The 55,939-nt window shown below is 69.6% G+C and carries 51 protein-coding genes, 1 tRNA gene and 1 pseudogene (1 of these 53 cut by a window edge); 24 read left to right on the top strand and 29 right to left on the bottom strand.

Annotation, left to right across the window (positions count from 1 at the left end; genetic code table 11):
• From trpB to SL003B_RS00245, 6 genes are all read left to right on the top strand, one after another.
• On the top strand, positions 1-128 hold the 3' end of the coding sequence (gene trpB / locus SL003B_RS00270; protein ID WP_013650815.1) for a tryptophan synthase subunit beta. 1,117 nt of this gene lie to the left of the window's left edge; the window shows 128 of its 1,245 coding nt (coding positions 1,118-1,245); its start codon lies off the left edge, out of view; it ends in the stop codon at positions 126-128.
• Positions 129-324: 196 nt separating this feature from the next.
• Entirely contained in the window at positions 325-549 is a 225-nt protein-coding gene (locus SL003B_RS23475; protein ID WP_013650814.1) for a hypothetical protein, read from the top strand.
• Between the two features lie 152 nt (positions 550-701).
• Positions 702-1,538: a tryptophan synthase subunit alpha gene (gene trpA, locus SL003B_RS00260; RefSeq protein WP_013650813.1), complete on the top strand. Its 837-nt coding sequence runs from the start codon at positions 702-704 to the stop codon at positions 1,536-1,538.
• 51 nt (positions 1,539-1,589) lie between these two features.
• The gene (accD, locus tag SL003B_RS00255; RefSeq protein ID WP_013650812.1) at positions 1,590-2,489 is read left to right on the top strand and encodes an acetyl-CoA carboxylase, carboxyltransferase subunit beta; all 900 of its coding nucleotides are present in this window, start codon (positions 1,590-1,592) and stop codon (positions 2,487-2,489) included.
• 158 nt (positions 2,490-2,647) lie between these two features.
• The gene (locus SL003B_RS00250) at positions 2,648-3,964 is read left to right on the top strand and encodes a bifunctional folylpolyglutamate synthase/dihydrofolate synthase (RefSeq protein ID WP_013650811.1); all 1,317 of its coding nucleotides are present in this window, start codon (positions 2,648-2,650) and stop codon (positions 3,962-3,964) included.
• A 59-nt stretch (positions 3,965-4,023) separates the two neighbouring features.
• Positions 4,024-5,301 (top strand): hypothetical protein, encoded by a 1,278-nt coding sequence (locus tag SL003B_RS00245; protein WP_013650810.1) that lies wholly within the window; start codon positions 4,024-4,026, stop codon positions 5,299-5,301.
• 14 nt (positions 5,302-5,315) lie between these two features.
• Here the strand turns inward: SL003B_RS00245 and SL003B_RS00240 are convergent, their stop codons facing one another.
• From SL003B_RS00240 to dut, 3 genes are all read right to left on the bottom strand, one after another.
• Positions 5,316-6,236, bottom strand: coding sequence for a methylated-DNA--[protein]-cysteine S-methyltransferase (locus SL003B_RS00240; protein WP_013650809.1), 921 nt, complete (start codon positions 6,234-6,236; stop codon positions 5,316-5,318).
• 109 nt (positions 6,237-6,345) lie between these two features.
• Positions 6,346-7,308, bottom strand: a complete 963-nt coding sequence (gene cysK, locus SL003B_RS00235; RefSeq protein ID WP_013650808.1) for a cysteine synthase A — start codon at positions 7,306-7,308, stop codon at positions 6,346-6,348.
• A 162-nt stretch (positions 7,309-7,470) separates the two neighbouring features.
• Positions 7,471-7,920 carry a dUTP diphosphatase gene (gene dut, locus SL003B_RS00230; RefSeq protein ID WP_013650807.1) on the bottom strand — a complete coding sequence of 150 codons (450 nt, stop codon included), beginning with the start codon at positions 7,918-7,920 and terminating at the stop codon, positions 7,471-7,473.
• 257 nt (positions 7,921-8,177) lie between these two features.
• On the opposite strand from dut, the gene SL003B_RS00225 reads away from it, so the two are divergent.
• From SL003B_RS00225 to SL003B_RS00215, 3 genes are all read left to right on the top strand, one after another.
• On the top strand, positions 8,178-8,984 hold the full coding sequence (locus tag SL003B_RS00225; protein WP_013650806.1) for a dioxygenase family protein: 807 nt from the start codon (positions 8,178-8,180) through the stop codon (positions 8,982-8,984).
• A gap of 114 nt (positions 8,985-9,098) precedes the next feature.
• A complete protein-coding gene (locus SL003B_RS00220; RefSeq protein ID WP_013650805.1) occupies positions 9,099-9,410 on the top strand; it encodes a hypothetical protein in 312 nt (103 codons plus the stop codon).
• A gap of 3 nt (positions 9,411-9,413) precedes the next feature.
• On the top strand, positions 9,414-9,896 hold the full coding sequence (locus tag SL003B_RS00215; protein ID WP_013650804.1) for a rhodanese-like domain-containing protein: 483 nt from the start codon (positions 9,414-9,416) through the stop codon (positions 9,894-9,896).
• 322 nt (positions 9,897-10,218) lie between these two features.
• On the opposite strand, the gene coaBC is transcribed toward SL003B_RS00215, so the two are convergent.
• Positions 10,219-11,427, bottom strand: coding sequence for a bifunctional phosphopantothenoylcysteine decarboxylase/phosphopantothenate--cysteine ligase CoaBC (gene coaBC, locus SL003B_RS00210; protein WP_013650803.1), 1,209 nt, complete (start codon positions 11,425-11,427; stop codon positions 10,219-10,221).
• Positions 11,428-11,450: 23 nt separating this feature from the next.
• Positions 11,451-12,674 carry a penicillin-binding protein activator gene (locus SL003B_RS00205; RefSeq protein WP_242390304.1) on the bottom strand — a complete coding sequence of 408 codons (1,224 nt, stop codon included), beginning with the start codon at positions 12,672-12,674 and terminating at the stop codon, positions 11,451-11,453.
• A gap of 161 nt (positions 12,675-12,835) precedes the next feature.
• Between SL003B_RS00205 and rsmI the strand changes: the two genes are divergently transcribed.
• From rsmI to gshB, 3 genes are all read left to right on the top strand, one after another.
• On the top strand, positions 12,836-13,753 hold the full coding sequence (rsmI, locus tag SL003B_RS00200; protein ID WP_013650801.1) for a 16S rRNA (cytidine(1402)-2'-O)-methyltransferase: 918 nt from the start codon (positions 12,836-12,838) through the stop codon (positions 13,751-13,753).
• The gene (locus tag SL003B_RS00195) at positions 13,750-14,136 is read left to right on the top strand and encodes a YraN family protein (RefSeq protein WP_013650800.1); all 387 of its coding nucleotides are present in this window, start codon (positions 13,750-13,752) and stop codon (positions 14,134-14,136) included. The genes rsmI and SL003B_RS00195 overlap by 4 nt, the downstream gene beginning before the upstream one ends.
• 152 nt (positions 14,137-14,288) lie before the next feature.
• The gene (gene gshB, locus SL003B_RS00190; protein WP_013650799.1) at positions 14,289-15,233 is read left to right on the top strand and encodes a glutathione synthase; all 945 of its coding nucleotides are present in this window, start codon (positions 14,289-14,291) and stop codon (positions 15,231-15,233) included.
• Here the strand turns inward: gshB and SL003B_RS00185 are convergent.
• Positions 15,230-15,748: a MauE/DoxX family redox-associated membrane protein gene (locus tag SL003B_RS00185; RefSeq protein WP_013650798.1), complete on the bottom strand. Its 519-nt coding sequence runs from the start codon at positions 15,746-15,748 to the stop codon at positions 15,230-15,232. The genes gshB and SL003B_RS00185 overlap by 4 nt on opposite strands.
• A gap of 148 nt (positions 15,749-15,896) precedes the next feature.
• The gene (locus SL003B_RS00180; protein WP_013650797.1) at positions 15,897-16,712 is read right to left on the bottom strand and encodes a cyclase family protein; all 816 of its coding nucleotides are present in this window, start codon (positions 16,710-16,712) and stop codon (positions 15,897-15,899) included.
• A gap of 167 nt (positions 16,713-16,879) precedes the next feature.
• Between SL003B_RS00180 and SL003B_RS00175 the strand changes: the two genes are divergently transcribed.
• From SL003B_RS00175 to olsB, 3 genes are all read left to right on the top strand, one after another.
• A complete protein-coding gene (locus SL003B_RS00175; protein ID WP_013650796.1) occupies positions 16,880-18,406 on the top strand; it encodes a YifB family Mg chelatase-like AAA ATPase in 1,527 nt (508 codons plus the stop codon).
• Positions 18,407-18,585: 179 nt separating this feature from the next.
• A complete protein-coding gene (locus SL003B_RS00170; RefSeq protein WP_013650795.1) occupies positions 18,586-20,907 on the top strand; it encodes a PAS domain-containing hybrid sensor histidine kinase/response regulator in 2,322 nt (773 codons plus the stop codon).
• Between the two features lie 281 nt (positions 20,908-21,188).
• Entirely contained in the window at positions 21,189-22,139 is a 951-nt protein-coding gene (gene olsB / locus SL003B_RS00165) for a l-ornithine N(alpha)-acyltransferase (RefSeq protein WP_041375695.1), read from the top strand.
• A 20-nt stretch (positions 22,140-22,159) separates the two neighbouring features.
• Here olsB and SL003B_RS00160 read toward each other — a convergent pair whose 3' ends face one another.
• Complete coding sequence (locus SL003B_RS00160; protein WP_013650793.1) at positions 22,160-22,465, bottom strand: DUF1330 domain-containing protein; 306 nt, start codon at positions 22,463-22,465, stop codon at positions 22,160-22,162.
• A 202-nt stretch (positions 22,466-22,667) separates the two neighbouring features.
• On the opposite strand from SL003B_RS00160, the gene SL003B_RS00155 reads away from it, so the two are divergent.
• Positions 22,668-24,842 carry a transglycosylase domain-containing protein gene (locus SL003B_RS00155; RefSeq protein WP_013650792.1) on the top strand — a complete coding sequence of 725 codons (2,175 nt, stop codon included), beginning with the start codon at positions 22,668-22,670 and terminating at the stop codon, positions 24,840-24,842.
• 4 nt (positions 24,843-24,846) lie between these two features.
• Here the strand turns inward: SL003B_RS00155 and SL003B_RS00150 are convergent, their stop codons facing one another.
• From SL003B_RS00150 to rph, 6 genes and pseudogenes are all read right to left on the bottom strand, one after another.
• Positions 24,847-25,584 carry a M48 family metallopeptidase gene (locus SL003B_RS00150; protein ID WP_013650791.1) on the bottom strand — a complete coding sequence of 246 codons (738 nt, stop codon included), beginning with the start codon at positions 25,582-25,584 and terminating at the stop codon, positions 24,847-24,849.
• 115 nt (positions 25,585-25,699) lie between these two features.
• Entirely contained in the window at positions 25,700-26,110 is a 411-nt protein-coding gene (locus SL003B_RS00145; protein ID WP_013650790.1) for a DUF2852 domain-containing protein, read from the bottom strand.
• 469 nt (positions 26,111-26,579) lie between these two features.
• Positions 26,580-27,818, bottom strand: a pseudogene (locus tag SL003B_RS00140) (polyhydroxyalkanoate depolymerase); the annotation flags it as partial.
• Between the two features lie 305 nt (positions 27,819-28,123).
• Positions 28,124-29,281 carry a radical SAM family heme chaperone HemW gene (gene hemW / locus SL003B_RS00135; RefSeq protein WP_013650788.1) on the bottom strand — a complete coding sequence of 386 codons (1,158 nt, stop codon included), beginning with the start codon at positions 29,279-29,281 and terminating at the stop codon, positions 28,124-28,126.
• Positions 29,278-29,919 (bottom strand): RdgB/HAM1 family non-canonical purine NTP pyrophosphatase, encoded by a 642-nt coding sequence (gene rdgB / locus SL003B_RS00130; RefSeq protein ID WP_013650787.1) that lies wholly within the window; start codon positions 29,917-29,919, stop codon positions 29,278-29,280. Before rdgB ends, hemW begins: the two co-directional genes overlap by 4 nt.
• 10 nt (positions 29,920-29,929) lie before the next feature.
• Positions 29,930-30,643: a ribonuclease PH gene (gene rph / locus SL003B_RS00125; protein ID WP_013650786.1), complete on the bottom strand. Its 714-nt coding sequence runs from the start codon at positions 30,641-30,643 to the stop codon at positions 29,930-29,932.
• Positions 30,644-30,833: 190 nt separating this feature from the next.
• Between rph and hrcA the strand changes: the two genes are divergently transcribed.
• Both hrcA and SL003B_RS00115 read left to right on the top strand, forming a co-directional pair.
• Positions 30,834-31,880 (top strand): heat-inducible transcriptional repressor HrcA, encoded by a 1,047-nt coding sequence (gene hrcA / locus SL003B_RS00120; protein ID WP_013650785.1) that lies wholly within the window; start codon positions 30,834-30,836, stop codon positions 31,878-31,880.
• Positions 31,881-31,956: 76 nt separating this feature from the next.
• A complete protein-coding gene (locus SL003B_RS00115) occupies positions 31,957-32,760 on the top strand; it encodes a molybdopterin-synthase adenylyltransferase MoeB (protein WP_013650784.1) in 804 nt (267 codons plus the stop codon).
• 83 nt (positions 32,761-32,843) lie between these two features.
• On the opposite strand, the gene secB is transcribed toward SL003B_RS00115, so the two are convergent.
• Positions 32,844-33,332 (bottom strand): protein-export chaperone SecB, encoded by a 489-nt coding sequence (gene secB, locus SL003B_RS00110; RefSeq protein ID WP_013650783.1) that lies wholly within the window; start codon positions 33,330-33,332, stop codon positions 32,844-32,846.
• Positions 33,333-33,532: 200 nt separating this feature from the next.
• Here secB and SL003B_RS00105 point away from each other — a divergent pair, with 200 nt between their 5' ends.
• The 4 genes from SL003B_RS00105 to SL003B_RS00090 all read left to right on the top strand — a co-directional run bounded on the left by SL003B_RS00105 (position 33,533) and on the right by SL003B_RS00090 (position 39,211).
• Positions 33,533-34,849, top strand: a complete 1,317-nt coding sequence (locus tag SL003B_RS00105; RefSeq protein ID WP_013650782.1) for an ActS/PrrB/RegB family redox-sensitive histidine kinase — start codon at positions 33,533-33,535, stop codon at positions 34,847-34,849.
• Positions 34,850-34,948: 99 nt separating this feature from the next.
• Positions 34,949-35,506 carry an ActR/PrrA/RegA family redox response regulator transcription factor gene (locus tag SL003B_RS00100; RefSeq protein ID WP_013650781.1) on the top strand — a complete coding sequence of 186 codons (558 nt, stop codon included), beginning with the start codon at positions 34,949-34,951 and terminating at the stop codon, positions 35,504-35,506.
• A gap of 95 nt (positions 35,507-35,601) precedes the next feature.
• On the top strand, positions 35,602-37,398 hold the full coding sequence (locus tag SL003B_RS00095; protein WP_013650780.1) for a VHL beta domain-containing protein: 1,797 nt from the start codon (positions 35,602-35,604) through the stop codon (positions 37,396-37,398).
• 127 nt (positions 37,399-37,525) lie between these two features.
• Positions 37,526-39,211 (top strand): methyl-accepting chemotaxis protein, encoded by a 1,686-nt coding sequence (locus SL003B_RS00090; RefSeq protein ID WP_013650779.1) that lies wholly within the window; start codon positions 37,526-37,528, stop codon positions 39,209-39,211.
• Positions 39,212-39,451: 240 nt separating this feature from the next.
• Here SL003B_RS00090 and coaA read toward each other — a convergent pair whose 3' ends face one another.
• The 8 genes from coaA to hisB all read right to left on the bottom strand — a co-directional run bounded on the left by coaA (position 39,452) and on the right by hisB (position 44,614).
• Positions 39,452-40,417, bottom strand: coding sequence for a type I pantothenate kinase (gene coaA, locus SL003B_RS00085; RefSeq protein WP_013650778.1), 966 nt, complete (start codon positions 40,415-40,417; stop codon positions 39,452-39,454).
• A gap of 151 nt (positions 40,418-40,568) precedes the next feature.
• On the bottom strand, positions 40,569-40,892 hold the full coding sequence (locus tag SL003B_RS00080) for a phosphoribosyl-ATP diphosphatase (RefSeq protein WP_013650777.1): 324 nt from the start codon (positions 40,890-40,892) through the stop codon (positions 40,569-40,571).
• Positions 40,893-40,946: 54 nt separating this feature from the next.
• Positions 40,947-41,726, bottom strand: coding sequence for an imidazole glycerol phosphate synthase subunit HisF (gene hisF, locus SL003B_RS00075; protein WP_013650776.1), 780 nt, complete (start codon positions 41,724-41,726; stop codon positions 40,947-40,949).
• Complete coding sequence (gene hisA / locus SL003B_RS00070; RefSeq protein WP_013650775.1) at positions 41,723-42,469, bottom strand: 1-(5-phosphoribosyl)-5-[(5-phosphoribosylamino)methylideneamino]imidazole-4-carboxamide isomerase; 747 nt, start codon at positions 42,467-42,469, stop codon at positions 41,723-41,725. The genes hisF and hisA overlap by 4 nt, the downstream gene beginning before the upstream one ends.
• Positions 42,470-42,534: 65 nt before the next feature.
• Complete coding sequence (locus SL003B_RS00065; RefSeq protein ID WP_013650774.1) at positions 42,535-42,822, bottom strand: DUF1330 domain-containing protein; 288 nt, start codon at positions 42,820-42,822, stop codon at positions 42,535-42,537.
• A gap of 14 nt (positions 42,823-42,836) precedes the next feature.
• Positions 42,837-43,490 (bottom strand): imidazole glycerol phosphate synthase subunit HisH, encoded by a 654-nt coding sequence (hisH, locus tag SL003B_RS00060; protein ID WP_013650773.1) that lies wholly within the window; start codon positions 43,488-43,490, stop codon positions 42,837-42,839.
• On the bottom strand, positions 43,487-44,008 hold the full coding sequence (locus SL003B_RS00055; RefSeq protein ID WP_013650772.1) for a DUF2628 domain-containing protein: 522 nt from the start codon (positions 44,006-44,008) through the stop codon (positions 43,487-43,489). Before SL003B_RS00055 ends, hisH begins: the two co-directional genes overlap by 4 nt.
• Before the next feature lie 12 nt (positions 44,009-44,020).
• Complete coding sequence (gene hisB, locus SL003B_RS00050; RefSeq protein WP_013650771.1) at positions 44,021-44,614, bottom strand: imidazoleglycerol-phosphate dehydratase HisB; 594 nt, start codon at positions 44,612-44,614, stop codon at positions 44,021-44,023.
• 262 nt (positions 44,615-44,876) lie between these two features.
• Here hisB and pyrF point away from each other — a divergent pair, with 262 nt between their 5' ends.
• Positions 44,877-45,602 (top strand): orotidine-5'-phosphate decarboxylase, encoded by a 726-nt coding sequence (gene pyrF, locus SL003B_RS00045; protein WP_013650770.1) that lies wholly within the window; start codon positions 44,877-44,879, stop codon positions 45,600-45,602.
• Positions 45,603-45,898: 296 nt separating this feature from the next.
• Here pyrF and SL003B_RS00040 read toward each other — a convergent pair.
• A tRNA-Arg gene (locus tag SL003B_RS00040) sits at positions 45,899-45,975 on the bottom strand.
• A 336-nt stretch (positions 45,976-46,311) separates the two neighbouring features.
• The gene (locus SL003B_RS00035; protein WP_013650769.1) at positions 46,312-46,737 is read right to left on the bottom strand and encodes a septal ring lytic transglycosylase RlpA family protein; all 426 of its coding nucleotides are present in this window, start codon (positions 46,735-46,737) and stop codon (positions 46,312-46,314) included.
• Positions 46,738-47,049: 312 nt separating this feature from the next.
• Here SL003B_RS00035 and SL003B_RS00025 point away from each other — a divergent pair, with 312 nt between their 5' ends.
• Positions 47,050-49,128, top strand: a complete 2,079-nt coding sequence (locus SL003B_RS00025) for a putative bifunctional diguanylate cyclase/phosphodiesterase (protein WP_049792525.1) — start codon at positions 47,050-47,052, stop codon at positions 49,126-49,128.
• An 87-nt stretch (positions 49,129-49,215) separates the two neighbouring features.
• On the opposite strand, the gene gyrB is transcribed toward SL003B_RS00025, so the two are convergent.
• From gyrB to dnaA, 4 genes are all read right to left on the bottom strand, one after another.
• Positions 49,216-51,669 (bottom strand): DNA topoisomerase (ATP-hydrolyzing) subunit B, encoded by a 2,454-nt coding sequence (gene gyrB / locus SL003B_RS00020; protein ID WP_013650767.1) that lies wholly within the window; start codon positions 51,667-51,669, stop codon positions 49,216-49,218.
• Positions 51,670-51,819: 150 nt separating this feature from the next.
• Positions 51,820-52,953, bottom strand: a complete 1,134-nt coding sequence (gene recF, locus SL003B_RS00015; RefSeq protein ID WP_013650766.1) for a DNA replication/repair protein RecF — start codon at positions 52,951-52,953, stop codon at positions 51,820-51,822.
• Between the two features lie 77 nt (positions 52,954-53,030).
• Positions 53,031-54,149: a DNA polymerase III subunit beta gene (gene dnaN / locus SL003B_RS00010; protein WP_013650765.1), complete on the bottom strand. Its 1,119-nt coding sequence runs from the start codon at positions 54,147-54,149 to the stop codon at positions 53,031-53,033.
• 184 nt (positions 54,150-54,333) lie between these two features.
• Complete coding sequence (dnaA, locus tag SL003B_RS00005; RefSeq protein WP_013650764.1) at positions 54,334-55,809, bottom strand: chromosomal replication initiator protein DnaA; 1,476 nt, start codon at positions 55,807-55,809, stop codon at positions 54,334-54,336.
• Between the last annotated feature and the right edge of the window lie 130 nt (positions 55,810-55,939).

The raw sequence follows: 55,939 nt of genomic DNA, 5'->3' as shown, positions 1-55,939 counted from the left end.
ATGCGCTCGCCCAGGTCATCAAGCTGGCGCCGACCATGGACAGGGACAAGATCATCGTCATGAACCTGTGCGGTCGCGGCGACAAGGACGTCTTCACCGTCGGCAAGATCCTCGGCTTCGATCTCTGACGGCCCCGCGGATCGGCGCCGTCCCGGGCGCAGATCTGCCGACAGGGTGAAGGCCGGGTTAACAAGCCATGCCGAATTTGCGGACCTGACCCGCGGCAGGCGATGTTGCAATGCAGCAAGGCCACGCTATCTAATGACATGAACGATCTCGAGGGAGGAGAGATCGACGCTTTGCCATTGCTGAAAGGATCGCAAGATGGCCACCCAGATCACCCTCCCCGCCTCCGGCACCCTCGCGGCCGCGCTGCGCGCCTTCGGCCGCGGCCTGTTCGAGACGCTCGAAGCCTTCGGCCGCGCCCGCGCCGCCGCCGCCCTCTACGAGAAGTTCGCGCTTCTGTCCGACGAGGAACTGGCACGCCTCGGCCTGAGCCGCGACGACGTCACCCGCACGATCGCCGCCCGTCTCGACGGCAAGCACTGATCGCGGTCCGGACCGGCGTCCGGATCCGGAATTTCGCGGCCCGTCCGTCCCTGTCGTTGACAGACGGGTCGCATGCCCCCTACATCCAAGCCCCAGAGTAGCCTGGGGGAGCGCCGCCTCCGCCGGGTTTGTAGGGTGAAGGGTGCCGCCGCATGACCGAAACGCGTATCGACCGCCGATTCAAGGCCTGTGCCGACAAGGGCCGGCCGGCCCTGGTGACCTTCATCACCGCCGGCGATCCGGACCTCGAAACCTCCCAGGCGGTTCTCGACGCGCTGCCCGCGGCCGGCGCCGATGTCATCGAGCTCGGCATGCCCTTCTCCGACCCCATGGCCGAAGGCATCCCGATCCAGCGCGCCAACCAGCGCGCCCTGGCCGCCGGCCAGACCATGAACAAGACGCTGCAGATGGTCCGCGCCTTCCGGCGGAAGGACCAGGACACGCCGATCGTGCTGATGGGCTACTACAATCCTATCTACGTGCGCGATCCGGTCCGCTTCGTCGCCGAGGCCAGGGACGCCGGCGTCGACGGCCTGATCGTCGTCGACATCCCGCCCGAGGCGGACGACGAGCTCTGCCTTCCCGCGCTGGAGGCGGGCCTCAACTTCATCCGCCTGGCGACGCCGACCACCGACGACAAGCGCCTGCCGACGGTTTTGGCCAACACCTCCGGTTTCGTCTATTATGTCTCCATCACCGGCATCACCGGCGCGGCCGCGCCGGACGCCGGCAAGGTGGCGGCGGCGGTCGGACGCATCAAGGGTCATACGGATCTTCCCGTGGCGGTCGGCTTCGGCGTCAGGACCGCCGACCAGGCGGCCGAGATCGGCCGCAACGCCGATGGCGTGGTGGTCGGCTCGGTGCTGGTCGAGGCGATCCGCGCCAGCCTTGATGATGCCGGAAAGGCAACGGATAAGACGGTGTCGGCCGTGGTCGATCTCGTGTCCGCGCTGGCCGGCGGCGTTGCCCGCGCCCGCGCCGCGTCCTGAGCGCGGCGGCGCGTTCATTGTTTTGACCCTAACCAACGGACGGTCTTTCACGTGAACTGGATCAACACTGTCGTCCGGCCGAAGATCCGCAGCTTCCTGTCGAAGCGCGAGATGCCGGAAAACCTCTGGATCAAGTGCCCCGAGACCGGGGAAATGGTCTTCCACCGCGATCTGGAGGCCAATCACTGGGTCGTCCCGAACTCCGGCTTCCACATGCGCATGCCGGCGAAGAAGCGGCTGGAGATGTTCTTCGACGGCGGCGACTACCAGCGCGTCGAGACGCCGCAGGTTGCAGCCGATCCGCTCAGGTTCCGCGACACTAAGAAATACGTCGACCGGCTCAAGGAATACCGCACCCGCACCGGCGAGGACGATGCCGTCTATGTCGCCCGCGGCCTGGTCAACGGCGCGGCCTGCACCGCGGCCGTGCAGGACTTCGACTTCATGGGCGGCTCGCTCGGCATGGCCGCCGGCGAGGCGATCCTAGCCGGCATGCAGACCGCCGTCACCCACCAGACCCCCTTCGTGCTGTTCGTCGCCTCGGGCGGTGCGCGCATGCAGGAAGGCATCCTGTCGCTGATGCAGATGCCGCGCACCACCGTCGGCGTGCAGATGCTGCGCGAGGCGCGCCTGCCCTACATCGTCGTGCTGACCAATCCGACCACCGGCGGCGTCTCCGCCTCCTACGCCATGCTCGGCGACGTGCACATCGCCGAACCGGGTGCGGTGATCGGCTTCGCCGGCCGGCGCGTGATCGAGCAGACCATCCGCGAGAAGCTGCCCGACGACTTCCAGAGCGCCGAATACCTGCTCGCCCACGGCATGGTCGACATGGTGGTTAGGCGCCACGACCTGAAGGCGACCATCTCCCGGCTGGTCGACGTGCTGATGAAGCGCCCGGTCGAACTGCCGGCCCTCGAGGCTCCGGTCGAGGAAGCGGCCACGGGCTGATTTTCGAAACCGGCCTCAGCCTGTCGCGAAACCGACACGGCCGTCGACGACCCTGCCGGCGTGCTTGCCAAGGCGCCGCCGGCATCCTATCGGGTCTTCGAAGCGGCCGGACGACGCAAGGCGGCGGCCGACCGGCCGTTGACGACCTTCGGGGTGACATGGACCAGATCACCGCCATTCTCGACCGCCTGCTGGCCCTGCATCCGCGCCAGATCGACCTGTCGCTGGAGCGCATGCACCGCCTGCTCGCCGCCCTCGGACACCCGGAACGCCGACTGCCGCCGACGATCCACGTCGCCGGCACCAACGGCAAGGGCTCGGTGACCGCCACCATGCGCGCCATCCTGGAGGCATCCGGCCGGCGTTGCCACGTCTACACCTCGCCGCACCTGGTCGCCTTCAACGAGCGCATCCGTCTCGGCGACGGCGGTCGCCTGGTTTCCGATCCGCGCCTGATCGCCGCCCTCGATGTCTGCGAGGAGGCCAACGCCGGCAACGAGATCACCTTCTTCGAGATCACCACGGCCGCCGCCCTGCTGCTGTTCGCCGAGGAGCCGGCCGATGTGCTGCTGCTGGAGGTTGGCCTCGGTGGCCGGCTTGACGCCACCAATGTCGTCGATGCGCCGCTGTGCTCGGTGCTGACTGCCATTTCGCTCGACCACGAGAAGTTCCTCGGCAACACCCTCGCCGAGATCGCCGCCGAGAAGGCGGCGATCCTCAAGCCCGGCTGCCCGGTCGTGGTGGCGCCGCAGGAGGACGAGGCGATGGCCGTCATCGAGCGCGCCGCCGTCCGCACCCGCTCGCCGCTCGCCCGCTTCGGCCAGGAGTTCGTCGCCTATGCCGACCGCGGCCGGCTGGTGTTCGAGGACGACGACGGCCTGTCCGACCTGCCGCTGCCGGTGCTGCCCGGCGCCCACCAGGTCGTCAACGCCGGGGTTGCCGTCGCCGCGCTCAAGGCGGCCGGCCTGTGGCCGGGCGAGGCCGACGCGGCCAGGGGCCTGAAGGCGGTTTACTGGCCCGGACGGCTGCAGGCCCTCACCCACGGCCCTGTGGTCGACAAATGTCCGCCGGGTGCCGAGGTCTGGCTCGACGGCGGCCACAATCCGGGCGCCGCGCTCACCGTCGCCGCCTACATGGGCGATCTGGAAGAGCGCAGTCCGCGCCGGCTCTATCTGGTCACCGGCATGTTGACCACCAAGGATCCGGTCGGCTTCTTCCGTGCCTTCCACGGTCTCGCCCGTCATGTTGCGACGGTGCCGATCCAGTCGACCAACGCCGCCCGCGATCCCTTCGAACTGGCTGACTTCGCCCGCATCGCCGGGCTGGAGGCGACGCCCTTCGACGGCCTCGACGCCGCGCTCGCCGACATCCGCGCCTGCGCCGCGCGCGACGGCGTGCCTCCGCGCATCCTGATCTGCGGCTCGCTCTACCTGGTCGGCGACACGCTTTCCGCCAACGGCATGGCGCCGCGCTAGAGTATCCAGGCCCGGCTGGTCCGGATCTCGGGCCCGCCCGCTCGCAAGAAGGAACGCACATGTCCGCACAGGGACAGGCCGTCGGGACATGGCATCCGGGACGCATCTGCGTCGCTGCGTCGCTGCTGGCGGTCGCGGCTTTCCTCGTCGGCTTCACCGACAGCTTCGAGACGCCGCCGGAACAGGATCCCGTCGCCGTGCTCGGCCCGCAGGCGAGCGGCGCCACCTACCGCGTTCTGGCGCCGGTGCGCGGCGACGGCTTCCTGCGCCTCTACGACGTCGAGACCGGGTTCGGCCTCATGCGCGTTGCCGGCGACGGCCTGCTGCGCAACCGGCTGAAGGAACTTGCCGCGCTGGCCGCGCTCGACCAGCTCGGCCGCCAGGAGCGTTTCGTCGAGGGGCTGCGTCAGGCAGCGCTGCGGCCGGCCGAATTCGTCTACGGCACGGTGATCGACCCTCTCGCCGCCGCGCGCGGCACCGTCTCCGGCGTCGGCCGGCTGTTCGACCGCATTTCCTCGGGCGTCGGCAGGGCGGTCACCGGCGACGTCGGCTCGCCGGGCGAAATCGCCCGCGGCCTGACCGGCCAGGCGCGGGCGCGCCGGCAGCTCGCCGTCGAGCTCGGCGTCGATCCCTATACCGATTTTGCGCCGCTATCGGCCCGGCTGGACGAGGCCTCCGCCGTCTCCGCCGCCGGCAGCCTGACGGTGACCGCGCTTTTGGCGCTGATCCCGGCCGGTCTGGCCGCGCCGCGGCCCGAGGCTGCGCTGACGCCGCTGACCGAGCGCATTCTCGACAGCAGCCGCGACGAGCTGGAGCGCCGCACGGCGGCCGATCTCGCCGGCCTCGGGATTCCGGGCCCGGTCGTCGCGGCGCTGGCCGCCAACCGACACTACACACCGATGGAGCGCGCCGTCCTCGCGGATCGCTTGCAGGCGCTCGCCGGCGTCGACGGCCTGACGCTGCTCGCCGAACATATGGCCGGGGTGGAAACGCGCGAGGAGGCCTGGTTCCAGCTTCGCCGCGCCGTCATGCTGGCGCAGGACCACGAGGCTCGGCCGCTCGCCGAAATCCGCCACATTGCCGGCTTTCCGGTCGGCCTGGCGGCGGACGGCGGCGCTGCGCTGGTGTTTCCGCTCGACATGGTTGCCTGGACGGCGTCCTCGGCCCGCGCCCTGCAGGCGCTCAACGAGGGTCTCGCCGCGATCGGCATTCCGGGCAAGGACATCGCCTTCGTCGTCAGCGGCGAGATCACGCCGCTCGCCGCCGAGCGGCTCGCTGCCAACGGCTGGCGGTTGCAGCCGGGAACGCCGCTGCCGGACGGGTCTCCGGTCGACTGAGCCTCACGTGAGCCTCATCGCGGTGCCGATCCGCCGACGCCGGCCTCCCAGCCGAGGATGGCCCGCTTGCGCGTCAGGCCCCAGTGATAGCCGCACAGCGCGCCGCCGCGTCCGAGCACCCGGTGGCAGGGAACCACGAAGGAGATCGGGTTGCGGCCGACCGCCGTGCCGACCGCCCGCGCCGCGCTGGGCCGGCCGAGGCGCCGGGCGATGTCGGAATAGGTCGTCGCCCGCCCGAGCGGGATCGCCAGCAGCGTCTGCCAGACCCGGATCTCGAAGTCGGTGCCGATCAGCACGACCTTGAGCGGCGTGTCCGGTTGCCAGGCTTGCGGGTCGAAGATGCGCGCCGCCAGCGGCGCTGTCGCCTCCGCATCCTCGACATAGTCGGCCGCCGGCCAGCGCGCGCTCATGTCCTCCAGCGCCACCGCCTCCTCGCCCGAATCGGCGAAGGCGAGCCCGGCGAGGCCGCGGTCGGTGGCCATCAGCAGCGCCGTGCCGAACGGCGAGGGATGGAAGCCGTAGCGGATGGTCAGCCCGGCCCCGCGCGTGCGGTAGGCGCCCGGCGTCATCGCCTCGTGGGTGACGAACAGATCGTGCAGCCGCCCCGGTCCGGACAGGCCGACCTCGTAGGAGGTGTCGAGCACGCTCGCCGCCTCGCGCAGCAGCGCACGGGCGTGGTCGAGCGTGATCGCCTGCAGGAACTGCTTCGGCGTCAGCCCGGCCCAGCGCGAGAACACCCGCTGCAGCTGGATCGGCTGCACGCCGGTCTCGCGTGCCAGCGTCTCCAGGCTCGGCTGCTCGCGCCAGGTCAGCGTGATGCGCTCCAGCGTCCGGCGCACGACGGCATAGTCCTCCGCCGCGGCCGTCCCCGTGTCGAGGGCGGGCCGGGCCTGGGCGGTCTGGTTGGTCTGGGCGGGATCAACGCTGAGGGTCATGGCTCGGTCCGCTCGTGCTGGAATGGGCGCTCGAAGCTCCGTCGACCCTAGTCGCGTCCGTCCGCCCGCACCACCCGATACGCGAGCGGACCCGGTCGCCGTGGCGGCGTCAGTCAAGCCCCTCGAACAGCGCCGTCGACAGGTAGCGCTCGGCGAAGGACGGGATGATCACCACGATGGTCTTGCCGGCCATCTCCGGCCGCTGGCCGAGGCGGACCGCCGCCGTCATCGCCGCGCCCGACGAGATGCCGACCGGGATGCCCTCCAGCCGCGCCATCTCGCGCGCCATGGCGAAGGCCTCGTCGTTGCTCACCGTCGCCACCTCGTCGTAGGCTGCGGTGTCCAGCACGCCGGGCACGAAGCCGGCGCCGATGCCCTGGATCTTGTGCGGTCCCGGCGCGCCGCCGGACAGCACCGGGCTGTCGGTCGGCTCGACCGCGACCACGTGCAGGCCCGGCTTGCGGGTCTTCAGCACCTGGCTGACGCCGGTGATGGTGCCACCCGTGCCGATTCCGGCGACGAACGCGTCGACCGCGCCGCCGGTGTCGGTCCAGATTTCCTCGGCCGTGGTGCGGCGGTGGATCTCCGGGTTGGCCGGGTTCTCGAACTGCTGCGGCATCACCGCGCCGGGGATCTCCGCCACCAGGTCCTGCGCCCGCGCGATCGCGCCCTTCATGCCCTTGGCGCCGTCGGTCAGCTCCAGCTCGGCGCCGAGGATCTTGAACATCTTGCGCCGCTCCACCGACATGGTCTCCGGCATCACCAGGATCAGTCGGTAGCCCTTGGCGGCGGCGACGAAGGCGAGCGCGATGCCGGTGTTGCCCGATGTCGGCTCGACCAGCGTCGAGCGGCCCGGCGCGATCATGCCGTCGCGCTCCATCGCCTCGATCATGGCGACGCCGATGCGGTCCTTGACGCTGGCGAGCGGGTTGAAGAATTCGAGCTTGGCCAGGATCGTCGCCGTCACGCCGTGGCGTTCGGCGAGCCGGTCCAGCCGCACCAGCGGCGTGTCGCCGATGGTGTCCGTGATCGAGCCATAGATCCGGCCCCGGCCGGGCGTCTTGTCGCTCATGTCGGTCTCCCTTGGGATCTGTGCGGCGCCGCCGCCGCCGTTTCTGGTGTTCGCAGCCTAGGGTCAAACGCGCCGCGAGGCGAGGCCGCGTTGCGCGGGAATCGGCCCCGGCAGGAAAACCCGCCCCGCTTCGGGGCGCTGTAGGCGCAAAGGAATTGCGCTTCAGCGCGTGCCGGTCGAGCCGAAGCCGCCGGTCCCGCGCGCCGTGTCGTCGAGGCTGTCGGCCTCGGCGAGCGTCGCCCGGGTCACCGGCGCGATCACCATCTGGGCGATGCGCATGCCGCGCTCGATCGTGAACGGATCGTCGCCGAGGTTGATCAGGATGACCTTCACCTCGCCGCGGTAGTCGGCGTCGACCGTGCCCGGCGTGTTGAGCACGGTGACGCCGTGGCGGGCGGCCAGGCCCGAGCGCGGCCGCACCTGGCCCTCGTGGCCGCCGGGCAGCGCCATCGCCAGGCCCGTTGGCACCAGCGCGCGCGCGCCTGGGGCCAAAACCAGCGGCGCCTCGACCGCCGCCATCAGGTCGAAGCCGGCCGCGTCCGCGCTCTGGTAGGCCGGCAGCGGCAGGTCGGCGCCGTGGGGCAGGCGCATCAGGGTCACGGGCACGCGCATGGATCCTCCGTCGAACGGCGTGAGGGGGCGGCCCCACGCTGCGGGCGCCCCGTACCGGCCCCGTGCATAGAATGAATCGGCCGGAAGGGGAAACCGGTTTTGGCGCTCGAAGCCGCACTGTTTCGCGACGCTGAACGAACCGTCCCGCAGCCCGCGGTTTTCTTTGCCCGCGTCGAACCATATCTTCAGGTTGATCGCACCGTCCGTCCGTCGACCGCGCCACAGGGCGCGGCCCGTCCGTCCGCAGGGAGACTGCCATGACCGCCGACCCCGACCGGCTCGTTCCGCCGCTCTTCCTCGCCCACGGTTCGCCCATGCTGGCCATAACCGACATGCCCGCTCGCCGCTTCCTCGGCGACCTCGGGCGCAGCCTGCCGCGGCCGCGCGGCATCGTCATCCTGTCGCCGCACTGGGAGACCGACGGCCTGCGCGTCTCCGCGCCCGGCCCGCTGCGCACCATCCACGACTTCGGCAACTTTCCGCGCGCCCTGTTCGAGATCCAGTATCCGGCCAGCGCCCCGCGCGACCTGGTGGCAGAGGTCGTCGGCTTGTTCGACCAGGCCGGTCTGAACCCGCGCCTCGACGACGGTTGGGGCCTCGATCACGGCGCCTGGGTGCCGCTCTCGCTGCTCTATCCCGATGCCGACGTCCCCGTCGTCGCCGTGTCCCTGCCGCTGCAGGCCGGCCCGCGCGATGTCCTGGCGCTGGGCCGGGCGCTCGAACCGCTGACGCGCCGCGGCGTCCTCGTCGTCGGCTCGGGCAGCACCACCCACAACCTGCGCACCCTGCAGCCGTCGGGAACGCCCACGGCCGGCTGGGCGCAGGACTTCGACCGCTGGCTGGAGGAGGGTATTGCCGCCGGCGACGTCGACCGTCTGGCGCGGCTCGACGACGCGCCGCACTTCCGCCTCGCCCATCCGACCGAGGAGCACCTGCTGCCTGTGTTCTTCCCGCTCGGGGCCGCCGGCGCGGACGCGGCCGGCGAGCTGCTGCACCGCAGCTACGACCGCGGTACGCTCAGCATGACCTATTATCGTTTTGTCGTCCCCGAAACCGTGTCCTGACCCTTTCCTGAGCGTAGAAATCAGAATTCATCCTGCAATTTCGCGGTGGAAAGATGACCTCTTTTCGCCGATTATTATTCCGTTTCGATTTGTGTGCTGAGGGAGAACAGCGCCATGGATTCGAATACGGGAAACAAGGCCGGGTTGACGCGTCGCGAGATCGTGATTGCTGCCGGGTCCGGCCTCGCTCTCGCCGCCCTCGGCGGACCGGCCGCCGCGGCGGCGACGCGGATCTCGGCCACCGCGCAGCGCAAATGCGCGACCTGCGAGTTCTGGGGCGGCAGCCGGACTGTCTCCGCCGACCGCAAGTGGGTCGAGGCCTCCGGTACCGGCACCTGCAACAACCCCGCCAGTCCGGCCTATCGCAAGAAGACCCGCCCCGACCAGGGCGCACCGGTCTGGCAGCGTTGGTCCAGGCTCGGCTGAGCGATGCGCATCCCGGGCGCCTGGGCGCTCGCCGTTGCCGTTGCTGCGGCCCTCGCGGCGGCGCCGGTCCTTGCCCAGGATGTCGGGCCTGATCCCTGGCCGGAGGAAGTTGCGGCGGCCGACTTCTTCCGCCTCGCCACGCCTGCTACGGCGCTGGTGGTCGACATCCGCCTCGCCGGCGAGCGTCCGGCGCTGCCCGATCTTGGCGCCGTCGCCGCCGAGCAGGTGCCGTGGCCGACGGGCGATTCGATGCACGAGCGGGAGATCGCAAGGCCGGCCTTCTTCGCCCGCCTGCGTGCCCTGGCGGCCGGCAACCCCGCCCGTCGACTGGTTCTCGTCTGCGGCGTCGGCGCACGTTCGCGCGCTGTCCTCGACGCGGCGGCCGGTTTCGGCCTGCGTGGCCGCCTCAGCCATATCCTGGGTGGGCTGGAGGGCAATCGCGCCGATCCGGGCCTTCTGGCCGAGGCCGCGTTCCGCGTCCCCTGACCGGCTCCGAGCGGTTCCAGGAAAGGGATACCGAAGGCTACTGGCCAACCTCTTTTTCGTCATCCCGCACGCAGCGAAGCGGAGATGCGGGATCGGTGCGCCGGGGCGTCGCCGTTATCGTCTGGTTGACATGGATGGGCTTGGAGCGCTCCGCTGCCCGGATCGGCTCCGGGCAGGCTTCGGCTCATGTCTCGCGCCTGGCGAGGCATGAGATCGTAGCAAGGTCACCCTTGCCATCAGGCTGTGCCGCTTTTTCCGGTTCGGAAACGGACAAGACAAGATGCGCAGGCCGTTCGCCGTTTTCTGGAAACGCTGCGCCGCTCTAGGGGGCGAAATGCGCTGCGATCCGCTCGATCAGGCGGCGGGCGACCTCAGCCTTGTCCATCAGCGGCCAGTCCTCGACGCCGTCCTTCGATACGATGCGCACCGTGTTGGCGTTGCCGCCCATGACGCCGGTCTCCGGGCTGACGTCGTTGGCGACGATCCAGTCGGCGCCCTTGCGGGCGAGCTTCGCCTGCGCATTGGCGATCAGGTTCTCGGTCTCGGCGGCGAAGCCGACCACCAGCTTCGGCCGCGCCGGGCCCAGCTGGCCGACGGTTGCCAGGATGTCGGGGTTCTCGACCAGGGCGAGAGCGGGGGGAAGGCCCGAGCCGTCCTTCTTGATCTTCTCCGTGCCTTCTCGGGCGACACGCCAGTCGGCGACGGCGGCGGCCATGATCGCCGCATCTGCCGGCAGCGCGCGCTCGACGGCGGCCAGCATGGCACTCGCCGTCTCGACATGGATCGTGGTCACCCCGGCCGGATCGGCCAGCGTGACCGGACCGCTGACCAGTGTCACGCGGGCGCCGGCGGCGGCCGCGGCGGCCGCGATGGCGTGGCCCTGCTTGCCCGACGAGCGGTTGGCGATGTAGCGCACCGGGTCGATCGGCTCGTGCGTCGGCCCCGAGGTGATCAGGATATGGCGCCCGGCCAGCGGTTTCGCCGCCGGCGCGAGCAGTGCCGCCGCACGGTCGGCGATCTCCGTCGGCTCGGCCATCCGGCCGACGCCGGCCTCGCCGCTTTCGGCCATCTCGCCGGCATTCGGGCCGATGAAGGCGATGCCGTCGGCCGCCAGCGTCGCCGCGTTGCGCCGGGTCGCCGGGTGGCGCCACATGGCCGGGTTCATCGCCGGTGCCAGCAGCACCGGACGGTCGGTGGCCAGCAGCACCGTGCTGGCCAGGTCGTTGGCCAGTCCGTGCGCCATCTTGGCCATCAGGTCGGCGGTCGCCGGCGCCACCACGATCAGGTTGGCCTCGCGCGCCAGCCGAATATGGCCGACGTCGTGCTCGTCCTCGCGGTCGAACAGGTCGGTGAACACCCGATCCGCGCTCAGCGCGCCGGCGGCGAGCGGCGTCACGAACTGCTGCGCCGCCGCCGTCATCACCACCCGCACCCGCGCGCCGCGCTCGCGCAGCCGGCGGATCAGGTCGAGCGCCTTGTAGGCCGCGATGCCGCCGCCGATGATCAGGAGGATGCGTTTGTCGACCAGCATCGGCTCGGCTCCGGTGGGGGCGGTCAGCTTCCGGCCCTGAAATCGCGCGGCGCCGGATTGACCATCTGCGCGCCCGATCCGGTCACCTCGTAGACGGCAAGCCCGCGCTCGCTCTCGCCGTTGGGCAGGAAGCGGAACACGCCGTCGATGCCGAGGAAGCCGTCGCGGTTGGTCAGCACCGGGTCGGAGAACCGCTGCGCGCCGGCCGAGCGGACCAGGCCGGCGGCCAGGATCGTGCCGTCGTAGGCGAGGGAGGAGTTGCGCGGCGGCGGGCTGCCGTAGGCGGCCTGGTAGCGCGCGGCCAGCTGCTCGAAGCCGGCCTTGTCCGGGCCGGGGAACCAGCTGCCGGTCAGCATCGGGCTGGTCAGCACCTGCTGCGATTCCCACTGGCCGCTGCCCAGCAGCTTGACGGTGCCGAGGTTCGCCCCCTGCGCGGTCAGCGCCTGCGCCACGAAGGCCGGCACGCCGCCGCCGGCGGGGATAAACAGGGCGTCGACCTGGCTCATCGCGCTCGCCAGGCTGGCGGTCTTGGCCTGCAGGTCGGCGGTGTCGGTGCCGGAGAGCTTGTAGCGCTGGATCGACACGATCCGCCCGCCCGCGCGACCGACCTCCTGGCGGAACGCCGCCTCCGCGACCGCGCCGTAGGCGTCGTCGGGCAAGAGGGCTGCGAAGGACCGACGGTTCTGCCGTGCCGCATGGCTGACGATGCGCTTGACGTCGCCGGCCGGCAGGAAGCTCAGCAGGTACACCCCGCGCGAAGCGACCGAGGTGTCGGTCGAGAAGGCGACGATCGGCACGCCCGACGAGCGGGCGACGGAGGCGGCGCCCGATACCGCCGGCGCGAACACCGGCCCGAGCAAGAGTTCGGCTCCCTCGGCGATCGCCGCCTGGGCCGCGGCCCGGCCGCCGTCGGCGGTGCCGGCGGTGTCCTTGATCAGGATCTGGATGTCGGCGCCCTGGAAATCGTTCAGTGCCAGTTGTGCCGAATTGCGGAACACGGTGGCGATCGACGTCGCGCTGCCGCCTGCGCTCAGCGGCAGCAGCAGGCCGACCCGCACCGAGCCGGTGCCGATCGTCTCGCCGGTCACGGCCGGCGTGGTGTCTGCCGGCCCGATGGCCCCGCCCGGCAGGGTGCCGAGGTTGGAGCCCATGCAGCCGGCGACAAGACCGGCGCCCAGGAGGGCGACCGCCAGGCGTTTCGCCTTGCCGGCCCAGGTCGAACGAGCGGCAACGGTGATATGATGCAATTCGGCCTCCTCGCATCCACGTTCGAAAACCATTACGAAGTCATGGCTTCCCTGTCCAGTTTCACGAGGGCCGGACGCAGGGAGGCCGGATCGCCGGGCGCGACGGTGCGGCGGCCGCTCATGCCGGCCGCTGGTTGCGGTCGGCCAGTTGGAGAAGACGCATGACCCTCGCCGACGGCGCTCCCGCGCGCCGCTACATCCTGGCCGGGCACGCCTGCGCCGCGCCGCCGCTCGAGCCGGCGCTCTATGTCGTGTCGACGCCGATCGGCAATCTCGGCGACATCACCGTGCGCGCGCTGGAGACCCTCGCCGCTGCCGACCTGATCTGCTGCGAGGACACCCGCGTCACCGCGACGCTAACCCTGCGCTTCGGTCTGGCGGCGCCGCTGATGGCCTATCACGAGCACAATGCCGAGCGGCAGCGGCCGAAGATCCTCGCCGCCCTGGCCGAGGGGCGCACCGTCGCGCTGGTCAGCGACGCCGGCACGCCGCTTGTCTCCGATCCCGGCTACCGGCTGGTGCGCGCGGTGCTCGAGGCCGGCCACCGCGTCGTGCCGGTGCCGGGCGCTTCCGCGCCGCTGGCGGCGCTGGTCGCCTCGGGACTGCCGTCCGACACTGTGCTGTTCGCCGGCTTCCTGCCCCAGAAGGGCGGCCCGCGCGCCCGCCGCCTGGCCGAACTGGCCGCGGTGCCGGCGACGCTGGTGCTGTTCGAATCGCCCCACCGCCTTGCCGCCTCGCTGGCAGCCATGGCGGGTGCCCTCGGCGCCCGCGAGGCCGTCGTCGCCCGCGAGCTGACCAAGCGCTTCGAGGAGTTCCGTCGCGGGACGCTCGCCGAGCTCGCAGCCCATTTCGCCGAACATCCGCCGAAGGGCGAGATCGTCGTTCTGGTCGCCCCGGCCGCCGAGGCGGCGCACGAGGCGTCGGAGGAAGACGCCGAGGCCCTGCTGCGCGTCGCCCTGGCCGACATGCCGGTCGCTGCGGCAGCCAAGGATGTCGCCCGCCGCACCGGCCTCGATCGCAAGGACCTCTACCAGATGGCCCTCGCCATCAAGGGCGGCGGCGGAGAGGAGGAGCCGTGAGCCAGCCGCCCGCCGGCCCCGATCTGGACCGCCGTCGTGCCTACCGGCTCGGCCTCGGCGCCGAGACCCTGGCCGCCTGGGCGCTGCGCCTGAAGGGCTGGCGCATTCTCGCCCGCCGCTTCAAGGCCGGCCCCGGCGAGATCGATCTGGTCGCCCGCAAGGGCAACATCGTCGCCTTCGTCGAGGTCAAGGCCCGCCGCAGCCGCGATGCGGCGCTGGAAGCGATCACCCCGGCAAGCCGCCGGCGCATCGTGCGCGCGGCAAAGGTCTTCGTCGCCCGCCACCCGAAAGCCGTCTTCCACACCCTGCGCTTCGATGTCGTGCTCGTCGTACCGGGACGCTGGCCCGAGCACATCGAGGATGCCTTTCCCGACACCGACTGAGTCGGAGCGCGCGCCGGTCCGGAGAGAAGTAGGAGCAAAGCAGGACGGAATCAGGACGGTCTGCGGTTCTGGACAAAGCCGGTCCGGCGCCGCATATGATGCGCTCTTCGATCACCCCAGCGCGTTCGCGCGCCCCGCCGGGAGGTGCTTCCATGACGCTCAAGGTCGCGGTCCAGATGGACCATATCTCGTCCATCAACATCGCCGGCGACAGCGCCTTCGCGCTCATGCTGGAGGCGCAGGCGCGCGGACACGCGCTGTTCCACTACACGCCAGACCGCCTCGCCCTGGTCGGCGGCAGCGTCTTCGCGCGCCTTGAGCCGGTCCAGGTCCGCGACGAAAAAGGCAATCATTTCAGTCTTGGAGAGGCGCGCAGGACCGATCTGGCCGAGATCGACGTGATCCTCATGCGCCAGGATCCGCCCTTCGACATGGCCTATGTCGCGGCCACCCACCTGTTGGAAAAGATCCATCCGGCGACCCTGGTGGTCAACGATCCGCTGCACGTGCGCAACGCGCCGGAGAAGCTGTTCGTCACCGAATTCGCTGACCTGATGCCGCCGACGCTGATCACCCGCGACCGCGCCGAGATCGACGCCTTCCGCGCCGAGCACCGCGACATCGTCATGAAGCCGCTGTTCGGCCACGGCGGCGCCGCCGTCTTCCGCATTACCGAGGACGACCTAAACTACGGCTCTCTCTACGATTTCTTCGCCGCAACGTTCCGCGAACCGTGGGTCATCCAGCGTTTCCTGCCCAATGTCCGGCACGGCGACAAGCGCATCCTGCTGGTCGACGGCGAGTTCGCCGGTGCCGTCAACCGCGTCCCCGCCCCCGGCGACCTGCGCTCCAACATGGTTCGTGGCGGCTCGCCGGCGGAGTCCGAGCTGAGCGACCGCGAGCGCGCGATCTGCGCGCGCCTCGGCCCAGCCCTGCGTGAAAAAGGCCTTATTCTCGTTGGGATTGACGTCATCGACGGCTATCTGACGGAGATCAACGTCACCGCACCGACCGGCATACGCGCGGTCAGGCGCCTCGGCGGCCCGGACATCGCCGCCCGGGTCTGGGAGGTGATCGAGGCGAAACGCCGCGGCTAGGCCATCGCCAGCAGGACGAGCGCCATGGCGACCATGGCGGCGTCCTCGGTCAGGGTGACGGTCGACAGTGGCACGGCGAGCACGTTGCCCATGCACGGACAGTCGATGTCCAGTCCGCGCCGCAGCGCCGACACGACGCCGAGCGCGCCGAAGCCGAACAGCGCGATCGTCGCAGCATAGGTGGCCGTCGGCACCGCGAAGGCGAGATAGGCGAGCGCCAGCGCCAGTTCCAGGAACGGGTAGACGTAGCCGTAGAAGGGCACCCGGCGCGCCAGCAGGTCGTACATGGCGAAGCCGTCCTTGAACCCCTCCAGGTCGAACAGCTTCAGCAGCGAAAAAATCAGCAGAAACAAGCCCATGTAGCCGTGCATCAGGCCGCGCAGGGTGAGGTCGCCGAAGCCCGCCGACAGCGCCAGCGCCCCGAGCGCCGTGACGATGACCAGGCACAGCAGCGGCCAGTAGTCCTCGATCGCCGAGCCCCGGTTGTCGACCCGCACGTGATGGCCGTTGGTCATGGAAACCCTCCCGCGGTTCGCGTCGTCGGTCCTGCCGGTTTCTGCCGGTCAACGCGATGCGGCCGTTGCGGTTCCCTCGGTCGCGGGTCCGGCGGGGAGCGACTGACGGTCCCGCCGCTCTGCTGGTCCGCTCACGGTCCGCTTCGGCCTATGTCAGCGCCAGCACCCGCGCCGGTCCGCCGGTGCCGCCCCTGTGCTTCGGCGCGCCGACGATCAGCGTCGCGCCGCTGGCCGGTAGGGCGTCGAGGTTGGCGATGCACTCGATGCCCCAGCGGTTGGACGGCAGCCAGGCGTAATGGACGGCGAAATCCTTCGACATGCCGTAGTCGAGCGACAGCGTGTCGACCGCGATGCCGATCACGCCGGCCTCCTCCATCAGCATCTGCACCGCCTCGACGTGGAAGCCGGGGAAGTGCATCGTCCCGTCGCCGTCGGCGTTGCGGAATTTTTCCGTCGCGACATGCCTGTCCCAGCCCGAGTTCATCGCCACGCAGGCGCCTTCGGGGATTGCGCCATGGGCGGCGATCCAGGCCTTCAGGTCGTCCGGTGTCACCTGCGTGTCGGCGCTCTCGGCCGCCTTCGCGCGGATGTCGACGATGCACAGCGGCGCCACCAGGTTGGCGACCGGGATTTCCGCCACCGACTGGCCGTCGGCGGAGAAATGCAGCGGCGCGTCGACATGGGTGCCGGTGTGCTCGTTGACCCTGAGTTCGTAGAGGTTGAAGCCGTCCTTGGCGAAGTCGAACTGCTTGTCGACGAAGAACTGCTCGGCGCCGAAATAGGTCGGGAACGCCTGCGACAGCTCGTGCGTCATGTCGGTCACCGTGCGCGGCGCCTGCGCCATCGCCGGAAACGTCCCTGTCGTCGCCGCCACCGCCGCCGTTCCGGCCGCCGCGGCCCGGAACAGGTCGCGGCGGGACAGCATCCTCGATTTCACCGCAGTCATCACGCAGACGTCGCACATGGCAAGGATCCCCGTATCTGGAAGGCCAACCTGTCTTTTTTGACAGCATGATCCCGAACTGGGCGCTTCGCAAGAGCCTGCGTGTTCCCTGTCCGTTCTTGCGTTCCCTCAAAAGTTGACGTATCGTCTGCTGCGACTTTGCGGGGAGACGGCGGCGGGAGACGACGATGGTCAGCCGGGTGACGACAGTGGCCTTCCAGGGCATCGAGGCCCTGCCCGTCGACGTGCAGGTCCAGGTTGGGCCCGGCATGGTCGCCTTCACGGTCGTCGGCCTGCCCGACAAGGCTGTCGCCGAAAGCCGTGAGCGGGTGCGCGCCGCGCTTCATGCCTCCGGCCTCGCCCTGCCGGCCAAGCGCGTCACGGTCAACCTCGCCCCGGCCGACCTGCCCAAGGAGGGCTCGCACTACGATCTGCCGATCGCGCTCGGCGTCATGGCGGCGATCGGCGCGCTGCCCGCCGACATGCTGGCCGGCTACGTCGTCCTCGGAGAACTCGGCCTCGACGGCACGCTCGCCCCCGTCGCCGGCGTGCTGCCGGCGGCGATCGGTGCCAACGGCCTCGGCAAGGGCCTGATCTGCCCGGCCGACAGCGGCGCCGAGGCCGCCTGGGCCGACGCCGAGATGGACATCCTCGCGCCACGCTCGCTGATCCAGCTGGCCAACCATTTCAAGGGCACCCAGGTGCTGTCGCGCCCGGCGCCGAGGCTCAGGGGGACGCCTGCCGACCTGCCCGACCTCGCCGACGTCAAGGGGCAGGAAACCGCCAAGCGTGCGCTCGAGATCGCCGCCGCCGGCGGCCACAACATGCTGATGGTCGGTCCGCCGGGCGCCGGCAAGTCGATGCTCGCCAGCCGGCTCGCCTCGATCCTGCCGCCGTTGGCGCCGAAGGAACTGCTCGAGGTGTCGATGCTCGCCTCGCTGGCCGGCGAACTGGCAGACGGCCGGCTCACCGACCGCCGGCCGTTCCGCGCGCCGCATCATTCCGCCTCCATGGCGGCGCTGGTCGGCGGCGGCCTGCGGGCACGGCCGGGTGAGGTCTCGCTCGCCCACAACGGCGTGCTGTTCCTGGACGAGTTGCCCGAGTTCCAGCCCCAGGTGCTCGACAGCCTGCGCCAACCGCTGGAGACCGGCGAGACCGTCATCGCCCGCGCCAACCACCGCGTCACCTACCCGTCCCGCATCCAGCTTATCGCCGCCATGAACCCCTGCCGCTGCGGCCATGCCGGCGAGCCCGGTCATCACTGTCGGCGCGGCCCGCGCTGCGCGGCCGAATACCAGGCGCGCGTCTCCGGCCCGTTCCTCGACCGCATCGACCTGCGCATCGAGGTGCCGGCGGTGACCGCCGCGGACCTGCTCCAGCCCGGTCGGTCCGAATCCTCCGCCGCGGTTGCCGAGCGGGTGGCTCTGGCGCGCGACATCCAGCGCGCCCGCTTCCGCGCCCTCGGCGTTGCGGCCCGCACGAACGCCCAGATGCCGGCCGCGCTGGTCGAGCAGATCGCTGCGCCCGACGCCGCCGGGCGCCAGTTCCTGCGCGAGGCAGCCGAAACCCTGGCGCTCAGCGCACGCGGCTACCATCGCGTGCTCAAGCTGGCGCGCACGCTGGCCGATCTCGACGGCCTCGACATCGTCGGCCGACTGCATCTCGCCGAGGCCTTGAGCTACCGCGGCCAGGACGTGCACCGGCAGGCGGCCTGACCGCCGGTCGGCGGGCGCAGCCGCGTCGGCCGCACCGGTTGGGCCCAGGGTCCGCGAAAGCGGCCGCACGCTTCGTCCGGGATGTGACGGGTCAGTTCGGTTCGTTTCGGAAAGGGTTTCTCAAAGGGTTTCGCCGACACTCGAGCCACGATCGATCGACCGGACGGGCAGGCGGAGGTATGGACATCATTCGCAAGGCAGGACAAGGGGATGCGGACGCGCCTCTGCGTGACGCTGGCGGCACGGCCGGCGACGTCGAGGAGGGCGACCTTCGGAGCCCGCAGCATGCCGGTGCCGACCAGGCCGATGGGGCCGGTCCCGGGTGGGTCCTGCTCCATGCCGCGGTTGTCGGCGCGGCGATCGGGCCGCTCGCCGCACTCGTGCTGGTCGGCGGTCCGCCGCCGGCCCGGCTTGCGGCCGTCGTGCTGGCCTTCCTGGCCGGCGGCCTTGCCGTCTGGCGTCTGACGGCCGATGATCGCTCACGCCTTCTCTCGGCGGCCGCCGGGCGCGCGGCCGAGATCGCCGGCCTGCGCCGCCGGTTGGAGGCCCTGGAGGACACCGCCTGGGAACTGAAGGAATCCGACGAGCGCCAGGCGAGCATTCTGCAGGCGCTGGGCGACATCGTCATCCGTCGCGACGCCGCCGGCCTCGTGATCTACGCCAACGCCGCCGCGCTTGAGACCTTCCCGCCGGCGCATATGCCGGAAATCGGCCGGCCGCTGATGCTGCCGCGTGCCGCGCCGCGCGAGGCCGGCGCCGACGCGCCGCGCGACGACTTCGCCTTCGGCGACCTGCGCCTGGACACCGTACATGGCCCGCGCTGGTTCTCCCGCCTCGACGTTACGGTGCGCGACGACGCAACCGAGACGCCGGTTGTGCAGACCGTGCTGCGCGACGTCACCGACCGGCGGCTGATCGAGGAGGATCTGCTGGCGGCCCGCCAGAACGCCGAATCGGCGAACGAGGCCAAGTCGCGCTTCCTCGCCACGGTCAGCCACGAGATCCGCACGCCGCTCAACGGCATCCTCGGCATGGCGGCACTGCTCTCCGACACCCGCCTGACGCCCGAACAGGCCGCCTACATCAAGGCGTTGGAAAGCTCCGGCGAGACCCTGCTGATGCTGATCGACGAGCTGCTCGACTTTTCCCGCGCCGAGGCCGGCCGGCTGGTCGTCCAGCCGGCGCCGGCCGCGCTCGCGCCGCTGGTCGAGAACGTCGCCGAGCTGCTCGCCCCGCGCGCCCATGCCAAGGGCCTGGAAATCGCCGTGCGGCTGCATCCGCACCTGCCGCAGACGGTCACCGTCGATGCCAGCCGGCTGCGCCAGATCCTGTTCAACCTCGCCGGCAACGGCATCAAGTTCACCGACCGAGGCGGCGTCGCCGTCGAGGTCGACGGTCGCCCGGCGCCGGACGGCGGCACGCTGCTCGACATCGCCGTGCGCGACACCGGCATCGGCTTCCGCCCCGAGGATGCCGAGCGCCTGTTCGGCGAGTTCGAGCAGGTCGATCATGGTCCCGCCCGCCGTTATGGCGGCACCGGCCTCGGCCTCGCCATAGCCCAGCGGCTGGTCACGCTGATGGGAGGCACCATTGCGGCCACGTCGGCGGAAGGCGCTGGCGCTGTGTTCCGCGTCGTCCTGCCCGTGCCCGAGCCGATACGCGGGGTGGAGGTCGCGGGCCTGCGCACCGGCGCCGCGCGGCCGCGTGTCGTCGTCGTCTCGGCCGGCGTCGTCGAGGGCCGCCTCCTGTGCGACCGGCTGGCGCAGGATGGCGCCGACGCCGGCCTGGCCGCGCCCGGCGAGCCGTCGCTGGTCGATCGCCTGGCGCAAGCCGATCTCGTCCTGCTCGACCACGCCTCGGTCGTCGACGGCGCCGCCTGGCTGGCCGCGGCGCGCCTGGCCGGCTGCATCGCTCCTGCCATCGTGCTGGTCGCGCCGGCCGAACGCGACCGGCTCGAGCGGCTGCGCCAGGCCGGCTTCGCCGCCTATCTGATTCGCCCGGTGCGCACCGAGACGCTGACCCGGGTCGTCGCCGGCCTGCTCGGCATGGCCGGTTCGGTCCCGGACTGGGACGACGGCGCGGCGCGGTCCGCGCCGCCGGCGGAGCCGGACCGGCGCCTCGCCCCCGCCCGGCCCCTGCGGCTGCTGGTCGCGGAGGACAACGATATCAACCGCCTGCTCGGCGAGGCGCTGCTGCGCAAGCTCGGCCATGAGCCGGTCGTGGTCACGGACGGCCTGGAGGCCCTGCAGGCGGCGTCCGCAGAGCGATTCGACGCCATCCTGATGGACCTGCACATGCCCGGCCTCGACGGCCTGTCGGCGATCGCCCGCATCCGCGCGCAGGAAACGGCCCGGGGCGTTGCGCCCGTGCCGATCCTGGTCGTCACCGCTGACGTCATGCCCGAAGCGCGCGAAAAGGCCCGCAGCCTGGGCGTCGCCGGCTACCTGACCAAGCCGCTGTCGCAGGACGCGGTCCGCGCCGCCCTGTCCGCTCTCGCCTGAACCTTTCCGGTCGCGCCTTTGGGCGGCCCACGCATGCCCTGCGAATAATTTCGCTTGTGGCAATTGTCATGGAATTGTCGGAAAATTATGGTCTATCGCGATGGGAAGTTGCGTCGGGCCGGCGTGCGCCGGCCGAGGCAGGCAGGCGGATCGGCTGGACAAGGCGCCGGACAAGGCAATGTGCGGGACCACCGGGATCCCGGACACCGGCCGGGATGCAGGCAGTCGGGATGCAGGTAAACGACAGAAAAAGGGACCGAACATACATGGTGCGGTCGGGCATGTTTTCTCCGAGGACTCTGGTCCGGAAGTTCACGCCGCTGCGGTTTCAGCCGGGCGCCACGGGACGCTGGCTTCCCGGCTTCGTGCGTCCGGTGCCGGCCGCCAGTGCCGGTGCCGATGCCGGCCTGAAGGCGGACGGCTCGCTTGGCCGCATCGGCTCGCTCGAGGTGCGTCTGGCACGTACCGCCAGGGAAGTGAAGAAGGCGCAGGAACTGCGCTACCACGTCTTCTACGAGGAGATGTCGGCCATCGCCGATGCCCAGACGCAGGCGAGCCGGCGCGACATCGATCCCTTCGACGCCGTGTGCGACCACATGCTGGTGATCGATCACGCCTCGATGAAGCGCAACAAGCTCGGCCGTCTGCAGCCGGAGATCGTCGGTACCTACCGCCTGCTGCGCCAGGAAGTCGCCGACATGAACGGGGGATTCTACACCGCCGGCGAATACGACATCCAGGGACTGATCGACGCCAATCCCGGCCTGCGCTTCCTGGAACTCGGCCGCTCCTGCGTGCTCAAGCCCTATCGCAACAAGCGCACGGTCGAGCTGCTTTGGCACGGCATTTGGGCCTATGTGCTGATGCACCGGATCGACGTCATGATCGGCTGCGCCTCGATCGAGGGCACCGATCCGGACCGGTTGGCGGGACAGCTGTCGTTCCTGCACCATCACGCCCGCGCGCCGGAGGAATGGCGCGTGCCGGCGCTCGCCGAACGCTTCGTTGACATGAACCGCATGCCGAAGGACGCGATCAACGAGAAGGCGGCGGTGCGTGAACTGCCGCCGCTGATCAAGGGTTATCTCCGCCTCGGCGCCTATATCGGCGATGGCGCCGTCGTCGATCACCAGTTCGGCACCACCGACGTGCTCATCGTGATGCCGGTCTCGGCGCTGAACGCCCGCTACGTCAACTACTACGGCGCCGACGCCAGCCGCTACGCCAGCTGAGCCAGGGGGCGGGATCCCGGTCAGGCCGGCTGCGGCCCGTCGTAGCCTTCGATGACGATCAGATCCGACACCGCCGCCGTGTCGCGCAGCGCCTTGGCGACCGCGTATTCGGGCGAGCGGTAGCAGGCGAGGGCCGCCTCGTAGCTCGGGAACTCGATCACCACGTTGCGCGTCCGCGCCGCCCCTTCCATGGTCTCGAACGATCCGCCGCGCACCAGGAAGCGCGCGCCGTATTTGGCGAAGGCGGTCGCGTTGGCGGCGACATAGGCCTTGTAGGCTTCCGCGTCCTGCACGTCGACGCGCCCGATCCAGTATCCCTTTGCCATGGCTCCACTCCTGCATTGGTGTCCGCCGTATCTAGAGCAAGTCGGCGTTGCCGGGAAAGCGCTTTTCCGCCGGTGGGCCGGCCCTGATAGGCGCCCGTCCCGCCGTGCGTGTGGCTTAACGGCGCCTTAAACGGCGCCTGGTACTGTATCCGCGGGGATCGTGCGGACGGGGTGCCGCCGGCAAGCGGGATTGAACGGGGACATGGCGCAGCGGCGCAAGGGCGGACAACGGATCGAGCCGACCTTCGGCTCCGGCCTGGGGGCGCTCGTCGACGTGCGCCCCTCGACGCGCGACCGCGTGGCCGCACCCGGCGGCGGCCGCAAGAAGGCCGCGACGTCCGGCAAGCCGCCCGCCGCCGACAGCCGTCCGGCGCCGCGGCGTCGCGGCAAGGGCCGCCGCGGCGCGAAGGCGCAACGCCGTTCGGGATCGTGGCTGGCACGCACGCTCCGTCGCGGCGTCTATTGGGGCGCCGTGCTCGGCATCTGGGGCGTGATCCTCGCCGTCGGCATCCTCGGCTACTATGCCGCCCACCTGCCGCCGACCTCCGAATGGCAGGTGCCGGCGCGCCCGCCGAACGTCAAGATCGTCTCCGCCTCGGGCCAGCTGCTGGCCAACCGTGGCGACACGGGCGGCGAGGCGGTGCGGCTGGAGCAGCTGCCGCCCTACCTGCCCGAAGCGGTGATCGCCATTGAGGACCGCCGCTTCCGCTCCCACTTCGGTTTCGATCCGTTCGGCCTCGTCCGTGCCGTTGCGGTCAACCTGACTGCCGGTACCCTGGTCCAGGGAGGCTCGACGATCACCCAGCAGCTGGCCAAGAACCTGTTCCTGGAGCCGGACCGCACGCTCAAGCGCAAGATGCAGGAGGTCGTCCTCGCCCTGTGGCTGGAGACGGAGTTCTCCAAGGACGAGATCCTGGAGATGTATCTCAACCGGGTCTATCTCGGCTCCGGCGCCTATGGCGTCGATGCCGCCGCGCGGCGCTATTTCGGCAAGTCGGCGCGGCTGGTGACGCTGTCCGAGGCGGCGACGCTCGCCGGCCTGCTCAAGGCGCCGTCGCGCTATGCGCCGACGCGCAATCCCGACCTCGCCGAGGCGCGCGCCCAGCTCGTCCTTGCGGCCATGCACGAGGCCGGCTTCATCGACGCCGATGCCGCCAAGACCGCCATCGCTGCACCGGCGCAGGTGGTCGGCGACCACAATGCGGCGAGCGAGAACTACGTCGCCGACTGGGTGATGGACCTGCTGCCGCATTTCGTCGGGTCGTTCGACACCGACATCATCGTTGACACGACCATCGACATCGTCATGCAGGATGCGGCGGAAGCCGCGCTGCGCAAGGCGATCGACGCGCAGGGCGCGGCGCTGGGCGTCAGCCAGGGCGCGGTGGTCACCCTTGACACCGCCGGTGCGGTCAAGGCGCTGGTCGGCGGCCGGGACTACCGCGCCAGCCAGTACAACCGCGCCGTCTACGCCCGGCGCCAGCCGGGTTCGGCCTTCAAGCCCTTTGTCTATCTCGCCGCGCTGGAGAGCGGGCTGACGCCGCAGAGCGTGCGCATCGACGAGCCGATCAGCATCAAGGGCTGGTCGCCGCAGAACTATACGCGGAAATACCATGGACCGGTCACGCTGACCGAAGCGCTCAGCCTGTCGCTTAACACGGTCGCGGCAGGCCTTACCCAGGAAGTCGGACCGAAGACGGTCGCCCGCACGGCGAAGCGGCTCGGCATCACCTCGCCGCTTTCCGCCAATCCCTCGCTGGCGCTAGGCACCTCCGAAGTCACGCCGCTGGAGATCGCCGCCGCCTACGTGCCCTTCTCCAACGGCGGCTATGGCGTGCTGCCCCATGTCGTGCGCCGCATCCGCACCGTCGACGGCCGCACCCTCTACGCCCGCCAGGGCGATGGTCCGGGCAAGGTGGTCGACAGCGCCACCGTCGGCCGCATGAACCTGATGATGGTGGAGACGCTGCGCACCGGCACCGGCCGCAAGGCCCTGCTCGACGACCGGCCGGCCGGCGGCAAGACCGGCACCAGCCAAGAGTTCCGCGACGCCTGGTTCATCGGTTACACCGGCAACCTGACCACAGCGGTCTGGCTCGGCAACGACGACAATTCGCCGACCCGGCGCGCCACCGGCGGCTCGCTGCCGGCCGAGGTCTGGCGCGAGACGATGCAGGCAGCTCATGTCGGCCAGCCGGTCGCCGGCCTGCCGGGCGTGGCAGACAGCCTGCTGCTGGCCGCCGATCCCGCGCCCGCGGGCGGCCCGATTCCTCCCGCCGACGTCGGCGGCGACGCCGGCGCCGACGGCCGGCCGATCCTGCCCGCGCCGGGCGGCGGCGGCCCGCTCGACCTGCTCGGTCGCCTGTTCGGCGGCTGACCGCCTATCCGTAGCTGTGCAGGCGCTGACCATGGTCGCGCAGCCACTGCCGCGCTCGCGGCGTGTGCGGCGCCAGCTGGTGGCACAGCCGCCAGAACCGGTCAGAATGGTTCATTTCCTTCAGATGCGCCACCTCGTGGGCGGCGACATAGTCGAGGATGTCGGTCGGCGCCAGAATCAGCCGCCAGGAGAACGACAACCGGCCGTTGGACGCGCAGGAGCCCCAGCGGCTGCGCGTGTCGCGGATGCTGATTGCGCTCGCCCGCACCCCGAGTGTCCGCGTGTGGCGACCGACCGCGTCGGCGATGTCATCGCGCGCCGCCCGCTTCAGCCAGTCGGTCAGCTTGCGCGGCAGGTGCTCCTGCGCGCCGGGCACCAGGATGTGCGGGAGGTCGTCCGCTCCCTCGGCGGTCTCGATCAGGCCGCGCAGCCGGCCGGTCGGCGCGATGCGGTGCGGCACGCCGCGCAGCGGCACGAGGGCACCGGCCTCGAAGGCGACCGTATCGGGACGGGCATGCAGCTGGTCGCGCAGCCAGCCGGCATGGCGTTCGGCGAAGCGCTCGGCGGTGGCGAGGCTGCCACCCTTCGGGATGGTCAGCACCGGTTCGGACCGGTCCGGCGGCAGCCGCAGCAGATAACGCCGCGCGCGCGGATCGGCCCTGAGCCGGATCGCGACGTCGCAGCCGTCGATGACGAGGACCAGCCGGTCGGGCAGGGTGAGGCGCCTGGCGCGCAGAAGCATAGGGGTCGTCCGGTGATTCGCGATGCCGCTTCAGCCTAGCACGGGCCGGAAACGACGAAAGCGGCGCCAGGGGCGCCGCTTTCGGTCAGGGTCGGCCCTGTCGGCTACTGGCCGCTTACTGGCCGGAAGCCGTCGCCGGTCCGCGTCCACGGTTGGCCATGAACCGGTCGAACTCGTCCTGGTCCTTGGCCCGGCGCAGCTCGCGCAGGAAGTCGTCGAACTCGGCCCGCATGGCCTCCAGTCGAGCCCGTTCTTCCTCCAGCCGCTTCAGCTCGCGCTCGCGGTATTCGTCGAAAGCGACGTTGCCGGTGTGTCCGTAGCCGCCGCCCATCGAGTGCATGGCGTTGCGGAACGGCCGGGCGTCCCATTGGCCGCGCGCGTCGCGGGCCATGGCATGGAAGCGGTCGCCCCACAGGATATAGGCGAGCATCGCCAGTCCGAGCGGCCAGAACACGACGAAGCCGAGCACCATCAGACCGATGGTGACCGGGGTCCAGGCCGGTTTGATTGCACAAGTCGAGGTCATCGTCCCACCGTCGTCCCAGAGTTGTCATCCACCCGATGCAGGTGGGAGCGGCCCAGGTCCATGTCAAGACCGCGACGCGGGCGCTTCGGCGGAATTCGGCCGCAAACGACAGCCGCAAACGGCTGGAGCCGCCCGGGGGCGGCTCCGTGCACGGCGGCGTGGGAGGGCCTCAGCCGACGGTTTCGGTCAGCCGGCGCGCCTGCTCGATCCAGTTGTCGCGGGCGATGCGGCCGCGGAAGTCGAGTCGGGCGTCGAGCGCGTCGATCTGCTGCTCGGTCAGTGCGGCGATCTGCCAGTAGTGGAAGATGCCGGCGCCGTTGAGCGCCTTTTCCAGCTTCGGGCCGACGCCGGTGATCGCCTTCAGGTCGTCGGCGACGCCGCGCGGTTCGGACAGCAGGATCGCCGCCAGCGGGTCGGCCTTGGCGGGCGCCTTGGCCGCCAGCGTCCTGGCTGCGGCCGCCATCGCCGCCGGCTTGCGCCCGGCGGCATGGGTCAGCACGAAGTCGATGATTCGCGGCGCGATCTCCGAGCGGAAGCGCGAGCCGTTGAACACGCCGTAGTGGCCGACGTTCGGCTGCTCGTAATGCGCCTTCTTGTCGTCGGGCAGGCTGGTGCACAGATCGTGCGCGGCCCGCGTCTGGCCGCGGCCGGTGATGTCATCCTTCTCGCCTTCCACGGTCAGCAGTGCCGTGTTGCGGATGGCGGCGCAGTTCACCGGTGTATCGCCGTGCATCATGGTGCCGAGCGGCAGCGCGTGCTCGATGAATACGGTCTCGACCGTCTGCAGGTAGAACTCTGCGGAGAGGTCCATCACCGCCAGGTATTCGTCGTAGAAATCGCGGTGCTTCTCGGCGCTGTCGCCGTCACCCTTCACCAGGTGCTGGAAGAAGTCGCGATGGGCGATCAGGTGCCGGTCGAGGTTCATGCTCATGAAGCCGGACAGCTGCAGGAAGCCTGGGTAGACGTCGCGCATCACGCCGGGATGCGGGAACGGCACCTTCATGATGACGTTGCGGCGGAACCACTCAATGTCCTTGGACTGGGCGAGGTCGTTGACCGCGGTCGGCGCGACCCGGGTGTCGATCGGCCCGCCCATCAGCGTCATGGTCGACGGCGCATAGGGGTCGTCGCGCTCCTCCATCACCGCGACGGCCGCCAGAACCGGCACCGACGGCTGGCACACGGCGATCACGTGCGTGTCGGTGCCGAGGTAGTGGATCATCGAGATGACGTAGTCGATGTAGTCGTCGAGGTCGAACTTGCCCTCGGCGAGCGGGACCATGCGCGCGTCGATCCAGTCGGTGATGTAGACGTCGGCACGCGGCAGCATGGCCTCGACGGTGCCGCGCAGCAGCGTGGCATAGTGGCCGGACATCGGCGCGACGATCAGGAGTTTGGGATCCCGGCGCGGCTTCTCCAGCCCGCGTTCGAAGTGGATCAGGTTGCAGAACGGTCGGCTCCAGACGATCCGCTCGCGCACCGGCACCCGCATGCCGCCGACGCTGGTCTCGGGCAGCCCGAAATCGGGCTTGCCGTAGCGGCGCGTGGTCCGTTCCAGCACCTCGCAGGCCGCGGCGATCTGACGGCCGAACTGGGTATGGGTGAGCGGGTTGAACGGGTTCTGGAAATACAGCCGCGTGGCATCGGCCGCGGCGCGCACCGGACCCATGGCCGCATGATTGAGCTCGTAGAGGTGATAATACGGCACGTGTCCCAATCCTTGTGGCTGAACCGGAACCGGAGGACCGCTCCCGGCTGTTGCATCGCAGCAGGATAGGCCGAAGCCTATCGAGGCATCAATAGCCGGAGCGGGTCAACAGTTGCATCGACCTGTTGATGATTCGTGAAGGGTCCGTTGTGCAAGGCAAAGACGGATGACTATTTGGCCGCTGCCTGTTGTCGCGATGCAGCATGAAAGACTCGATAAAGTCTTTTTCCTGTAAGCGTTTAGCCGGATAATTGTATGCTTTGTTGCGCGGCGGCAACGCCGGCAGACTGCCCGTCCCGGCCGCCTCAGGCGGCGAGGTCGGCGACCACCGCGTCGAGCACGAAGAAGCCGTCGCGCGTCGCGCGCAGCTTGTGGTTGCCGATCTTCTCTACCATGCCGTGTTGGAGCAGCGCGTCCAGCCGGCGCGGGTCGATCTGCCGCCCGGCCAGGGCCTCGTAGCGGCTCAGGTCGACGCCCTCCACCAGCCTGAGCCCCATCAGCAGGTATTCGTCGCCCTGTTCCTCTTCGGTCAGCGGCAGGTTCTCGACCATGCCGTGGCCGTGCGCCTCGACATTGGCGAGCCAGGTTTCGGGGTGGCGTTCGATCGCCGTCGCCCGCTTGCTGGCGCCGAGCGACAGCCGCCCGTGCGCGCCCGGGCCGACGCCGACATAGTCGCCGTAGCGCCAGTAGACCAGATTATGCCGGCATTCCGCACCCGGTCTGGCGTGGTTCGATACCTCGTAGGCCGGCAGGCCGTGCGCCTCGGTGACCGCCTGGGTCAACTCGTAGAATTCCGCGCCGAGGTCCGGATCCGGCACGGTCAGCTTGCCGGCCTGGCGCAGGGCGAAGAACGGCGTGCCCTCCTCGATGGTCAGCTGGTAGAGCGACAGGTGGTCGGCGGCGAGCCCGATCGCCCGCTCCAGCTCCGCTTGCCAGCCGGCGACGGTCTGGCCGGGGCGCGCGTAGATCAGGTCGAAGGACAGGCGCGGAAACGTCGCCCGCGCCGTGTCGATCGCGGCCAGCGCGGTCTGCACGTCGTGCAGCCGGCCGAGCATCTTCAGGTCCGGATCGTTGAGCGCCTGCACGCCGAGCGACACCCGGTTGACGCCGGCGGTGCGGTAGCCGCGGAACCGCTCGGCCTCTACGCTGGACGGATTGGCCTCCAGCGAGATCTCGACGTCCGCGTCCAGCGCCCAGTGGCCTGCGATCGCCTCCAGGATGCGTTCGACGGTGCACGGCGCCATCAGCGACGGCGTGCCGCCGCCGAAGAAGATCGACTGCACCCGCCGTCCGCGCGTCCACTCGGCGAAATGCGCCAGTTCGCGCTCGAAGGCGGCGACGAAGCGCGCCTGGTCGACACCGGCGTGGCGCACATGCGAGTTGAAGTCGCAATAGGGGCACTTGGCGGTGCAGAACGGCCAGTGCACGTAGATCGCGAAGCCGGCGTCCGTGGAAAGGGTCATCCGGTCTCCAGGCAGGCCTTGGAAAAGGCGACGAAAGCGCGTGCCCGGTGCGATAGCGCCGGCGTCGTCCGTGACCAGCCGTGCTTTTCCGTCGAACTCATCTCGCCGAAGGTGCGTGCATGGCCATCGGGCTGGAACATCGGATCGTAGCCGAAGCCCTGCTCGCCGCGCGGCGGCCACACCACCTGGCCCTCGACCTCGCCGCGGAAGAATTCGCGGTGGCCGTCCGGCCAGGCCAGGCACAGCACCGCCACGAAGGAGCCACGGCGCCGGTCCGGCGTCGTGCCACCGGCCTGCTGCAGCTTTTCCTCGATGGCGCGCATGGCCATGGCGAAGTCCTTGTCCGGACCGGCCCAGCGGGCAGAATACACGCCCGGGGCACCGTCGAGCGCGGCGACGCAGAAGCCGCTGTCGTCGGCGAGCGACGGCAGGCCGGAGCCCCTGGCCGCCGCCAGCGCCTTCAGCTCGGCATTGGCCTCGAATGTGGTGCCGGTTTCTTCCGGCTCCGGCAGGTCGAGCTCGCCCGCCGACACGACGTCGAAGCCGTAGGGAGAGAGCAACTCGCGGATCTCGCGGATCTTGCCGGGATTGTGGCTGGCGACGACCAGGCGGCCGGGTTCCAGCTTGCGGTGGCTCATCGGATGCCCCTCAGAGGATCGACATTTTCTGCAGGTCGACGAGACGGCCGATGCCCTTCTTGGCCAAGCCGAGCAGGGCGGCGAACTCGTCCTCGGTGAACGGCGCTCCTTCCGCCGTGCCCTGGATCTCGACGATGCCGCCCGTCCCGGTGAGGACGAAGTTGGCGTCTGTCTCGGCGGCCGAATCCTCGACATAGTCGAGGTCGAGCACCGGCGTGCCCTTGTAGATGCCGCAGGAGATCGCGGCGACATGGTCCTTCAGCACCGGCTTGGTCACCATGTCGCGCGCGCGCATCCATTCGATGCAGTCGCGCAGCGCCACCCAGGCGCCAGTGATCGACGCCGTGCGCGTGCCGCCATCGGCCTGGATGACATCGCAGTCGACCGAGATCTGGTATTCGCCGAGCGCTTCCAGGTCGACCACTGCGCGCAGCGAGCGGCCGATCAGGCGCTGGATCTCCTGGGTGCGGCCGGACTGCTTGCCGACCGACGCCTCGCGGCGCATGCGCTCGCCGGTAGCGCGCGGCAGCATGCCGTACTCGGCCGTCACCCAACCGCGCTGCTGGCCGCGCAGCCACGGCGGCACGCGCTCCTCCAGGCTGGCGGTGCACAGCACGTGGGTGTCGCCGAACTTGACCAGGCACGAGCCTTCGGCGTGTTTCGAAACGCCGCGTTCCAGGGTCACGGCCCTCAGTTCATCGGCATCGCGTTTGGACGGACGCATCGGCGGCTCCTTTTTCCTTGCGCCGGCCCCTGCCGGGCCGTTGGTGCTCCTGTGTCGGCCAGCTTGTAGACCTGCGGGCCGAGAGCCGTAAAGGCCTGCTTGCGCTTGACCTGACTTTTGGTCCTATATCTTTGAGGACAGGCGTCGGAGCGGACAGCGGGGGCAAGCGCGAAAGGATGGAGCGGACGTGGTGAGTCTGAGCGATCTGGACAAGCGTTCACGCGAGATTTTCCGTTCGATCGTGGAGGCATACCTGGACACGGGCGAGCCGGTCGGTTCGCGCAACGTCGCGCGCGGGCTGGCCATGTCGCTGTCGCCGGCGTCCGTGCGCAACGTCATGGCCGACCTGGAGCACATGGGCCTGCTCTATTCGCCGCACACCAGCGCCGGCCGGCTGCCGACCGAGACCGGGCTGCGCTTCTTCATCGACGCCCTGCTCGAGGTCGGCGACCTGTCGCGCGAGGAGCGCGAGCGCATCGACGTCCAGGTCCGCGCCTCCGGCATGAAGAATTCCACCGAGCAGGTGCTCACCGAGGCCAGCCAGATGCTCTCCGGCCTGTCCAGCGGCGCCGGCGTCGTGCTCACCCACAAGTCGGACATCCGCCTCAAGCACATCGAGTTCGTCCGCATCGAGCCGCTGCGCGCGCTCACCGTGCTGGTCGGCGAGGACGGCTCGGTCGAGAACCGCATCATCGACCTGCCTGCCGGCCTGCCGTCCTCGGCGCTGGTCGAGGCGGGCAACTACCTCAACACCTTGATCCAGGGCCGCACCCTGTCGGACGTGCGCCGTGAGCTTGAGCGCTTGCGCGCCGCCGAGCAGGCCGAGCTCGACCAGCTCACCCGCAAGATCGTCGAGGCGGGCCTCGCCGTCTGGGCCGGAGACAACCGCGACGGCGACATGCTGATCGTGCGCGGCCAGTCCAACCTGCTCGCCGACGTCGGCGCGGCCGAGGATCTGGAACGCGTGCGCCTGCTGTTCGACGACCTGGAGAACAAGCGCGACCTGATCCAGCTTCTGGGTCTGGCCGAGAAGGGCGACGGCGTGCGCATCTTCATCGGTTCGGAGAACAAGCTGTTCTCGCTGTCGGGCTCGTCCATCGTCGTCTCGCCCTACCGCGACCGCGACCAGCGCATCGTCGGTGTGCTCGGTGTCATCGGCCCGACCAGGCTCAACTACGCCCGCGTCATCCCGATGGTCGACTACACCGCCCGCCTGGTCAGCCGCGTGCTCGGCTAGGCGCGCGGGCCCCGGCGCTTGCCCGCGCCGGCCTGCGATGCCACATAGACCGCAACGTCCCGGACCGGAACCCGTCATGCTGTCGCCCGCCGAACTCGAACGCTACGCCCGCCACATCGTCCTGCAGGAGGTCGGCGGCCCCGGCCAGCACAGGCTCAAGGGCGCCCGCGTGCTGGTCGTCGGCGCCGGCGGCCTCGGCGCGCCGGTCCTGCAGTATCTCGCCGCCGCCGGCATCGGCACGCTCGGCATCGTCGATGACGATACGGTTTCCCTGTCCAACCTTCAGCGCCAGGTCATCCACGACACCGGCATGCTCGGCGAGCCCAAGGTCGCCAGCGCTGCGGAGGCGATCGCCCGGCTCAATCCACATGTCAGGGTCGAGCCGCACCCGACCCGCCTTGCCCCGCACAACGCCATGGCGCTGGTTTCCGGCTACGATCTGGTCGTCGACGGCACCGACAATTTCGCCACCCGCTACCTGGTCTCGGATGCCTGCTTCTTCGCCGAAAAGCCGTTGGTGACCGCCGCCGTCGGCCGCTTCGACGGTTCGCTGACGACGCTCAAGCCCTACGAGGCCGGGCCCGATGGCACGCCCAATCCGACTTATCGCTGCCTGTTCCCGGCACCGCCGCCCGAAGGCCTGCTGCCGACCTGCGCCGAAGCCGGCATCCTCGGCGCGCTGACCGGTATTCTCGGTGCCATGCAGGCGCTGGAGGCGATCAAGGAGATTGCCGGCGTCGGCGAGGGCCTGGTCGGCCGCCTCGTCCTGTTCGACGCCCGCAGCTTCCGCATGGACACGATCCGCTACCGCTGGTCGCCGAAGAACCCGCTCACCGGCGATACCCGCAAGACCTGGGCCGAGTTGATCGACGCCGCCTGAGCCCGTTGCCCTTGGGCGCGCAACGAAAAAGCCGCGGGCGCAGTCCGCGGCTTCCGTCAGTCCGTCCGTGCCGGTGTCCGGCCTCAGTTCGCCTTGTTGGCCGGCTCCTGCGCCGTCATGTTCTGGCGGTACAGTTGGGCGAAGTCGATCGGGTCGAGCATCAGCGGCGGGAAGCCGCCGTTGCGCGTCGCGTCGCCGAGGATCTGGCGCGCGAACGGGAACAGCATGCGCGGGCATTCGATCATCACGAACGGATGCAGGTGCTCCTCCGGCACGCCGGTGATGCGGAAATAGCCGCCGTAGATCAGTTCGACGTTGAACATCAGCAGGCCCGGCCGCTCGGCCTTGGCGTTCAGCGCCAGCACGACCTCGAACTGGCCATCGCCCATCGGCTGGGCGGTGACGTTGACGCTGATGTCGAGCTTCGGTTGATCGCCCTGCTGCAGCGAGCGCGGCGCGTTCGGATTCTCGAAAGACAGGTCCTTGATGTACTGGGCCAGGATGCTCATGCCCGGCACGGCGCCGGCGTTCTGGGCCTGCGCTGCGGCGCCGCCATCGGTGGTGTCGGTCATCGTGTCTCTTCCGTCTCTCGGTTCCGGTTGCGGCCCCGGGCCTGGACCCTGGGTCGGGGCCCGGGACCGGACGCCCGCAGGGTGGGCCATGAAGTCGCCGGAGCGCGCGCGTCTCCGTGCCGGCTGGCTAGCATGGTTGGCCCCGCCCGGACAAGGGGTGAGGCCTTGCCTTGGCGGCGAAACCGGCCCAGGAATAGCCGATGAACAGGAAACCGGAATCCGCCCTTCACCTGCCGCACCGGCGGCTTAAGCTCGACACGCTCGTGCGCCTGCGCTGGCTCGCCGTCGCCGGCCAGACCACGGCGCTGCTGGTGGTCCAGATCGGTCTCGGCTATCCCCTGCCGGTCGGGCCGGCCTTCGCTCTGGTTGCCCTGTCCGCCTGGCTCAACGTCTACCTGAAGATCCGCTCGCCGTCGGCGCTGCGTCTGTCCGACCGCGCCGCTGCGCTGCAGCTCGCCTACGACATCCTGCAGATGAGCGGCCTGCTGTTCCTCACCGGTGGCCTCGGTAACCCCTTCGCGTTCCTGCTGCTGGCGCCGGTGATGGTGTCGGCGACCGGCCTGTCCGGCCGCCACACGCTGGCGCTCGGCGCGCTCGCCACCGTCGCCGCGACGCTGCTGGCAGTGTTCCACTACCCCCTGCCCTGGCCGGGCGCGCGTGACTTCGTCCTGCCGCTGGTCTATTCGGTCGGCGTCTGGGTCGCGCTGGTCTGCTCGCTCGCCTTCATGGCGGTCTATGCTTTCCGCGTCGCCGAGGAGGCGCGCCAGCTCGCCGACGCGCTCGCCGCCAGCGAACTGGTGCTCGCCCGCGAACAACACCTCAACGCTCTCGACGGCCTCGCCGCCGCAGCCGCCCACGAACTCGGCACGCCGCTGTCGACCATCTTCCTGACCGCCAAGGAACTGTCCAGCGAGTTCGATGCCGGCGATCCGCGCGCCGAGGACGTCGCCCTGATTCGCTCCCAGGCCGAGCGCTGCCGCGACATCCTGCGTCAGATCGCCACCCTGTCGAGCGATCGCGACCGGCTGTTCCAGCGCATGCCCATGTCGCAGCTGGTCGAGGAGGTGGTCGCCCCCCATCGCGACTGCGGCCTTGACATCTGGGTCCAGGTCTCCGGCGAGGGGCCCGAGCCGGTCGGCTCGCGCAACCCGGCGATCCGCTACGGCCTGAGCAACCTGCTCGAGAACGCCATCGACTTCGCCGACACCGCCGTCTCCGTTGTCTGCGGCTGGGACGATGGCACGGTCCGTATCGTCATCATGGACGACGGCCCCGGCTTTTCCCCCGACGTCATCGGCCGGCTCGGCGAGCCCTACGTCTCCGCCCGCAGCGGCCGCGGCTCGCGTCACCAGACCGGAGGCGGTCTCGGCCTCGGCTTCTTCATCGCCAAGACGCTGCTCGAGCGCACCGGCGCGCGCCTGGCGCTGGAGAACCGCCCGCCGCCCGACACCGGCGCGATCGTGCGGGTTTTCTGGCCGCGCGGCGCGATAGAATCCGCCGGCGATATGGACCGGTAAGACTTTTCCCGCCATAAGAACACCAAGGGTCGTTGCCGGTCGCCGCCGCGAACCGGAAACAACGGCACGTCGGAGCATTGAAAACGCAGGATCGAAGACATGTCTGATGCTGAGCCTCGACAGATCGAGGCGGCCGACCGCAGCCTCCTGATCGTCGATGACGACAAGGCGTTCCAGCAGCGCCTGGCCCGGGCGATGGAGAAGCGCGGCTTCGAGGCCGACACCGCCGACAGCGTGCGCGAGGCCGTCGCCAAGCTGGGCGCGGCGCCGCCGGCCTTCGCGGTGGTCGACATGCGGCTGGAGGACGGCAGCGGCCTCGACGTGATCGAGGCCCTGCGCCGCGTCCGTCCGGATGCCCGGGCGGTGATCCTCACCGGCTACGGCAACATCGCCACGGCGGTCACTGCGGTGAAGCTCGGCGCCATCGACTACCTGGCCAAGCCGGCGGATGCCGACGACGTGTTCGCCGCGCTGACCCGCCAGGGCGACGAGAAGGCGCAGCCGCCGGAAAACCCGATGTCGGCCGACCGGGTGCGCTGGGAACACATCCAGCGCGTCTACGAACTGTGCGACCGCAACGTCTCGGAGACGGCGCGCCGGCTCAACATGCACCGCCGTACCCTGCAGCGCATTCTCGCCAAGCGGGCGCCGCGCTGACCGGAGAGAGCCGTCCCGTCCGGCTGCCCCACGGATGCCACGTTCGCTGCCTAGGCGGTGACCGGAACGGGTTTCGGTCTTGGAGTAAAGAGCCCATGCAGTCGACGCCGGGCCGCTTCGGCCCATTCGGATGTGCCGGTGCCGCAACCGCTTTGCTTGTCCTCTCCCTCGTGGCTCCGGCGGCGGCGCAGACGTTGCCGCAGGAGTTGCGCATCTCGGTCGTGCCCGCCGAGCCGGGGATCCGCTCCGTGCTGGTCAACCGTAAATACCGGCCGATCGTCTCCCGCGGCGTCGAGGGCGTGGTGGTCGAGACGGTCACCTCCTCCGTCGAACCCGGCTCCGTCACCTGCCAGGTCGAGCTGGAGGTAACCTTGGAAAACAGCCGCGTGCTGCGGTCCGAGGCGGACATCTGCGCCGCCGGCGGCAAGCTGTTGATCGACGTCAAGAGCAACCAGGGGTCGCCCGGCCGCGCCCGTGTCGTGCCGCTCGACGGTTCCGCCGGTGAAACGGCAGGCCAGACGGCAGGACAGGCCCCCGCATCGACCCCGGGCCAGACCGCCGGACGGACGTCTGGACAGGCCGCCGCAACGCCGCCGGCCGAGACCCGCTCCCCCGTCGAGGCCCGGCCGCAGCCGGCCGACCGGGCAGCCCCGCCGCAGGATCGCGCCGCCGCTCCGTCGCCTCAGCCGGATCCGGTGCCCGAGCCGGCGCCACGCGACCTGTCGTCGATCGTCGCCGAGGCGCTGGACCGGCCCGCCGCCCCCGCGTCCGATCCCGGCTCCACTTCCGGTCCCGCTTCCAGTCCCGGTCCGGTCGCCGGCGACCTGCGGCCGACGCAGCAGGAGCTTCCGGCCGAAGCGGTCGCCGAGCGCGTCTGGTCGGTTGCCGGCACGGATCTGGGCTCGCCGGCCGCGACGCTGGTCCATGGCCTTGCGGATACCGACGACGTCGATTTCACCGCCACCTGCGTGCCCCAGTCCGGTCTCGCGACAGTGCGGTTGACGGGTCGGGACACGGCTGTCGATCGGGGCCGGAACGTGTCCGTTGCCCTGCGCGCCGACGACTTCTATGTCGGCTACGACGCCGCCGGCTCCGACGCTCGCAACCGGTATGGCCAGCCTGTCCCCGAATTCGCCGTCGCGATGACCGATCCGCTTTGGGACGCGCTGGCGCGCAAGAGCGCGCTCGAGGTCTCCCTCGACGGCGGCCCCGCCTATTCGGTGTCGCTGAAGGGCAGCGCCAGGCCGGTGCGCCTGTTCGTCGCTACCTGCGCCGAGCCGCAGCAGATTGTCGAGACGGCGCCGGCCGGCGACCTGGACGCCGCCGGCGGCCAGGGCGACGTCGCCTGCACCGAGGTCGGCCGCATCCGCTCGCCCGAGGGCGGCTATCGCGGCCGCATCCTGTTCCGCAACGCCCGCAACGAGCCGGTCGACGTGTCCTGGATCGACTATTTCGGCATGCAGCGCCACTACGCCCGCCTGCAGCCCGGCCAGGTCCTCGATCAGGAGACGTTCCTGTCCCATGCCTGGCTGGTCACCGGCTCCGGCGGCCGCTGCCTCGGCGTCTACGTCAGCCGCAGTCCGTCCCAGGAGGTGATCGTCCGGCCGCCGGCGCAGCCGGCCTGGGGCGCAGGCCCGGAGGCGGTCGCCGGTGCGGCACCGGTTGTCGCCGAGTATCTCTGCGCCGCCGGCGTCGACCTGCAGGTCACCTTCGACCATGGCCGTCAGGTCGCGGTGGTCGCGGAATTCGGCCGCATGCCGGTCACCCTGCCGATCCGCTCGGCCGGGCCGGACTTCCTTTACGAAGAGGCAGGGTACAGCCTGGCCGGCCGGATCGACAACGCGACCTGGTCGAGACCCGGTCTCGATGGGGTCTTCTGCGCGCGCCGATAAGAAGTTCTGAAGGAACATTCGCGGAAAGTTTAAGTTAAAAACCTCGTCATAATTTACAATATAAGGCTTTTTTTACAGGTGCTGCCCTCAATGTTGGGTAGATTAAACCCGAACAAGGGCTCGAACCATGTCCTTTGCCCGCCTTCCGCTGGTCTGGAAAATAAGCATTCCGCTGCTTACGATTTTCGCCTTCACCATCGTGCTGGCCATCGTTAGCCTGACGGCCCTGCGCTCGGCGATGCTCGACGAGCGCAAGCTCAGCATCGAGCACATCACCCGGACGGCGCAGTCCATCGTCGCCAGGTATCACGAACTCGAGAAGAGCGGCGAGTTGTCGACGGAAGTCGCCCAGGCGGCGGCGAAGACCGCCGTGTCGGCCATGCGCTACGAAGACGGCAACTACGTGTTCATCTTCGACTATACCGGCATGACCCTGGTTCACGCCAGCCCGACCCTGGTCGGCACCGACATGATCGGCATGACCGACAAGAATGGCGTGCAGGTCATCAAGGGCCTGATCGACATCGGCAAGCAGGGCGGCGGCGCGCTCGCCTACATGTGGCCGCGCGCCGGCAGCGACGTGCCGATCGAAAAATACAGCTGGGCGGAAGGGTTTGCGCCGTGGGGCTGGATGATCGGCACGGGCGTCTACATCGACGACCTTGACGCGGCGTTCTGGAACCAGGCGCTGCTGATCGTGGCGATTGCCGCGGGCGGCGCGGTGCTGGCATTCCTGATCGCCTTCGCGGCCATCCGCAGCATCAATGCGCCGATCGCCAGGCTGACGGCGAACATGAACACGCTTGCCGAAGGCGACAGTGACATCGTCATCGAGGGTGCCGACCGCGGCGACGAGATCGGCCAGATGGCGGCGGCGATGGAGGTGTTCGTTCGCAACGAGGCGAGCCGCAAGCGGCTGGAGGCCGAGCAGCTGGCGCGCCAGGACGAGGCGGTGCGCCGGGGCGCGGAGGTGCAGCGGTTGAGCGTGGAGTTCGACAGCCGGATCACGGCGATGATGGGCGTGATCGAGCAGTCGGTGAAGCGCCTGCAGGAGGCCTCCAGCGAGATGACCGCGGGCGCGGAGCAGACGACGCGCCAGAGCGGCCTGGTCAATTCGGCGTCGGAGCAGGCGGCGCGCAACGTGGAAACGGTGGCGGCGGCGGCCGAGGAGCTGTCGGCGTCGGTGTCGGAGATCCGCCGCCAGGTGCAGGCCTCGACCCAGATCGCCTCCAAGGCGGCGACCGAGGCGGGTTCGACCAACAGGCGCATGCACGGCCTGTCGGAGGCGGCCGGGCGCATCGGCGAGGTGGTGACGTTGATCCAGGCGATCGCCGAGCAGACCAACCTTCTGGCGCTGAACGCGACCATCGAGGCGGCGCGCGCCGGCGAGGCCGGCCGCGGCTTTGCGGTCGTCGCGGCGGAAGTGAAGGAACTGGCCAACCAGACCTCCAAGGCGACGGAGGAGATCTCCAGCCAGATCTCGGCGATCCAGCAGGAGACGGAACAGGCCGCGGGCGCGATCTCGTCGGTGACGCAGATCATCGACCAGATGAACGACATCGCGGCCTCGATCGCGGCCTCCGTGGAGCAGCAGGGCGCGGCGACGGCGGAAATCGCGCGCAACGCGACGGAGGCCTCGCGCGGCACGATGGAGGTGACCTCCAACATCGGCGCGGTGTCGGACGCGGCGCGCACGACGCGCACGGCCGCCGAGACGGTCGACGCCTCGGCCCATCAGTTGGAGGAAAACGCCGCCCAGCTGCGCGCCCAGGTCGCCGACTTCCTCACCGGTGTCCGCAGCCAGGCGGCCTGACACGCGCCGCGACCCGAAAGGACCGAGCCCCGCCGGACCCCTCCGGCGGGGCTTTAGACCGCTGCCAAACCTCCAGACGCGTCATCCCGCGCGCAGCGAAGCGCAGATACGGGATCGGTGAGCCGGGGGCCTCTCGGTCTCCTTCATTGACATCATCGACACCGCGGCTCTCCGGTTCCGGCTCGCAGCTCACGCTTGGCCGGAACGACATCGGAGAGGCTTTTCCGGATTGGGGCCGCCTCAGATCTTGCGCAGCGCCACCGTGGCGACGCGATGGCTGGCGTCCTTGGTCAGGATCAGGTCGGCGCGCGGCCGCGTCGGCAGGATGTTCTCGCGCAGGTTCTCCAGGTTGATGTTGGCCCAGATGCTGCGCGCGGTCTTTTCCGCCTCCTCGTCGGAGATGCGCGAGTAGCGGTGGAAATACGAGCCCGGATCGCGGAACGCGGTCTCGCGCAGGTGCATGAAGCGTTCCACGTACCAGGTCTCGAGGATGTCCTCCGGCGCGTCAATATAGACCGAGAAGTCGAAGAAGTCGGAGACGAACGGCACCGCCCGCCCGTCCTTGGGCAGCTCGCGCGTCTGCAGCACGTTCAGTCCCTCGACAATCAGGATGTCCGGCTTGTCAATTGTCACCGAATGGCCGGGCATGACGTCGTAGTAGAAGTGCGAATAGACCGGCGCCCGCACGCTGCGCCTGCCGGCCTTGATGTCGCTGAGGAACTTCAGCAGCGCCGGCCGGTCGAAGCTTTCCGGGAAGCCCTTGCGCTGCATCAGGCCCTGAGCCTCCAGCACGGCGTTGGGGTAGAGGAAGCCGTCGGTGGTGACAAGGTCCACCTTGGGGCTTGCGGGCCAGCGCGCCAGCAGCGCGCGCAGCACGCGCGAAGTGGTCGACTTGCCGACCGCCACCGAGCCGGCGACGCCGACGATGAACGGCGTCTTGCCGTCGTTGATGCCGAGGAACTTCTTGGTCGCCTGATGCAGCAGCAGCGTCGCCTCGGCGTAATAGGCAAGCAGCCGCGACAGCGGCAGGTAGATGCTCTCCACCTGCGCCATCGACACCGGGTCGTTGAGGCCCTGCAGCTCCGCCACTTCGGCCGCCGTCAGGGTCATCGGCGTATCGGCCCGCAGGCGGGCCCATTCGGCTTCCGTGAACACCCGGTAAGGCGACAGGTCCATGCTGTCGGTCCGGGAGATGCTCTGGTCCATGTGCTGTCGCAGTCCTGGCTGCCCTGGATCGCCCGGATCCGGCTCGGCCGGCTCGGCGCGCCGTCGTCCGGGGATCGATTTCGTCCTGGCGGAGCGGGGCGCCGCGCGTGAAGGCGCGTCCCGTTCCCTGTCTCGGGCCCTGTCTCGGGCCCTAGTCGGCCGGCCGGGAAGCCTTCTCCTCCAGGCCCGTGCGCCCGGTGCGGGCGGCGAGCTCGGCCATCACCTCGTCGAGGCCGACGCCCGACACCCTGAGCACCACCAGCAGGTGGTAGAGCAGGTCGGCCGCCTCGCCCTTCAGCCCGGCGCGGTCGCCGGCAACCGCGGCGATCGCCGCCTCCACGGCCTCCTCGCCGAGCTTCTGGGCGCATTTCGCCACGCCTTTGGTGACAAGCTTGCGCGTGTAGGACGCCTCGTCGTCGCTGGCCGCACGGGCGGCGACGATGGCGTCCAGATCGGCAAGGGTAAAGTCGGTCATGGCTGGTTCGGTTCCCGGCAACTCAGGAGTCATATACCGCATTGCGGCAGCGCGTCAGATATCCATTCGCATGGGGATGCCGGCTGCGGCCATGTGCGCCTTGGCCTCGTGGATCGTGTAGGTGCCGAAATGGAAGATCGACGCCGCCAGCACCGCCGTGGCATGGCCGTCGCGGATGCCCTCGACCAGATGGTCGAGCGTGCCGACGCCGCCCGAGGCAATCACCGGCACCGGCACCGCGTCGGCGATCGCCCGCGTCAGCGCGATGTTATAGCCGGCCTTGGTGCCGTCCCGGTCCATCGAGGTGACCAGCAGTTCGCCGGCGCCGAGCGCCACGACCTGTTTCGCGAACGCCACCGCGTCGATGCCTGTCGGCGTCCGGCCGCCGTGGGTGAAGATCTCGAACCGCTCCGGCTCGCCCGCCGCATTGACCTGCTTGGCGTCGATGGAGACGACGATGCACTGCGAGCCGAACTTCTCTGCCGCCTCGCGCACGAACTCCGGGTTCTTCACCGCCGCGGTGTTGATCGACACCTTGTCGGCGCCTGCGACCAGCAGCTTGCGGATGTCCTCGATGGTGCGCACGCCGCCGCCGACGGTCACCGGCATGAAGCAGGCTTCCGCCGTCCGCCGCACCACGTCGAAGATGGTGTCGCGACCCTCGTGGCTGGCCGTGATGTCGAGGAAGCACAGCTCGTCGGCGCCGGCCGCGTCATAGGCCTTGGCCGCCTCGACCGGATCTCCGGCGTCAACCAGGTCGACGAAGTTGACGCCCTTGACGACGCGGCCGTCCTTGACGTCGAGACAGGGGATAACGCGGGCCTTGAGGGTCATGACGCCGCCTTTCTGGCCCCACGAATCAGAGCCATCGCTTCCTTCGGGTCGAGCCGGCCGTCGTAGAGCGCCCGGCCGGAAATCGCGCCTTCCAGGATCGCGCAGTCGGGTTCGAGCAGCCGCCTGACGTCCTCGATCGAGGCCAGCCCGCCGGAGGCAATCACCGGAATGAAGACCGCACGCGCCAGCTCCAGGGTTGCCGGAATGTTGAGCCCCTTGAGCACGCCGTCGCGGTCGATATCGGTGTAGACGAGCGCGGCGACGCCGGCGTCCTCGAAGCGCCTGGCCAGCTCGATGGCGGTCAGGTCCGAGGTCTCCGCCCAGCCCTCGACCGCGACCCGGCCGCCGCGCGCGTCGATGCCGACGGCGATCCGTCCCGGAAAGCGCCGGCAGGCGGCCTTGACCAGGTCCGGATCGCGCACGGCCGCCGTGCCGAGGATGACCCGGGTGATGCCCTTCGCCAGCCAGGCCTCGATCTGCGCGAGCGTGCGGATGCCGCCGCCGAGCTGCACCGGGTTCTTGGTCGCCGTCAGGATGGCGTCGACGGCGGCGCCGTTGCGGCTCTCGCCGGCGAAGGCGCCGTCGAGGTCGACCACGTGCAGCCACTCGAAGCCCTGGTCCTCGAAAGCCTTCGCCTGCGCGGCCGGATCGTCGTTGAACACCGTCGCCTGCGCCATGTCGCCCAGCTTCAGGCGCACGCACTGGCCGTCCTTCAGGTCGATGGCGGGGAAGAGAATGGTCATGCGGTCTGTGGTTCCCGGGTGCCGGCGGGCGGTGCCCGCGGGCCCTGTTTCGGATCGAAGGCCGGTCAGAGGCCTTCGACGATGACGAGATGGCCGTCGGCGCACGACTGCCGGATCTTCGCCGCGATCTGGTATTCCGGCGAATTGTAGCAGTCGAGCGCCTGCTGCTTGGTTTCGAATTCGATCACCACGTGGCGCTCGCCGAGGTCGCCCTCCATCGACGCATGGTCGCCGCCGCGGGCGAGGAACCGCGCGCCGTATTTCTCGAACGCCGGCTTGGCCGCGGCGACATAGGCCGGATAGGCCTGCGGGTCGCGGATCTTCACATGGGCAATCCAGTAGCCTTTCGCCATGAGGCTCCTCCTTTTCAAGGCGTCCAGTCCAGGAAATTGGCAATCAGCCCGAGACCGAGCCGCTGGCTCTTCTCCGGGTGGAACTGGGTGCCGACCATGGTGTCCTTCGCCACCATCGCGGTGAAGCTGCCGCCGTAGTCGAAGGTCGCCAGCCGGTCCTCTTCGCGCGCCGTGGCGAAGTGGTAGGAATGCACGAAATAGGCGTGCAGCCCGTCCGCCCCCGTCTCCAGTCCGGCCAGCACCGGATGGCCGGCGGGGCGCACGTCAATGGTGTTCCAGCCCATGTGCGGGATCTTCAGCGACGGATCCGACGGCGTCATCTCGGCGACGTCGCCGGCAATCCAGTCCAGCCCCTCGACCGTCTCGAACTCCAGGCCGCGGCTCGCCATCAGCTGCATGCCGACGCAGATGCCGAGGAACGGCCGGCCGTGCCGGCGCACCGCCTCTTCCAGCGCCTCGATCATGCCGGGCACGGCGGCGAGCCCGCGCTTGCAGTCTGCGAAGGCGCCGACGCCGGGCAGCACGATCCGGTCGGCGCGCGCCACGCGATCCGGGTCCGCGGTGACGATGACGTCGGGCGTGCGCGCATGCGCCCGCGCGGCCCGCTCGAACGCCTTGGCGGCCGAGCGCAGGTTGCCAGAGCCGTAGTCGATGATGGCGACGCTCATCGGCCCGCCTCCGGGGCGGTCGGGGCCAGTGTCAGCCCGACCACCCGCTCGGTGCCGATGCGCGGCACGATGCCGGTTCCGGCCTGGGCTCCCGTACCGACCTGCGCGGGCGGGGTCGCCAGGCGCCGGGCGCCGGCCGCGCTCCAGGTCCGGAAGAAGCGGCTCTCCGCCTCCTCGATGTCAGAGCCCGAGGCGACGCCTGCCAGGCGCCAGCCCTTCCGCTCCAGCGACCAGCGCCGCAGCGCATTGGCCTCCAGGCCGATCAGGACGGCGAGCAGGAACGCTGCGACGCCTGGCCCCGGCCCGCCAATGAAGCGGGCGGCCGCCTCCAGCGCCACAGTCGCGGCGAGATAGGCGAGCAGCGCCAGCCACATCCGGTGCCACAGCAGCCACAGGCCGGAAAACGCCAGCGCGCCCCAGGAAAATCCCTCGCGCAGGAACAGCAGGCGATCGGCCGCTCGCGCGGTTGCCTCGCCTGTGCCGACCTCGGGCGGCACCATGACCATGTAGACGCTCATCGCTTGCGCTCCTCAGCCGCCGAGCTGGCCCTTGGTGGTCGGGATACGGCTGCCCTGGCGCGGGTCGATCTCGACCGCCTTGCGCAGGGACCGCGCCACCGCCTTGAAGCAGGTTTCCGCGATATGGTGGCAGTTCGAGCCGTAGAGATTGGCGATGTGCAGGGTGATGCCGGCGTTCATGGCGAAGGCGCGGAAGAACTCCTCGAACAGCTCGGTGTCGAACTCGCCGATCTTCGGCCGGGAGAACTCCACCTGCCAGACCAGGAACGGCCGCCCCGAAACGTCGAGCGCGCAGCGCGTCAGCGCCTCGTCCATGGCGAGATGCGTGTCGGCGTAGCGGGTTATGCCGGCCATGTCGCCGAGCGCCTGACGGATCGCCTGGCCGAGCGCGATGCCGGTGTCCTCCACCGTGTGGTGGAAGTCGATGTGGGTGTCGCCTTCGGCGCGCACGGTGATGTCGATCAGAGAATGGCGCGCAAGCTGCTCCAGCATGTGATCGAAGAAGCCGACACCGGTCGCCACGTCATAGGCGCCCGTTCCGTCGAGTGTGACCTCGACCTGGATGCGGGTTTCCTTGGTGGTGCGCGAAATCGTCGCTGAACGCATCTGTCGTCCTTCCGTCGGCCGGCCGCGATCTGGTGCCGGCGAAGCCGCGCCGTTTTAGCAGGCCGGTCCGGTCAATGAAAGGTCCATGGCCCGGCGCGCACGACAAGCCGCGGCCTAGGTCTGCCTGCAGCAGCGATGGCGACGGCCTCCCTGGTTGAGGTTCTGGCCGCCGCTCCGCCCCCGCGGCTGGCGCTGCCGCGCCGCCGGTGCTAGGAAGTCCCGGTCAGCACTCGAATCCAGTCCTTGCCCGGGAGACCGCGCCGTGTCCGCCAGCCCCTTCGCGCCGACTTCCGCCGTCGGCCGCCTCGTCCTGCCGCTCGACGTGCCGACCGTCGAGGCCGCACGCGCCCTGATCGCGGCGACCAGGGGCGCCGTCGGCGTCTACAAGATCGGCATGGAACTGCAGTTCGCCGGCGGGCTGGAGCTCGCCCGCGAGCTCGCCGCCGAGGGCGTTGACGTCTTTCTCGACGTCAAGCTGCTCGACATCGACAACACCATCATGAGCGCGGTCCGCACCATCGCGACCATGGGCGTGCGCTTCGTGACCCTGCATGCCTATCCGAAGACCATGCGCGCGGCCGTCGCCGCGCTGCGCGACACCGGCACCACCGACCTCTGCCTGCTCGGCGTCACCGTGCTGACCTCGCTCGACGAGGACGATTTGAAGGCCGCCGGCTATCGCGGCCCGATCGCCGAGCTGGTCGCCGCGCGCGCGGCCGACGCCCGCGCCGCCGGCATGGGCGGCATCGTCTGCTCGCCGCTGGAGGCCGCCGCCATGAAGGCGCTGGTCGGGGCCGAACTCGTCGTCGTCACCCCCGGCGTGCGCCCGGCCGGCAGCGACGCCGGCGACCAGAAGCGCGTCATGACTCCCGCCGAGGCGATCCGCGCCGGCTCCGATTATCTCGTCGTCGGCCGGCCGATCTCCCGCGCCGCCGATCCCCGCGCCGCAGCCCTCGCCATCGCTGCCGAGATCGACGCTGCCCTCTGACCCGGCCGCCTGCCTTTTCGAGGCAACCGGTCGGATGCTTGTCGCTCGCCTTCCTCCTTCTGGGAAAAGGTCAATGGACGCCGGCGTCGATTCGCACCTGATATTTCCGGGTCGTTGTGCAGGCTGACGGCGCGAACAGCGGCAAACTCGCCAGAACGAGACCGATTTTGCGCGTCGGCCCCCTCCCACGCAGCGCTCGCGGCGATGGCTACAATGCAAGTCGGCATGTGGGGTGCGGGTGTGGGATGACAGCACCCGACGATGCCTGATCCTGTGGAAATTTGGTTATGGGATTTTGGCGCACCCGACAGGATTCGAACCTGTGACCTCTGCCTTCGGAGGGCAGCGCTCTATCCAGCTGAGCTACGGGTGCAGACCGCAGGCCGGCGGGGCGCCGGACGGATAGATGCTCCTGATACAGGATTGCCGGCGGAGGGGCAACGGCTTTGTCATCGCTGCCGATGGGCAGCCGCGCCGGCCGAACGCAGGGAACGTGACCGGTTCGCCCGGACGCGGCTGAGGACGCGGCTGAGGGCAAAAAAAGTCGCGCAGAGCCTTCCGGCCGCGCGACGAAGGTTACTGTGCACATGGCCCCATCGACCACGGGGGCGGACTTTACTCCGACTTTCTGTGCAAGTCATTACGCATTTTCAGGCTCGATGAAGATGAAAACATTCCGACATATAGAATCCTGAATGTCTATCCTGCATCACGGGCAGTCTACCTTCGGGGCCGGGTAGGCGGCGTTGCCCGCGGCGACGACCTGCACCCGCGTCACGCCCTTGTCGACGAAGCCGAGCTCGCGCGCGGCGCGGCGGCTGACGTCGATGATACGGTTCTTAACGAAGGGTCCCCGGTCGTTGACGCGCAACGTCACCGAGCGGCCGTTGTCGCGGTTGACGACGGTCACCAGGGATCCGAACGGCAGGCTGCGGTGGGCGGCGGTCAGCGTCTCGGGGTCGGCGCGCTCGCCGCTCGCGGTGCGGCTGGTCAGCTGGTACCACGAGGCCAGGCCGCACTGGACCGGCGCCGCTTCCGTCCGGGCGGGAATGGCGACTGCAAGCGCGCAGACAAGGAGTGGGATGAGGTGGAGCGAGGCCGGCAGGCCGCGGCGCAGGAGGCAGGCAGGGGTCATGGATCGCTCCCGGCAGAGTTTCGGTGGGGCGTCGTCTGACCGGTCAATGGGGCCATAATGTGACCCCAGCAGACCAGATCATCCCTGCGTGCCCTTGGCCGAAAGCGCAACAAGTTCGAATTTTATTAAATCAATAAGAAATTCGTTATGTTTAGTTCTTATTTACCGACGTGCCAAAACAAGCGATGGATACGTGGTTCAGCGCGATTTACTGGGTTTCTTTCGTGGTAAACACTTGGCTGTTTCGTTGACTTCGTTTGTATGAGCCTCGATGCCGCCGTTCACGCGGCATCTTGTCGAGAGGAAAGACTGTTGACCGACAGCGCCCGGAACACGTTGCTCGCTTCAAGTGCTTCCGATCCGGAGGATCCTGCCGGCGCCGATGCGCGCCTGGACGATCTGCTGCGGCTGCTGCCGCAGCCTTTCGCCTTCGTGTCCGGCACCGGCGTGGTGCTGCGGGCCAATGCCGGCTTTGCCGAGCTGTTCGGCCTCGGCCTCGGTTGCGCGGCCGGGCGCAGCCTCGCGGATCTCGTGGGGGAGGCCGGCCTGCACAGGCTGCGTCCGGTGCTCGAGGCGGCGCGGGCCGGCGTGCCCGCGCGCACCGAAACCTGGCTCGCGCCGCCACACGCGGAACCGTGCTTCGCCGAGGTGGCCTGCCGGCCGGCGGGCCGCGCGGCCGGCGTCGAGGGCGCGGTCGTCGTGCTGGCCCACGACCTGACCGAACAGGCGCAGGTCCGGGCGCGCCTGCGGTTCGCTGAGCAGGCCTTCGCCGCCCTGTCCGGCCGGGCCTACCTGATCGGCCCGGACCTGCGCATCCGCGCCGGCCTCTGCGCCGGCGGGGCGCGGCAGCGGTCGCAGGCGGACGAAGCCGGCGCCCATGTCGCCGATCTGGTCGGCCGCGCGGTGTTCGACAACGTGCTGGAGGCGCCGCTGCGCAAGGCGCTGGCCGGACGCCCCGCCCGGCTCTACGCGCTCGTGCCCGATGGGGACGACGGCGCCGGCGATGCCGAGATTCATGTCGGGCCGTTCGTCGGCGAGGATGACGCGATCGAGGGCGCGCTGCTGGTTCTGCGGTCAGACGAACTGGCCTGCCAGCGCACGCGCGAGCTCGAGCGGCTGGCGATGGAGGACCCGCTCACCGGCCTCGCCAATCGGCGCGCTTTCCAGAAATCCCTTGAAGAGGAACTGACCAAGGCACGGACGGGGATCTCCGAAGGCTTCGCCCTGCTTGCCATCGACCTCGACGACTTCAAGGCGCTCAACGACCGTGGCGGCCATGCGGCGGGAGACGCCATGCTGTGCCGGATCGCCGCCCAGCTCGGCGCGCTGGCGGCCGAGCGCGGCTGCGTCGCGCGGCTCGGCGGCGACGAATTCGCCGTGCTGCGCTACGGCGCCGATCAGGACGAGGCCAATCGCCTCGCCCGTTCCATCGTCGAGGCGCTGGAAGCGATCCGTCTCGAATGGGACGGGGCTCTGTTTCGCGTAGGCTGCTCGATCGGCGTCGCGGTGCTGGACCGACAGTTCGTGCGTACGATGAACGCCACCGCCAAGGACGTGCTGCACTGGGCCGACCAGGCCTGCTTGACCGGCAAGGCCACCGGGGGTGGCCAGGTGCGCCAGTTCCAGGTCGGCGATCCGCTGCTGGCGGCGCGGCGCGACGATCTCGCCAATGTCGCCACGGTCGAACAGGCGCTTGCCGACGACCGGCTGACGCTGTTCGCCATGCCGGTCGTCGACCTCGCCACAGGCACGCCGGTGATGGACGAAATCCTGCTGCGGGTGCGCGGCGAGGGGGAGCGCATCCTGCGGCCGGGCGGCATGATCGCCTCGGCCGAACGACACGGCCTGATGCGCCGTATCGATCACTGGGTGATCGACGGCGTGCTCGACCGACTCACCGGAGAGCCCGGGCTCGGCCCGGTGTCAGTCAACCTGTCGGCGCAGACCATCGGCGATCCGCTGTTCCTGGAAACGCTGCAGGCGCGGCTGGCACTTAATCCGCGGCTGGCCGCAAGACTGTGCTTCGAACTGGCCGAGACGGCGGTCGCCCGCGACACCGTTGCGGCGGCGACGCTTGTGGCAACGCTCAAGGACCACGGCTGCCGGGTCGCCATGGACGACTTCGGCGGCGGCTGGTCGACCTCCGCGCACCTGCGCCAGCTGCAGCTCGACTGGCTCAAGATCGACGGGTCGATCGTGCGCACGATCGCCTCCGACCCGGTCCAGCATGCCGTTGTCAAAGGCATCGTCTGCGTGGCGCGGGAGCTCGGCATCGATCTAATCGCCGAACATGTCGAGGATCCCGATACCGCCGACATGCTGCAGGACCTGGGTGTGGCGATGGGCCAGGGCTTCCTTTTCGGCGAGCCGGCGCCGTGGCGTGCGCTGTGACGGCGGCGAACGTCTGCCACACCGCGCCGGCGGTCCGGTCCGGGCTCGAAAAGGAGCCGGGGACCGATGCCCGCCGGGAGCCGGCAATCACACGTCGAGGTTGGCGACGCTGAGCGCGTTGTCCTGGATGAATTCGCGCCGCGGCTCGACCTCGTCGCCCATCAGCTTGGTGAAGATGTCGTCGGCGTCGTCTGCCTCCTTGACCTTCACCTGCAGCAGCGAGCGGACGTTCGGATCCAGGGTGGTCTCCCACAGCTGCTCGGGGTTCATCTCGCCGAGGCCCTTGTAGCGCTGCAGGCTGATGCCTTTGCGACCAAAGGCGAACACCGTGGCGAGCAGGGCCTGCGGGCCGCGGATGGCGGTTTCGCTGTCCTTTCGACGCAGGCTCGCGGCCTTGCCATAGATCTCCTGCAGATGCTTAGCTTGGGCGTCGAGCCGGCGCGCGTCGGCGGACGCGAGTAGGGCGGCATCGATGGTCGCCACTTCCTCGACGCCGCGCACGGTGCGCCGGAAGACCAGGCTGCCGTCGTCGCGCGCCTCGCCGGTCCAGCCGCGCTCGAACTCGTCGGCCAGGATGTCGAGGCGGCGGGCGATGTAGGCGGCCGCTTCCGCCGCCTTGGCGGCATCATGCAGCGTCTCGGGATTGAGCGCCCCGGCGATCGCCGCCTGTTCGACGACCGCCCGGTCGTAGCGCGAATGCAGACCGTCGAAGATGGCGTTGATGCTGCGCGCCGTCTCGACCACGCTGCGCAGGTCCGCGCCCATCCGCACCTCGCCGCTGGCGAGGGTGAGCGAGGTATCCTCCAGACCCTGGCCGATGAGATAGTCCTCCAGCGCCGTCTGGTCCTTCAGGTACTGTTCGGACTGGCCACGCTTGACCTTGTAGAGTGGCGGCTGGGCAATGTAGATGTGGCCGCGCTCGATCAACTCGGGCATCTGGCGGAAGAAGAAGGTCAACAGCAGCGTGCGGATATGCGCTCCGTCGACGTCCGCGTCCGTCATGATGATGATCTTGTGGTAGCGCAGCTTGTCGAGGTTGAACTCCTCCTTGCCGATGCCTGTGCCGAGCGCGGTGATCAGCGTACCGATCTCGTTGGAAGACAGCATCTTGTCGAAGCGTGCGCGTTCGACGTTGAGGATCTTGCCGCGCAGCGGAAGGACGGCCTGGTTCTCGCGGTGGCGGCCCTGCTTGGCGGAGCCGCCGGCCGAGTCGCCCTCGACCAGGAACAGCTCGGCCTTGGCCGGGTCGCGCTCCTGGCAGTCGGCCAGCTTGCCGGGCAGGGAGGCGATGTCGAGCGCGCCCTTGCGGCGGGTCAGTTCGCGCGCCTTGCGCGCCGCCTCGCGGGCGGACGCCGCCTCGACCACCTTGGACACGACAGCCCTGGCGCGCGCCGGGTTCTCTTCCAGCCACTCGGCGAGCGCCTGGTTGATGACGTTCTCGACCACCGGGCGCACTTCCGAGGACACCAGCTTGTCCTTGGTCTGCGACGAGAATTTCGGGTCGGGCACCTTCACCGACAGGACGCAGGTCAGGCCCTCGCGGCAGTCGTCGCCGGTCAGCGACACCTTTTCCTTCTTCAGCAGGCCGGAGCTGTCGGCATAGCCGGTCACCTGGCGGGTCAGGGCGGCGCGGAAGCCGGCCAGATGGGTACCGCCGTCGCGCTGCGGGATGTTGTTGGTGAAGCACAGCACCTGCTCGTGGTAGCTGTCATTCCACCACAGCGCCGCCTCGACGGTGATGCCGTCACGTTCGGCGCCGACGGTGATGGGCGCCTCGACCAGCGGGTGCTTGGCCCGGTCGAGATAGCGCACGAAGGCCTCGAGACCACCTTCGTAGAACAGCTCGACGGCCTTTTCCTCCACCCCGCGCCTGTCGGTCAGCAGGATACGCACGCCGGAATTGAGGAAGGCCAGCTCGCGCAGGCGGTGTTCCAGGGTGGCGAAGTCGAACTCGATGCGGGTGAAGGTCTCCGGCGAGGGCAGGAAGGTGACCTCGGTTCCCTTGCGCCCGTTCGAGGGGCCGACCTCGACCAGGGGGGCTTCCGCGTCGCCATGGCGGAAGCGGATGAAATGCTCCTTGCCGGCGCGCCAGATGCGCAGTTCCAGCCAGGTTGAAAGCGCGTTGACCACCGATACGCCAACGCCGTGCAGGCCGCCGGAGACCTTGTAGGAGTTCTGGTCGAACTTGCCGCCGGCATGCAGCTGGGTCATGATGACCTCGGCCGCCGACACGCCCTCCGTCGCATGCACGTCGGTCGGGATGCCGCGGCCGTTGTCGGTCACGGTCACCGAACCGTCGGCGTTAAGCGTCACGGTGACACGGTCGGCATGGCCGGCCAGAGCCTCGTCGATGGCGTTGTCGACCACCTCGTAGACCATGTGGTGCAGGCCGGAGCCGTCGTCGGTGTCGCCGATGTACATGCCCGGCCGCTTGCGCACCGCATCCAGGCCCTTGAGGACCTTGATCGAGTCGGCGCCGTAGTCCTGGGGATCGGCCGCGCCGGCGGGCGGAGTGTTGTCGGGAAGCGAAGTGTCGGTCATCCGAATCAGTCACCGTTCGGTCAGGGGTTCAAGTATCCGTTATACGGGGTTGGCCGGGGGGTTCAACAGCACCGATCCGTCGCCGGCCGGCGGGCGTCCATTGTCGTGGAAAACCACGAAATTCCGGCCATTTTAAGGGCCTTCGCCGGCTCAGGACAAACGCGTTGCCCGATTGCCCGCCACCGCGAGGATCTCCGAGCCCGCCGGCATGGCCTCGAACAGGCCGGCATCGGTTCCGGTCATGACCACCTGGCAGGCCAGCGCCTCCAGGCGAGAGAACAGCGCGGCACGTCGGCCCGGGTCCAGATGAGCGGCGATCTCGTCGAGGAGAAGCACCGGCGTCATGCCCGCGACGGCCGCCGTCAGGTCGGCATGGGCAAGGATCAGCCCGACCAGAAGCGCCTTCTGCTCGCCGGTCGAGGACTGCGCTGCCGGAATGCCCTTGGCTGCGTGCTGGACGACCAGGTCGCTGCGGTGCGGCCCGCAAAGTGTCCGTCCTGCTGCCCGGTCGCGCGTGCGGCCGTCGCGCAGCATCCGGCGCAGCCGATCCTCCCGGTCGGAGGCGCCGAGACCTTGCGTTTCGACCTCGAACTCGCCGTCGACCGCGAGCAGGGCGCGCGGAAACGGCAGCCCGGTCGCCGCCTGGGCGTCAATGCATCCCTGCAGCAGGCTGACCGTTTCGCCGCGCGCCAGCGCCACCGCCGCGCCGAGTTCGGCGACCTGGCGTTCGATCGAGTCCAGATAGGCCGCGCTGCCGCCCTCTTCGAGCAGGCGGTTGCGCTGGCGCAGGGCGCGCTCGTAGTCGTTGACCCGGCGGCCGTGGGTCGGGTCGAGCGACAGGGTCAGCCGGTCGAGAAAGCGGCGGCGCTCCGAGCCCGGTCCGGTGAACAGCCCGTCCATCGACGGCACCAGCCAGAGCACACGCAGATGGTCGAGCAGGGCCTCTGAGGAGCGCGCCTCGGTGCCGTCGATGCGCACCCGGCGGCCAGCCTCGCCCGGTGTATAGCCGGTGCCGATTACCGTCTCTCCGGCCTGTGTTCGCAGCAGCGCCGAAATCGCCCAGCCGCCTGGTCCGTCGAGGCGCGCGATGTCGGCCAGGGCGGCCCGCCGCAGCCCGCGTCCGGCGGTAAGCAGGGAGATCGCCTCCAGGATGTTGGTCTTGCCGGCGCCGTTGTCGCCGACTAGGGCGACCAGCGGCGCGGACGGCTCCAGCACCAGGAGCGAATAGTTGCGGAAGTCCGTCAGGGTCAGGCGCTCGATCGCCACCGACACTCGGCTGGACATGGAACCCCTTCCGGTCGCCTCCAGCGGCGGGCAGTGGCGGGGCGCCACTGGGGACCCCGCTCCGCCGCATGGGCGCGTCAGACGCGCATCGGCATCAGGACGAACAGGCAATCTTCGGCCGCGTTGTCCTGCACCAGCGTCGGCGAGCCGGGGTCCGCGAGACGGAACAGCGCCGTGTCGCCGGTGAGCTGGGCCGCAATGTCGAGCAGGTAGCGCGAGTTGAAGCCAATCTCCAGCGGGTCGCTGTCGTACTCGACCGCCAGTTCTTCGGTGGCGCTGCCCGAGTCCGGGTTGTTGACCGCCAGCACCAGGCGTCCTTCCGACAGCGCCAGCTTCACGGCGCGGCCGCGCTCGGAGGAGATCGTCGAGACACGGTCGACCGCCTCGCGGAACTCGTCGCGGTCGACGCGCAGTTCCTTGTCGTTGTGCTGCGGGATGACCCGGCCGTAGTCCGGGAAGGTGCCGTCGATCAGCTTGGAGGTCAGCACCACCGGCCCGGTGGTAACGCGGATCTTGGTGTCGGAGATCTCGACCTGCACTTCCGCCTCGCGATCCTCCAGCAGCTTCTGGATCTCGCCGACGGTCTTACGCGGCACGATGATTCCCGGCATGCCGGCGGCGCCAGCCGGCGCCGGCACCTCGGCCTGGGCCAGGCGGTGACCGTCGGTCGCCACGGCGCGGAACTTCTGGCCCTGGGGCGTGTCGACCGTGTGCAGATAGATGCCGTTCAGGTAGTAGCGCGTCTCCTCGGTGGAGATGGCGAACTGGGTGGTGTCGATCAGCTTGCGGATCGCGCCTGCCGACAGAGTGAACTGGTGGCTGAACGTGCCCGCGGTCAAGTCGGGGAAATCGGCTTCGGGCAGCATCTGCAGGGCGAAGCGCGAGCGCCCGGCGCGGATTTCCAGCGTGGCGTTGTCGCCAGTGGTCTCCAGTACCACCTGCGAGCCTTCCGGCAGCTTGCGCACGATGTCGTAGATCATGTGCGCGGGTACCGTGGTGCCGCCGGGCGCCTCGATCATGGCGGGTACGGTCTCCAGAACTTCCAGGTCGAGGTCGGTCGCCTTCAGCTTCAGCGCTCCATGCTCGGCGCGCAGCAGCACGTTCGACAGGATCGGGATCGTGTTGCGGCGCTCGACAACCCGGTGCACGTGCGTCAGGGACTTGAGGAGGTCGGTCCGCTCGAGGGTCGCTTTCATGCGCGTCGTCCGTGTACTCGTGAAGGACCGGGCAGCACGGCCCGGCCGAAGGAAACAGGGTGCTCCGCAGGGATCGGAGCGGGGCACCGACCCTGCCCTCAACCGACCGGAAAAGCAAGAGGGGCGCTCGCTTCGGCGCCCCTCCTTTCGTCTGTCCCGCGGACGTCGCGCAAAGGCGCCGCGCTCAGGCGTCGAGCATGCGCTTGAGCAGCTCCAGTTCTTGGGCGAGGCCGATGTCGGCGCGGGCCATCTCCTCGACCTTGCGCACCGCGTGCAGGACCGTGGTATGGTCCCGATTGCCGAAGCGGCGGCCGATCTCGGGCAGCGAGCGCGGCGTCATCACCTTCGCCAGGTACATGGCGATCTGGCGCGGACGGACGATGGTGCGGGTGCGCCGCGCCGACAGCAGATCCGCCTTGGTGACGTTGTAGTGCTTGGAGACCACGCGCTGGATGTCTTCAATCTTGACACGGCGCGGCTCGCTGGTGCGGATCAGGTCGCGCAGGGTCAGTTCGGCCATGTCCTGGGTCACCGGCTGGTTGGTCAGCTGGTTGTGGGCCACCAGGCGGTTGAGCGCGCCTTCCAGGTCGCGTCCGGAGGACACCACGTGGCGCGCCACGTAGTCGAGCACGCCGTCCGGGACGGTGAAGTTCGGATAGGACTTCTTAAGCGTCGCGACGCGGGCGCCGAGGATGTTGCGGCGCAGGGCGAAATCCGGCTCGGCAATGCCGACCACAAGACCGCCGGACAGGCGCGAGCGCACCCGATCGTCGAGCGTGTCGAGCTCGGACGGCGCCCGGTCGGCGGCAACGATCACCTGGCGTGCGCCGTCGATGAGCGCGTTGAGGGTGTGGCAGAACTCCTGCTGAACCTGCTTGCCGTGCAGGAACTGCATGTCGTCGATGAGCAGCAGGTCGATGGTGCGCAGGGTCTCCTTGAACGCCAGCGCCGACTGCGCCTTCAGCGCCGCGACGAAGCGGTACATGAAGTGCTCGGCGGTGAGGTAGAGCACCTTGCGGCCCGAAGCGCGCGCCTTGGTGGCGACCGCCTGCATCAGATGGGTTTTGCCGAGGCCGACCGCGGCATGCAGGTACAGAGGGTTGAAGGTGACCGCGCCGCCCGACGCGACCTGCTTGGCCGCCGCCAGCGCCAAGCCGTTGGACTCGCCCTCCACGAAGGTCTCGAAGGTGTATTTGGGATCCAGCGCCGCGCCCTGCAGCACGTCGCGGGCGCCGGCATCGGCCTCGCCGCGGCCGAGCGCCGCCGTCGCCGCCTGCGCGGCCGCCACCGCGTTGGTGTCGGCGAAGGAGATCGGCCGGACGTCGTTGGCCGGGGCGATGGCCCTCTTGGCGACCGGCAGGGGGGACGTGAGCGGCGTCGAGGCCTGGCGCGGCCGCATGGCGCCGCGCACGGTCAACTCGATCCGGTGAACGCCCTCGCATTCGCGCTGCCACAGGCCCATCAGGCGGTCGCGGTAGTTCGACTGGATCCACTGTTTGAGGAACCGGGTGGGTACCGACAGCCGCACCGTCCCGTCACAATGCTCCTCCAGATCGACCCGCGCGAACCAGCTGGAGAACACGTCGTCGCCCAGTTCCGCGCGCAACCGCTTCTTGACCCTGTTCCAATGATCGGGGCCGGTGTCTTCCTGAACCTGCATCTCGTCTCGCCTCCGTCGATCGTCGAGGCAACGATCCGCCACAGCCGTTGCCTCCGCCATTATGTGTGCCGTCTATGCGGCGTTTGTGGGTCCTTCCGGCGACAATCGTGGACCCGGTGCAGCGATACCA

The organism is Polymorphum gilvum SL003B-26A1, from assembly GCF_000192745.1.
Classification (GTDB): Bacteria; Pseudomonadota; Alphaproteobacteria; order Rhizobiales; family Stappiaceae; genus Polymorphum; species Polymorphum gilvum.
Note: the sequence above shows the minus strand (reverse complement) of the source record. Positions and strands in the feature narration are given on the sequence as shown.

Bases quoted from the DNA above. Each gene is read 5' to 3' on its own strand.
- SL003B_RS23475 (WP_013650814.1), top strand. From the start codon at position 325: ATGGCCACCCAGATCACCCTCCCCGCCTCCGGCACCCTCGCGGCCGCG.
- trpA (WP_013650813.1), top strand. From the start codon at position 702: ATGACCGAAACGCGTATCGACCGCCGATTCAAGGCCTGTGCCGACAAG.
- SL003B_RS00250 (WP_013650811.1), top strand. From the start codon at position 2,648: ATGGACCAGATCACCGCCATTCTCGACCGCCTGCTGGCCCTGCATCCG.
- SL003B_RS00245 (WP_013650810.1), top strand. From the start codon at position 4,024: ATGTCCGCACAGGGACAGGCCGTCGGGACATGGCATCCGGGACGCATC.
- SL003B_RS00240 (WP_013650809.1), bottom strand. From the start codon at position 6,236: ATGACCCTCAGCGTTGATCCCGCCCAGACCAACCAGACCGCCCAGGCC.
- cysK (WP_013650808.1), bottom strand. From the start codon at position 7,308: ATGAGCGACAAGACGCCCGGCCGGGGCCGGATCTATGGCTCGATCACG.
- dut (WP_013650807.1), bottom strand. From the start codon at position 7,920: ATGCGCGTGCCCGTGACCCTGATGCGCCTGCCCCACGGCGCCGACCTG.
- SL003B_RS00225 (WP_013650806.1), top strand. From the start codon at position 8,178: ATGACCGCCGACCCCGACCGGCTCGTTCCGCCGCTCTTCCTCGCCCAC.
- SL003B_RS00220 (WP_013650805.1), top strand. From the start codon at position 9,099: ATGGATTCGAATACGGGAAACAAGGCCGGGTTGACGCGTCGCGAGATC.
- SL003B_RS00215 (WP_013650804.1), top strand. From the start codon at position 9,414: ATGCGCATCCCGGGCGCCTGGGCGCTCGCCGTTGCCGTTGCTGCGGCC.
- coaBC (WP_013650803.1), bottom strand. From the start codon at position 11,427: ATGCTGGTCGACAAACGCATCCTCCTGATCATCGGCGGCGGCATCGCG.
- rsmI (WP_013650801.1), top strand. From the start codon at position 12,836: ATGACCCTCGCCGACGGCGCTCCCGCGCGCCGCTACATCCTGGCCGGG.
- gshB (WP_013650799.1), top strand. From the start codon at position 14,289: ATGACGCTCAAGGTCGCGGTCCAGATGGACCATATCTCGTCCATCAAC.
- SL003B_RS00185 (WP_013650798.1), bottom strand. From the start codon at position 15,748: ATGACCAACGGCCATCACGTGCGGGTCGACAACCGGGGCTCGGCGATC.
- SL003B_RS00180 (WP_013650797.1), bottom strand. From the start codon at position 16,712: ATGTGCGACGTCTGCGTGATGACTGCGGTGAAATCGAGGATGCTGTCC.
- SL003B_RS00175 (WP_013650796.1), top strand. From the start codon at position 16,880: ATGGTCAGCCGGGTGACGACAGTGGCCTTCCAGGGCATCGAGGCCCTG.
- SL003B_RS00170 (WP_013650795.1), top strand. From the start codon at position 18,586: ATGGACATCATTCGCAAGGCAGGACAAGGGGATGCGGACGCGCCTCTG.
- olsB (WP_041375695.1), top strand. From the start codon at position 21,189: ATGTTTTCTCCGAGGACTCTGGTCCGGAAGTTCACGCCGCTGCGGTTT.
- SL003B_RS00160 (WP_013650793.1), bottom strand. From the start codon at position 22,465: ATGGCAAAGGGATACTGGATCGGGCGCGTCGACGTGCAGGACGCGGAA.
- SL003B_RS00155 (WP_013650792.1), top strand. From the start codon at position 22,668: ATGGCGCAGCGGCGCAAGGGCGGACAACGGATCGAGCCGACCTTCGGC.
- SL003B_RS00150 (WP_013650791.1), bottom strand. From the start codon at position 25,584: ATGCTTCTGCGCGCCAGGCGCCTCACCCTGCCCGACCGGCTGGTCCTC.
- SL003B_RS00145 (WP_013650790.1), bottom strand. From the start codon at position 26,110: ATGACCTCGACTTGTGCAATCAAACCGGCCTGGACCCCGGTCACCATC.
- hemW (WP_013650788.1), bottom strand. From the start codon at position 29,281: ATGACCCTTTCCACGGACGCCGGCTTCGCGATCTACGTGCACTGGCCG.
- rdgB (WP_013650787.1), bottom strand. From the start codon at position 29,919: ATGAGCCACCGCAAGCTGGAACCCGGCCGCCTGGTCGTCGCCAGCCAC.
- rph (WP_013650786.1), bottom strand. From the start codon at position 30,643: ATGCGTCCGTCCAAACGCGATGCCGATGAACTGAGGGCCGTGACCCTG.
- SL003B_RS00115 (WP_013650784.1), top strand. From the start codon at position 31,957: ATGCTGTCGCCCGCCGAACTCGAACGCTACGCCCGCCACATCGTCCTG.
- secB (WP_013650783.1), bottom strand. From the start codon at position 33,332: ATGACCGACACCACCGATGGCGGCGCCGCAGCGCAGGCCCAGAACGCC.
- SL003B_RS00105 (WP_013650782.1), top strand. From the start codon at position 33,533: ATGAACAGGAAACCGGAATCCGCCCTTCACCTGCCGCACCGGCGGCTT.
- SL003B_RS00100 (WP_013650781.1), top strand. From the start codon at position 34,949: ATGTCTGATGCTGAGCCTCGACAGATCGAGGCGGCCGACCGCAGCCTC.
- SL003B_RS00095 (WP_013650780.1), top strand. From the start codon at position 35,602: ATGCAGTCGACGCCGGGCCGCTTCGGCCCATTCGGATGTGCCGGTGCC.
- SL003B_RS00090 (WP_013650779.1), top strand. From the start codon at position 37,526: ATGTCCTTTGCCCGCCTTCCGCTGGTCTGGAAAATAAGCATTCCGCTG.
- coaA (WP_013650778.1), bottom strand. From the start codon at position 40,417: ATGGACCAGAGCATCTCCCGGACCGACAGCATGGACCTGTCGCCTTAC.
- SL003B_RS00080 (WP_013650777.1), bottom strand. From the start codon at position 40,892: ATGACCGACTTTACCCTTGCCGATCTGGACGCCATCGTCGCCGCCCGT.
- hisF (WP_013650776.1), bottom strand. From the start codon at position 41,726: ATGACCCTCAAGGCCCGCGTTATCCCCTGTCTCGACGTCAAGGACGGC.
- hisA (WP_013650775.1), bottom strand. From the start codon at position 42,469: ATGACCATTCTCTTCCCCGCCATCGACCTGAAGGACGGCCAGTGCGTG.
- SL003B_RS00065 (WP_013650774.1), bottom strand. From the start codon at position 42,822: ATGGCGAAAGGCTACTGGATTGCCCATGTGAAGATCCGCGACCCGCAG.
- hisH (WP_013650773.1), bottom strand. From the start codon at position 43,490: ATGAGCGTCGCCATCATCGACTACGGCTCTGGCAACCTGCGCTCGGCC.
- SL003B_RS00055 (WP_013650772.1), bottom strand. From the start codon at position 44,008: ATGAGCGTCTACATGGTCATGGTGCCGCCCGAGGTCGGCACAGGCGAG.
- hisB (WP_013650771.1), bottom strand. From the start codon at position 44,614: ATGCGTTCAGCGACGATTTCGCGCACCACCAAGGAAACCCGCATCCAG.
- SL003B_RS00035 (WP_013650769.1), bottom strand. From the start codon at position 46,737: ATGACCCCTGCCTGCCTCCTGCGCCGCGGCCTGCCGGCCTCGCTCCAC.
- gyrB (WP_013650767.1), bottom strand. From the start codon at position 51,669: ATGACCGACACTTCGCTTCCCGACAACACTCCGCCCGCCGGCGCGGCC.
- recF (WP_013650766.1), bottom strand. From the start codon at position 52,953: ATGTCCAGCCGAGTGTCGGTGGCGATCGAGCGCCTGACCCTGACGGAC.
- dnaN (WP_013650765.1), bottom strand. From the start codon at position 54,149: ATGAAAGCGACCCTCGAGCGGACCGACCTCCTCAAGTCCCTGACGCAC.
- dnaA (WP_013650764.1), bottom strand. From the start codon at position 55,809: ATGCAGGTTCAGGAAGACACCGGCCCCGATCATTGGAACAGGGTCAAG.